General features: G+C 58.5%; 43 protein-coding genes, 1 tRNA gene and 3 pseudogenes (1 of these 47 only partly in view). 19 read left to right on the top strand and 28 right to left on the bottom strand.

The window, feature by feature from the left end; all coding sequences use genetic code 11:
* A protein-coding gene (locus BLU75_RS05350; protein ID WP_084381672.1) for an aldehyde dehydrogenase family protein crosses the window boundary here: on the top strand, positions 1-756 show its 3' portion. The gene continues 636 nt to the left of window position 1, outside the view; only the last 756 of its 1,392 coding nucleotides appear in the window; its start codon lies off the left edge, out of view; its stop codon occupies positions 754-756.
* Between the two features lie 111 nt (positions 757-867).
* On the opposite strand, the gene BLU75_RS05345 is transcribed toward BLU75_RS05350, so the two are convergent.
* The 5 genes from BLU75_RS05345 to glcD form a co-directional block, all read right to left on the bottom strand.
* Positions 868-2,568, bottom strand: coding sequence for an L-lactate permease (locus BLU75_RS05345; protein ID WP_084381671.1), 1,701 nt, complete (start codon positions 2,566-2,568; stop codon positions 868-870).
* A 199-nt stretch (positions 2,569-2,767) separates the two neighbouring features.
* Positions 2,768-3,169, bottom strand: coding sequence for a heme-binding protein (locus BLU75_RS05340; protein WP_084381670.1), 402 nt, complete (start codon positions 3,167-3,169; stop codon positions 2,768-2,770).
* Positions 3,170-3,181: 12 nt separating this feature from the next.
* On the bottom strand, positions 3,182-4,399 hold the full coding sequence (glcF, locus tag BLU75_RS05335) for a glycolate oxidase subunit GlcF (RefSeq protein WP_084381669.1): 1,218 nt from the start codon (positions 4,397-4,399) through the stop codon (positions 3,182-3,184).
* Between the two features lie 2 nt (positions 4,400-4,401).
* Positions 4,402-5,460, bottom strand: coding sequence for a glycolate oxidase subunit GlcE (glcE, locus tag BLU75_RS05330; protein ID WP_084381678.1), 1,059 nt, complete (start codon positions 5,458-5,460; stop codon positions 4,402-4,404).
* A 5-nt stretch (positions 5,461-5,465) separates the two neighbouring features.
* Complete coding sequence (gene glcD, locus BLU75_RS05325; RefSeq protein WP_090221387.1) at positions 5,466-6,965, bottom strand: glycolate oxidase subunit GlcD; 1,500 nt, start codon at positions 6,963-6,965, stop codon at positions 5,466-5,468.
* Between the two features lie 249 nt (positions 6,966-7,214).
* On the opposite strand from glcD, the gene glcC reads away from it, so the two are divergent.
* Positions 7,215-7,988: a transcriptional regulator GlcC gene (glcC, locus tag BLU75_RS05320; protein WP_084381667.1), complete on the top strand. Its 774-nt coding sequence runs from the start codon at positions 7,215-7,217 to the stop codon at positions 7,986-7,988.
* A 6-nt stretch (positions 7,989-7,994) separates the two neighbouring features.
* Here the strand turns inward: glcC and BLU75_RS05315 are convergent, their stop codons facing one another.
* Entirely contained in the window at positions 7,995-8,309 is a 315-nt protein-coding gene (locus tag BLU75_RS05315) for an ArsR/SmtB family transcription factor (protein ID WP_084381666.1), read from the bottom strand.
* A gap of 49 nt (positions 8,310-8,358) precedes the next feature.
* Between BLU75_RS05315 and BLU75_RS05310 the strand changes: the two genes are divergently transcribed.
* Complete coding sequence (locus BLU75_RS05310; protein ID WP_084381665.1) at positions 8,359-9,174, top strand: alpha/beta fold hydrolase; 816 nt, start codon at positions 8,359-8,361, stop codon at positions 9,172-9,174.
* A 43-nt stretch (positions 9,175-9,217) separates the two neighbouring features.
* Here BLU75_RS05310 and BLU75_RS05305 read toward each other — a convergent pair whose 3' ends face one another.
* The gene (locus tag BLU75_RS05305) at positions 9,218-9,967 is read right to left on the bottom strand and encodes a substrate-binding periplasmic protein (RefSeq protein WP_084381664.1); all 750 of its coding nucleotides are present in this window, start codon (positions 9,965-9,967) and stop codon (positions 9,218-9,220) included.
* 199 nt (positions 9,968-10,166) lie between these two features.
* Here BLU75_RS05305 and BLU75_RS27685 point away from each other — a divergent pair.
* The 3 genes and pseudogenes from BLU75_RS27685 to BLU75_RS05295 form a co-directional block, all read left to right on the top strand.
* Positions 10,167-10,512 (top strand): annotated as a pseudogene (locus BLU75_RS27685) (PAS domain-containing protein); the annotation flags it as partial.
* Between the two features lie 9 nt (positions 10,513-10,521).
* The gene (locus tag BLU75_RS27680; protein WP_269461577.1) at positions 10,522-10,719 is read left to right on the top strand and encodes a hypothetical protein; all 198 of its coding nucleotides are present in this window, start codon (positions 10,522-10,524) and stop codon (positions 10,717-10,719) included.
* 196 nt (positions 10,720-10,915) lie between these two features.
* A complete protein-coding gene (locus BLU75_RS05295) occupies positions 10,916-17,071 on the top strand; it encodes a M3 family metallopeptidase (protein ID WP_090221386.1) in 6,156 nt (2,051 codons plus the stop codon).
* Positions 17,072-17,088: 17 nt separating this feature from the next.
* Here BLU75_RS05295 and BLU75_RS05290 read toward each other — a convergent pair whose 3' ends face one another.
* The 6 genes from BLU75_RS05290 to BLU75_RS05265 all read right to left on the bottom strand — a co-directional run bounded on the left by BLU75_RS05290 (position 17,089) and on the right by BLU75_RS05265 (position 23,036).
* Entirely contained in the window at positions 17,089-18,078 is a 990-nt protein-coding gene (locus BLU75_RS05290) for an alpha/beta hydrolase (protein WP_084381663.1), read from the bottom strand.
* Positions 18,078-18,518, bottom strand: coding sequence for a tryptophan-rich sensory protein TspO (tspO, locus tag BLU75_RS05285; RefSeq protein ID WP_084381662.1), 441 nt, complete (start codon positions 18,516-18,518; stop codon positions 18,078-18,080). Before tspO ends, BLU75_RS05290 begins: the two co-directional genes overlap by 1 nt.
* Positions 18,519-18,653: 135 nt before the next feature.
* Entirely contained in the window at positions 18,654-18,887 is a 234-nt protein-coding gene (locus BLU75_RS05280; RefSeq protein WP_084381661.1) for a hypothetical protein, read from the bottom strand.
* A 463-nt stretch (positions 18,888-19,350) separates the two neighbouring features.
* Complete coding sequence (locus BLU75_RS05275) at positions 19,351-19,530, bottom strand: DUF2986 domain-containing protein (RefSeq protein ID WP_084381660.1); 180 nt, start codon at positions 19,528-19,530, stop codon at positions 19,351-19,353.
* 36 nt (positions 19,531-19,566) lie between these two features.
* Complete coding sequence (locus tag BLU75_RS05270; protein WP_084381659.1) at positions 19,567-21,624, bottom strand: methyl-accepting chemotaxis protein; 2,058 nt, start codon at positions 21,622-21,624, stop codon at positions 19,567-19,569.
* 716 nt (positions 21,625-22,340) lie between these two features.
* Positions 22,341-23,036, bottom strand: coding sequence for a tRNA (adenine(22)-N(1))-methyltransferase (locus BLU75_RS05265; RefSeq protein ID WP_172832064.1), 696 nt, complete (start codon positions 23,034-23,036; stop codon positions 22,341-22,343).
* A 310-nt stretch (positions 23,037-23,346) separates the two neighbouring features.
* Here BLU75_RS05265 and BLU75_RS05260 point away from each other — a divergent pair, with 310 nt between their 5' ends.
* Entirely contained in the window at positions 23,347-24,237 is an 891-nt protein-coding gene (locus tag BLU75_RS05260) for a bestrophin family protein (protein ID WP_084381657.1), read from the top strand.
* Between the two features lie 31 nt (positions 24,238-24,268).
* On the opposite strand, the gene BLU75_RS05255 is transcribed toward BLU75_RS05260, so the two are convergent.
* Positions 24,269-25,414 (bottom strand): MFS transporter, encoded by a 1,146-nt coding sequence (locus BLU75_RS05255; protein WP_090221612.1) that lies wholly within the window; start codon positions 25,412-25,414, stop codon positions 24,269-24,271.
* Between the two features lie 210 nt (positions 25,415-25,624).
* Here BLU75_RS05255 and BLU75_RS05250 point away from each other — a divergent pair, with 210 nt between their 5' ends.
* Positions 25,625-26,245 carry a TetR/AcrR family transcriptional regulator gene (locus BLU75_RS05250; RefSeq protein WP_084381655.1) on the top strand — a complete coding sequence of 207 codons (621 nt, stop codon included), beginning with the start codon at positions 25,625-25,627 and terminating at the stop codon, positions 26,243-26,245.
* A 5-nt stretch (positions 26,246-26,250) separates the two neighbouring features.
* Here the strand turns inward: BLU75_RS05250 and yghU are convergent, their stop codons facing one another.
* Complete coding sequence (gene yghU, locus BLU75_RS05245; protein ID WP_084381654.1) at positions 26,251-27,099, bottom strand: glutathione-dependent disulfide-bond oxidoreductase; 849 nt, start codon at positions 27,097-27,099, stop codon at positions 26,251-26,253.
* Positions 27,100-27,334: 235 nt separating this feature from the next.
* On the opposite strand from yghU, the gene BLU75_RS05240 reads away from it, so the two are divergent.
* Entirely contained in the window at positions 27,335-27,637 is a 303-nt protein-coding gene (locus BLU75_RS05240) for a hypothetical protein (RefSeq protein WP_084381653.1), read from the top strand.
* Between the two features lie 72 nt (positions 27,638-27,709).
* Here the strand turns inward: BLU75_RS05240 and BLU75_RS05235 are convergent.
* The 7 genes from BLU75_RS05235 to BLU75_RS05205 form a co-directional block, all read right to left on the bottom strand.
* Positions 27,710-27,785, bottom strand: a tRNA-Asn gene (locus BLU75_RS05235).
* 272 nt (positions 27,786-28,057) lie between these two features.
* A complete protein-coding gene (locus BLU75_RS05230) occupies positions 28,058-29,572 on the bottom strand; it encodes an ABC transporter substrate-binding protein (protein ID WP_084381652.1) in 1,515 nt (504 codons plus the stop codon).
* A gap of 1 nt (position 29,573) precedes the next feature.
* Positions 29,574-30,560, bottom strand: coding sequence for an ABC transporter ATP-binding protein (locus BLU75_RS05225; RefSeq protein WP_084381651.1), 987 nt, complete (start codon positions 30,558-30,560; stop codon positions 29,574-29,576).
* Positions 30,557-31,525 carry an ABC transporter ATP-binding protein gene (locus tag BLU75_RS05220; protein WP_084381650.1) on the bottom strand — a complete coding sequence of 323 codons (969 nt, stop codon included), beginning with the start codon at positions 31,523-31,525 and terminating at the stop codon, positions 30,557-30,559. The genes BLU75_RS05225 and BLU75_RS05220 overlap by 4 nt, the downstream gene beginning before the upstream one ends.
* On the bottom strand, positions 31,522-32,379 hold the full coding sequence (locus BLU75_RS05215; RefSeq protein WP_084381649.1) for an ABC transporter permease: 858 nt from the start codon (positions 32,377-32,379) through the stop codon (positions 31,522-31,524). The genes BLU75_RS05220 and BLU75_RS05215 overlap by 4 nt, the downstream gene beginning before the upstream one ends.
* Positions 32,376-33,323 carry an ABC transporter permease gene (locus BLU75_RS05210; protein ID WP_084381648.1) on the bottom strand — a complete coding sequence of 316 codons (948 nt, stop codon included), beginning with the start codon at positions 33,321-33,323 and terminating at the stop codon, positions 32,376-32,378. Before BLU75_RS05210 ends, BLU75_RS05215 begins: the two co-directional genes overlap by 4 nt.
* Before the next feature lie 3 nt (positions 33,324-33,326).
* Positions 33,327-34,214, bottom strand: a complete 888-nt coding sequence (locus BLU75_RS05205; RefSeq protein ID WP_084381647.1) for a proline iminopeptidase-family hydrolase — start codon at positions 34,212-34,214, stop codon at positions 33,327-33,329.
* 180 nt (positions 34,215-34,394) lie between these two features.
* Between BLU75_RS05205 and BLU75_RS05200 the strand changes: the two genes are divergently transcribed.
* A complete protein-coding gene (locus tag BLU75_RS05200) occupies positions 34,395-35,159 on the top strand; it encodes a LuxR family transcriptional regulator (protein WP_090221384.1) in 765 nt (254 codons plus the stop codon).
* A gap of 93 nt (positions 35,160-35,252) precedes the next feature.
* Complete coding sequence (locus BLU75_RS05195; RefSeq protein ID WP_084380674.1) at positions 35,253-36,200, top strand: proline iminopeptidase-family hydrolase; 948 nt, start codon at positions 35,253-35,255, stop codon at positions 36,198-36,200.
* A gap of 56 nt (positions 36,201-36,256) precedes the next feature.
* On the opposite strand, the gene BLU75_RS05190 is transcribed toward BLU75_RS05195, so the two are convergent.
* Entirely contained in the window at positions 36,257-37,768 is a 1,512-nt protein-coding gene (locus BLU75_RS05190; RefSeq protein ID WP_084380509.1) for a nucleobase:cation symporter-2 family protein, read from the bottom strand.
* 171 nt (positions 37,769-37,939) lie between these two features.
* On the opposite strand from BLU75_RS05190, the gene BLU75_RS05185 reads away from it, so the two are divergent.
* Positions 37,940-38,890 (top strand): LysR family transcriptional regulator, encoded by a 951-nt coding sequence (locus BLU75_RS05185; protein WP_084380511.1) that lies wholly within the window; start codon positions 37,940-37,942, stop codon positions 38,888-38,890.
* 143 nt (positions 38,891-39,033) lie between these two features.
* Entirely contained in the window at positions 39,034-39,867 is an 834-nt protein-coding gene (locus tag BLU75_RS05180) for a nucleoside-binding protein (RefSeq protein WP_084380513.1), read from the top strand.
* Here the strand turns inward: BLU75_RS05180 and punC are convergent.
* Positions 39,864-41,048 (bottom strand): purine nucleoside transporter PunC, encoded by a 1,185-nt coding sequence (gene punC, locus BLU75_RS05175; RefSeq protein ID WP_084380515.1) that lies wholly within the window; start codon positions 41,046-41,048, stop codon positions 39,864-39,866. The genes BLU75_RS05180 and punC overlap by 4 nt on opposite strands.
* A gap of 122 nt (positions 41,049-41,170) precedes the next feature.
* On the opposite strand from punC, the gene punR reads away from it, so the two are divergent.
* Entirely contained in the window at positions 41,171-42,094 is a 924-nt protein-coding gene (punR, locus tag BLU75_RS05170) for a DNA-binding transcriptional activator PunR (protein ID WP_084380517.1), read from the top strand.
* A gap of 48 nt (positions 42,095-42,142) precedes the next feature.
* Here punR and BLU75_RS05165 read toward each other — a convergent pair.
* Positions 42,143-43,313: pseudogene (locus tag BLU75_RS05165) on the bottom strand (acetylornithine/succinylornithine family transaminase).
* Positions 43,314-43,415: 102 nt separating this feature from the next.
* Between BLU75_RS05165 and BLU75_RS05160 the strand changes: the two are divergent.
* Positions 43,416-44,321, top strand: coding sequence for a LysR family transcriptional regulator (locus BLU75_RS05160; RefSeq protein ID WP_084380519.1), 906 nt, complete (start codon positions 43,416-43,418; stop codon positions 44,319-44,321).
* A 91-nt stretch (positions 44,322-44,412) separates the two neighbouring features.
* Here the strand turns inward: BLU75_RS05160 and fabV are convergent, their stop codons facing one another.
* On the bottom strand, positions 44,413-45,606 hold the full coding sequence (gene fabV, locus BLU75_RS05155; RefSeq protein ID WP_084380521.1) for an enoyl-ACP reductase FabV: 1,194 nt from the start codon (positions 45,604-45,606) through the stop codon (positions 44,413-44,415).
* 325 nt (positions 45,607-45,931) lie between these two features.
* Between fabV and ppnN the strand changes: the two genes are divergently transcribed.
* Both ppnN and BLU75_RS05145 read left to right on the top strand, forming a co-directional pair.
* The gene (gene ppnN, locus BLU75_RS05150) at positions 45,932-47,305 is read left to right on the top strand and encodes a nucleotide 5'-monophosphate nucleosidase PpnN (protein ID WP_084380523.1); all 1,374 of its coding nucleotides are present in this window, start codon (positions 45,932-45,934) and stop codon (positions 47,303-47,305) included.
* A 344-nt stretch (positions 47,306-47,649) separates the two neighbouring features.
* Positions 47,650-52,770, top strand: a complete 5,121-nt coding sequence (locus tag BLU75_RS05145; RefSeq protein ID WP_084380525.1) for an NEL-type E3 ubiquitin ligase domain-containing protein — start codon at positions 47,650-47,652, stop codon at positions 52,768-52,770.
* Between the two features lie 160 nt (positions 52,771-52,930).
* Here BLU75_RS05145 and mqo read toward each other — a convergent pair whose 3' ends face one another.
* Entirely contained in the window at positions 52,931-54,577 is a 1,647-nt protein-coding gene (gene mqo / locus BLU75_RS05140) for a malate dehydrogenase (quinone) (RefSeq protein WP_084380527.1), read from the bottom strand.
* Positions 54,578-55,068: 491 nt separating this feature from the next.
* Between mqo and BLU75_RS05135 the strand changes: the two genes are divergently transcribed.
* Positions 55,069-56,256: an MFS transporter gene (locus tag BLU75_RS05135; RefSeq protein WP_084380529.1), complete on the top strand. Its 1,188-nt coding sequence runs from the start codon at positions 55,069-55,071 to the stop codon at positions 56,254-56,256.
* Between the two features lie 112 nt (positions 56,257-56,368).
* Here the strand turns inward: BLU75_RS05135 and BLU75_RS27425 are convergent, their stop codons facing one another.
* Positions 56,369-56,518 (bottom strand): hypothetical protein, encoded by a 150-nt coding sequence (locus BLU75_RS27425; protein WP_165447421.1) that lies wholly within the window; start codon positions 56,516-56,518, stop codon positions 56,369-56,371.
* 283 nt (positions 56,519-56,801) lie between these two features.
* On the opposite strand from BLU75_RS27425, the pseudogene BLU75_RS05130 reads away from it, so the two are divergent.
* Positions 56,802-57,599: pseudogene (locus BLU75_RS05130) on the top strand (manganese catalase family protein); the annotation flags it as partial.
* Positions 57,600-57,671: the final 72 nt, after the last annotated feature.

Below are 57,671 nucleotides of genomic sequence, written 5' to 3'. Positions count from 1 at the left end.
GGCAGCGTGCGCGCCGGCATCGCTATCGGCTCCCAGGCCGGCGCGGCGCTGAAGAAATGCGTGCTGGAACTGGGTGGCTCCGACCCGTTTATCGTGCTCAACGACGCCAACCTCGACGAAGCGGTCCAGGCCGCTGTGATCGGCCGCTTCCAGAACTCCGGACAGGTCTGCGCCGCCGCCAAGCGCCTGATTATCGAAGAAGGCGTGGTGCACGCCTTCACCGCCAGATTCGTCGAAGCCAGCCGTCAACTGGTGATGGGTGACCCGACGTCGATCGACACTTACATTGGCCCCATGGCCCGCTTCGACCTGCGCGATGAACTGCACGGCCAAGTCCAGGCCACCCTCGAAGAAGGCGCCAGCCTGCTGCTGGGCGGGCATAAAATCGAAGGGGCTGGCAACTACTACGCACCGACGGTACTGGCCAACGTCACCGACCAGATGACCTCGTTCAGACAGGAACTGTTCGGTCCCGTGGCCTCCATCATCACCGCCCGCGATGCCGAGCACGCCGTGGCCCTGGCCAACGACAGCGAGTTCGGACTGACGGCCAGTGTGTTCACCACCGACGCGGAGCAGGCACGGCACATCGCCAACCAACTGGAAACCGGCGGGATCTTTATCAATGCCTACAGCGTCTCCGACCCACGGGTGGCATTTGGGGGTGTGAAAAAGAGTGGTTTTGGCCGCGAGTTGTCGCACTTTGGTGTGCGGGAGTTCTGTAATGCCCAGACGGTATGGCTGAATCGCCGCTGAGTGCAAAACAACCCGCTCAATGCTAGTTAAGCAAGTGAAGCGCCTGATACCGCTGTTGTAGCGAGGGGCTTGCCGGCAACCCGCCGGTTAGCGGGCTGCCGGCAGGTGTATTCAGGGCTTCACTTGCAGTGGGTCGCTGATACCCAGGAGATAGAAGCCGATCATGCCGATGATACCGGCCAGGATGATGTAGTACAGGGTTGGCAGCAGGGTCTTGCGCAGGGTGATCCCTTCGCGTCCCAACAGGCCGACCGTCGCTGACGCCGCCACCACGTTGTGGATGGCGATCATGTTACCGGCCGCCGCGCCCACCGATTGCAACGCTACCATCAGTGCGCCAGAGAGGCCCAACAGTTGCGCAGTGTTGAACTGGAACTGCGCCAGCATCAAGTTGGACACAGTATTGGAACCGGCAATGAACGCACCCAGCGCGCCCACCGCCGGGGCGAAGATCGGGTACACACTGCCGACACTGTCTGCGACCAGTCGCGCCATCGCTACCGGCATCGACACCAGGTCCGACGCGTTCACCCCTGAGTTGATCAGGATACGCACCATGGGAATGGTGAAAATCAACACGAACCCCGCGCCGAACAAGGTTTTGCTCGATTCGCTGAAGGCCGCTACCCACTCCCCGGCACGCATGCGGTGCAGGAAAAAGGTCATCAGCGAAACCACGCAGAGCAGGCCACCTGGCAGGTAAAGCAATTCCAGGCTGGCGGACACACCTGTCTCCCCCAGAATATCCGTCCAGCCGAAGCTCAGTGACAGCAGCCAGGTTTTCAGTGGCGCAATATTGCGCGACAGCACCAACAGCACGGCCAGCAGTACATAGGGCGCCCAAGCCATAGGCACGGAAATCGCCTGCTTGCCGGCCATTTCGTCGATTTTCATCTCGATCTTGCCCATCCACTCGGCTGGCCACTCGCTGGCCGGGGCAAAATCCCAGGTGGTCTTAGGTAGCAGGAAACCGGCTTTGACTGCGGGGATTACAATGCTCAGGCCCACCAAGGCACCAATCATCGAGGGGAATTCCGGACCGAGGAACACGCCGGCGGCGGCGTAAGGAATGACAAAAGCGAGGCCGGTGAAAATCGCAAACGGCGCCATCTCCAAGCCTTCGCGCCAGGATTGGTTCTTGCCGAAAAAGCGCGTCATGATGCTGACCATGATCAGTGGCATGAGGATCCCACAGAGGGCATGGACGATCGCCACCCGCGAGACAATCAGTTGGAAGAATACCTCCCAGTTGCTTCCCAATGCCGCCAGTTGCGCGCTGAGCCCGCTCTGGTCAAGGCCGCCCGTGACGCCAACCACCATCGGCGTGCCGACCGCACCAAAGGAAACCGGCGTGGACTGCACCAGCATGCCCAGGACGACGGCGGCCATGGCCGGGAAGCCCAGCGCGACCATCAGCGGAGCAACCACCGCGGCAGGTGTGCCGAAGCCGGAGGCGCCCTCGATGAAGCAGCCGAACAACCAGGCCACGATCAACGCCTGAACCCGACGATCAGGACTGATAGTGGCGAAGCCGCGGCGAATAGCGCTGATGCCGCCAGAATGTTTAAGGGTGTTGAGCAGCAGAATGGCGCCGAAGACAATCCACAGGATTGCCGCCGTGAGGACGAGGCCCTGTAGCGTGGAAGCCAGGACTCGATTGAACGTCATGTCCCAGGCCCCAAGGCCGATCAGTGCGGTAAGCACGAAGACGACCGGCATGGCGTATTTGGCTGGCCAGCGAAAGCCGATCAGCAACACACCCGCCAGTACCAGCGGCACAAATGCCAGGATGGACAGCAGCGTTTGACTCATGGTTTGGTTCCTTTTTATTGTTGTGAACCACAGTTTGCCGGGGGTCTCCGGCGCCACGCATCGAGAGCACAGGTGCTCCGCGAACCACGACGACAGGGATCACCGGTCGCCGCGCTCATGCTCGAGAGCCCCGGCAGCCATGGGCTGCCGGGGTCGGTTGTGCTGCACCCGGTTAACACCGAAGCTCCAGCTTCTGGAATCAACTCAGGGCGGCAATAGCGGCTTTGGCCACGTGTGCGTCTTGATCGGCCTTGACCCCGGAAACGCCCACCGCGCCAATCACCTGGCCGTCAACAATCACCGGCACACCACCTTCCAGCGAGGTCAGCAGCGGCGCGGACAGAAACGCGCTACGTCCGCCATTGACCATCTCTTCATAGCCTTTGGTTTCGCGACGGCCGAGGGCGGCACTGCGCGCCTTCTCGCTGGCGATGTAGGCCGTGATCGGTGCACTGCCGTCGAGGCGTTCCAGGGCCAGCGGGTGACCGCCATCGTCGACCACACTGATGCTCACGGCCCAGTGGTTTTTCTCGGCTTCGCTGCGGGCGGCGGCGAGCATTTTGCTGACCTCGGCCTGACTCAATACGGATTTGCTGAGCATGCTCTTCTCCGGTTAGTTCAAGGCTTCTTCGACGAGTTCGATCCAGTGCCGCACAGGGGTGCGACCGGCGCCGTCGAGATGGATCTGGCAGCCAATGTTGGCGGTGACAATCACCTGCGGCTTGCCGCTTTCAAGAGCGTTGAGTTTGCTGTCGCGCAACTGCCTGGAGAGCGCCGGCTGGGTTAACGAATAGGTGCCGGCCGAGCCGCAACACAGGTGGCTGTCAGGCACGGCAGTCAGGCCGAAACCAAGGCGTGTGAGCAGGCTTTCCACTGCGCCCCCGAGCTGCTGTGCATGCTGCAGAGTGCAGGGACAATGGAAGGCCAGGCGCTGGTCGGCGTGTATGCCGAGCGGCTCCAGAGGTTCTGCGCCGATCACCTCAACCAGGTCTTTGGCCAGCGTACTGACGCGCCGGGCCTTCTCGGCATACGCCGGGTCTTGCGCCAGCAGGTGCCCGTACTCCTTGACGAAAGCGCCGCAACCGCTGGCGGTCTGCACAATAGCCTCGGCACCTTGCTCGATGGCGGGCCACCAGGCATCGATGTTCTGCCGTGCACGCTGCAAGCCTTGCGCCTGGGCGTCGAGGTGGTAGTCCACCGCACCGCAGCAACCGGCTTCATTGATCGGCGTGACGCTGATCCCGAGGCGATCGAGCACCCGCGTCGTGGCGGCGTTGGTGTTGGGTGCCAGGCCTGGCTGCACGCAGCCCTCGAGCATCAGCACACGGCGTGCATGCCGGGGTTCGGGGCGTGGCTTGGCGGCACGTGCAGTGCGCGGCAACTTGTCCTTGAGGTGGCTCGGCAACAGCGCACGGAAAACCTGACCAGCCTGGATCAACCCTTTGAACAACGCCGCACGGGGTACCACGGCACGCAAGCTTTCCCGCAACACGCGCTGAGCCAACGGACGCGGCACGGCGGCGTCGACTACAGCACGGCCGATATCCAACAGATTATGGTACTGCACACCCGATGGGCAGGTGGTTTCACAGTTACGACAGCTCAGGCAGCGGTCCAGGTGCAGTTGGGTCTTGGTCGTGACTTCGTGGCCTTCCAACACTTGCTTGATCAGGTAAATGCGCCCACGCGGGCCGTCCAGCTCGTCGCCAATGAGTTGGTAGGTCGGGCAGGTCGCGTTGCAGAAGCCGCAATGCACACAACTTCGCAGGATGCGTTCGGCTTCCTCGGCGCGCGGCAGTTGTCTGGCCTGCTCACTCAGGTTGGTCTGCACGGCTACACCTCACAATACAGACGACCAGGGTTGAAAATGCCCTGGGGATCGAGTCGGTTTTTCAGCTGTTGGTGGTAGCGCAGCAACGGCGCGGCCAGTGGGTGGAACGGACTGTCACAGTGGCCGGCAGTGAAGCAGGTGGCGTGGCCACCGACTTCGGCGACGGTCTGGCGGATCAGCGCGGCATCGGCAGCGCATTTCAGCCAGCGCTGGGCGCCACCCCAATCGATCAACTGCTCACCCGGCAGCGCCAGCACTGCGCTGTTGGGCGGTAACGATAACCGCCACAGCGGTCGTGGGTCGGCGAAGAAATCCAGGCGTTGCTCACGCAGATCAGCCCAATAGGTGTTCGCAAATAGTTCACCGCCGAGGCGCTCGCGTGCGGCCGCCACCGAGCCTTCACCGCCTTCCAGGCGCAGGTGCAAAGCCCGCCCATCATGACTGGCAGCGCTCAGTGGAATAGGTTGCCGGCCCCACTCGGCGAGTTTGCGCAGGGCCAGGGCAACGTCCATCTCCAGGCGCAGACTGAGGCATTGGCGCGGCTTGGGCAGCACTTTGAGTGACACCTCGGTTATCACCCCCAGGCAGCCAAGGCTACCGGCCAGCAGGCGCGACAGGTCGTAGCCGGCAACGTTCTTCATCACCTCGCCACCAAAACGCAGGTGCTTGCCCGTTCCGCTGATCAAGCGAGTGCCCAGGACCAGATCACGCACCGCGCCGGACCAGGGCCGCCGCGGGCCCGACAGACCTGCTGCAACCATTCCGCCAAGGGTCGCGGCGCCGTCGAACTGCGCAGGCTCGCAAGTGAGCATCTGCCCCGCCGCATCCAGCGCCGCTTCCAACTCCGCCAGCGGCGTGCCGGCGCGCGCGGTGATCACCAACTCGGTCGGGTCGTAGCTGACGATGCCGCGATGGGCACGGGTATCGAGCACTTCGCCTTCGACCTTGCGACCGAGAAACGCCTTGCTGTTGCCACCTTGAATGCGCAATGCACACGAATTGTTGAGGGCGTGATTGACCTGTTCCAGCAGTGCCTCGCTGGCGTCGCAGTCAGGCTGCATGACCATTAGAAGCGCTCCAGTTCAGGAAAAGGTAGCTTGCCGTGGTGCACGTGCATCGCACCGAATTCGGCACAGCGGTGCAGGGTCGGAATGTTCTTGCCGGGGTTGAGCAAGCCATTTGGATCGAAGGCGGCTTTCACCGCGTGGAACAGGGTCAGTTCGTCGTTGTTGAATTGAACACACATTTGATTGATCTTCTCGCGTCCCACGCCATGTTCGCCGGTGATGCTGCCGCCCACCTTGACGCAGAGTTCGAGGATCTTGCCGCCCAGGGACTCGGCGCGCTCCAGCTCGCCGGGCTGGTTGGCATCAAACAGAATCAGTGGATGCATGTTGCCGTCGCCGGCATGGAACACGTTGGCCACCCGCAGGCCGAACGCCTCGGACAGCTCACGGATGCCCTTGAGTACACCGGGGAGTTCGCGACGCGGGATGGTGCCATCCATGCAGTAGTAATCCGCTGAGATACGTCCTACCGCGGGGAAGGCGTTCTTGCGCCCCGCCCAGAACTTGACGCGCTCAACCTCATCGCGGGCCATGCGTACTTCAGTGGCACCGGCCTTGTCCAGTACCGCGCGGACACGTTCGCACTCGTCCTGCACGTCGGCTTCCACGCCATCCAGCTCGCACAACAGGATGGCCTCGGCATCCACCGGATAACCGGCGTGAATAAAGTCCTCGGCAGCGCGAATTGCCAGGTTGTCCATCATCTCCAGGCCGCCCGGGATGATGCCCGCCGCGATGATTTCCGCGACCGCGTGCCCGGCGTTTTCCACCGAGTCAAAGCTGGCCAGCAGCACTTTCGCCACCTGCGGCTTGGGCAGCAGCTTGACCGTGACCTCGGTGATGATCCCAAGCATGCCTTCGGAACCGGTGAACAAGGCGAGCAGATCGAAGCCTGGCGAATCCAGGGCATCGCTGCCCAGCGTCATGCGCTCGCCTTCAACGCTGAGAATGTCTATCTTGAGTAAGTTGTGCACGGTCAGGCCATATTTCAGGCAGTGCACGCCACCGGCATTCTCGGCGACGTTTCCGCCGATCGAACAGGCGATCTGCGAGGACGGATCGGGCGCGTAATACAGGTCATAAGGGGCGGCGGCCTGGGAGATAGCCAGGTTGCGAACACCAGGCTGGACGCGCGCAAAGCGGCCCTCTGGATTGACCTCAAGGATGTGCTTGAAGCGCGCCATCACCAGCAAGATCCCCTGGACCAACGGCAGCGCGCCGCCTGACAAGCCCGTCCCTGCCCCGCGTGCCACCACGGGCACACTGCGCTGATAACAGAGTTTGAGCAGACACTCGACTTGCTCGATGCGCTCAGGCAATACCACCATCATCGGCGTGGTGGTGTAGGCGCTGAGCCCGTCGCATTCGTAGGGTTTGAGGTCTTCCTGGGTATGCAGCACCGCCATGTCCGGAAGCTGCTCACGCAGTTCAGCCAACAAGGCGGCCTTGTCGACCTTGGGCAGCGCACCATCGACGCGCTCGTCGTACAGAATACTCATGGCAGGCGTTCTCGCTGGATATTGTTTTTTGCGACACCGGTAGCGAGCCGGTCCGCTTGTTGTGGCTCATGTGTAGAGCCTTGCAGTCCCGCCGTCTATCACCTCACATACTGGTATGACCAGTTTCTGCAAACGGACATCCAGGCAATCGCTGTCATGTCCCCGCAAAAACAGGCATGGGTAGCTATATTAGAAGGTACGTGTTCGCCCAATTAAAACTGGTACTACCAGTTGTCCGAGGTACTCAAGATGCTTGAAGAGAGAGCAGGCATTCGCCGCCAGGTCAGTGATGTCGTTGCCGAACGGATTGAGCGACTGATCGTCGATGGCGTGCTCAAGGTCGGCCAGGCGCTGCCTTCGGAACGCCGCCTGTGCGAGAAATTGGGGATCTCCCGCTCGGCGCTGCGAGAAGGATTGAAGGTGCTGCGCGGGCGCGGCATCATCGACACCGCCCATGGCCGTGACTCGCGGGTTGCCACGCTGAACGGAGCCCGCGATGCCAGCCCGCTGATGCACCTGTTTAACTCGCAGCCGCGCACCCTGTTTGATCTGCTGGAAGTGCGCGCCCTACTGGAAGCCGAGTCGGCGCGCCTGGCCGCCTTGCGCGGCACAGATGCGGACTTCATCCTGCTGACGCGACGCTACGAAGAAATGCTCGCCGCCCACAGCCAGTCAGCGTCTATCGAGCCACGCGAGCATGCCCGCCTGGACCACGCCTTCCACCTCGCGGTCTGCGAGGCCTCGCACAATCCGGTGTTGCTGCACACCCTGCAGTCGTTGACCGACTTGATGCTCAGCACCGTGTTCGCGTCGGTCAACAACCTCTATCACCGCCCCCTGCAGAAACGCCAGATCGACCGCCAGCACGCACGGCTCTATCACGCGGTCATCGAGCGCATGCCAGAGCAGGCCCAACGTGCTGCGCGAGAACACATTCACAGCATCCGCGACAACCTCAAGGAGATCGAACAGGAGGAGCAACGCCTGGTGCGTGCGACCATGCGCCTGGAGGGCTGGGTGTAAGCCATCCTAGGCGCCTGATGAAAGCTCGCGGGCCAGCCAGTTCAGGTACTCACTGATCGCGACTTCATCACGTTTGCAATAGGACCATTTCAGGTGTTTTCGCACCTTGATGAAGCCTGCCTCGCGGATAATCGCCAAGTGCCTGCTGGCTGAGGGCTGAGCAATTGCCAACGCTTCGGCGATCAGGGTCATGCAGACCCCGAACTCGAGGGGATCAGCCGACTGTTGGTGACAGAAGTGTTTTTGCGGAGCGCCCAGTAGCTTCAGGATCGTCAATCGCTGCTCGCTGGCCATCGCCATTATTTGTATTGATCTATTCATGCTGTCTATCATATCGTCATATAGCTATTTGACAATATGAGGTGAGGAGATGCTCGAGCTGCCAAACACCACAATCATCGATGGCAACGCAGTACGTTGGGGCAGTTGCGGAAACGGACCGGCACTTGTCGCGATTCACGGGACGCCGTTTTCGTCACAAGTCTGGCGCAGGATAGTGCCGCACCTCACTGACCGCAGAACGGTGTACTACTTCGACCTGGTCGGTTACGGACTGTCCGAGATGCGCCCTGGTCAAGACGTATCCCTGGCGGTGCAGAATACGCTTCTTGCCGCGCTGTTTGCCGAGTGGGGCCTGCAGCGTCCGGATGTCCTCGTGCACGACTTCGGTGGGGCCACGGCCTTGCGCGCCTATTATCTGAACGGCTTGCGTTATGCGTCGTTGACGATATTTGATGCGGTCGCGCTGGCGCCCTGGGGTTCACCGTTCGTGCAGCATGTGCGCCAGCACGAAGTGGCATTTGCCGGCATGCCAGACTACATGCACCGTGCGCTGCTGCATGCCTACCTGCAATCGTCAGCGCACCATCCATTGTCGGAGCAAGCCCTCGGCATCTATAGCGCTCCATGGCTTGGGCCTGTGGGCCAACCTGCGTTCTACCGCCAGATTGCCCAGATGGATCAGAAATGGACGGACGAGGTCGAGGGACTCTACAGCCGCCTTGACTGCCCTGTCAGCGTCCTTTGGGGGAAGGACGACGATTGGATACCCCATGAGAAAGGCCTGGCCTTGGCTCGGTTGATCGCTGATCGTGACTGCCATTTGATCCCGGACGCAGGTCATCTGGTTCAGGAAGATTGCCCTGAAGCGATCGTGGCGGCAGTTCTCAAAAATATCGGGGACTAGCAAGTACGTGAGCGCCCTCGTGGAGGTATGCGGGGTCCGGGTGTCATTGCCCGACGGCGTAGTTGTACCGATCCCGGATGCGCTTCAGCTCGCCCGAACGACGCATCTGCTCCAGCGCGCGGGCCCATCGGGCGACCACTTCGTCATCACTGTCGCGGCTGAACGCGATGTACAGCGATGAGCGATAAAGCTCGACGGGAATCTGCCGCAGCGTGCCCGGGGCGATGCCCAGTTGGCGACTGTAGTAAGTCACTCCCGCAGCGGTGTCACCGATAATAATGTCGGTGCGTCCGGCCAGCAGCATACGGTAGAGCTGCAGGCTCTCGGTTGCACTTTTTTCGAGGTTATTGAACCCCAGCGCTTGCAGCGTCTCGGGTATCAAGCCTGCATGTCGCGTGGTGATCCGCGGAGCACGCATCAATTGTTCCAGGGAGTTCACCGGCTGAGGCGCACTGGCTAGCTGATAGGGGTAAATGGACTCTTCCACAATCGGTCCGACCCACTTGTATAACGGTTCGCGCTCTGCCGTGCGGAACAGCGAATACATTATGCTTTTCGGCCGGGTTTCCAGTACGCGGGCGCTTCGCATGCTGGGCTGCAAAACCACGTCAAAGTCATCCCCGGTCAGCGCCATTATGCGCCGAACGATCTCGGTGGCCATGCCGGTGAGCTGGTTGTCCTCCCGGTAGTTATAAGGCGCCCATTCTTCAGTAACCACCTGATACTGTCCGGCCCCTACAACGGTGCCGAACAATAGGCAAAGCAGCGCCGTGATGAGTGTCGAGAGTTTCATGTGTTCTGCCTGGTGGGCTGTGCGGTGATCAAGAGCGGGCTGTTTTAAAAAGTAAAATCAGTATAGCTCCTCCCAGTCGCCCATTTTGCCTGGTGCCTTTTCATTCAAGCGCTATGCTTTGCGCGACACACCCGGCGGATGGCCCCCGAGCTGAGCCCCTTGGATCCATTTGTTTTAGGGAGCGCACACCCTATTCGGAATATTTGTTGTTCCCCCTCAGCAGAAACTCATCTCAACGACAGACGCAAGAGGCGTCATTACCTACTGCAATGACGCCTTCGTCGAGATCAGCGGCTTCGACAAAGTGGATCCGATCGGCGCGCCACAAAATATCGTTCGTCACCTCGATGTTCCCCCGCCGTATCCGCCCACCTGTGGGCCGCACTCAAGCAAGGCAAGCCCTGGATGGGGATCGTCAAGAATCGCTCGAAAAATGGTGATCACTACTGGGTAAATGCCTACGTCACCCCCGTTTTCGAGGGTAGCCAAGTTGTGGGTTACGATCGGTCAAAGTAAAGCCGACCACCGAGCAGATATCCGCCGCGGTCAATCAGATGGCGGCGACCACCCAGATTGCGGCGGCGACCGAAGAACAAACCGCCGTTGCAGAGGAAATCAGCCGCAACATCACGACCATCGCAGGTCTTGCGGATCAAACATCTGAACAGGCCAGGCATTCCGCACAGCTGAGTCGGGAATTAACGCAGACAGCCATGACCCAGTATTCATTGGTCGAACGTTTTAATCGCTAGTCAATCAACTGGCGCGACAACAGCCCGCTGCGCGCGGGCAATTTCGCGCTGGGTCGACTTCGGCTCGTTGTGACTGGCCGAATTCGGCCGGCAACGCTGCCCCGCGCACGGTTCCTCGCCGAGATGGATATGTAACGCCTCCCCGATCCGCTTCTTGAATAAGTTGTCGCTTCCGACACTTTCTCAGGAAGAGAACATGCTCAATGACAACCCCTTGCTTGATCCCGATGACTTGCCGTCGTTCACAAGGATTCGCGCGGAGCATCTAGCACCTGCCATCGAAAAAATCATTGCTGACAGTCGCCTCAAAGTCGCCGAAATCATCGTCAGCCAGACACCTTTTCCTACGTGGGACGACCTGGTACTGGCAATGGATGCCATAAAGTCTCGGCTCGAAAGCACGCTTGAAGTGATCAATATTCTTGGCACCGTCAGAACCGGGCAGACCTGGACCGCCGCCGTGTCACGCTGCGCTGACTTGGCCGCTGCGTACAAAACGCAACTGGCACAAAACACCGAATTATTTACGTTGTATCAAGAACTCGCCGACAGCCCGGCCGCCGCATTGTTTGAAAAGCCCCGTCAGAGAGTGCTGCAGAAAATACTACGGGAATATCGATTATCCGGAATGGCCCTTGCGCCGGATTCGCAACGTCTTTTGGCTGAGTTGAACAGCGAAATCAAGCGACTGGAAGGCACATTCAAATCGCACTCGCGCCTGGCAGCCGATGCCTGGAGCCAGCACGTTACAGACGAAGCGCTGTTGGCAGGTCTGCCAGCCCCGATAAAACGGTACATGGCGAAAAAAGCCCAGGAAAAAAATCTGCCGGGCTGGCGGCTCGACTTGAGCAACGAACCGTTTCAAATGGTGATGCGGTATGCCGAACATCGTCCGCTGCGCAAAGCTGTGTGGATCGCGTTTTACTCAAAGGCGTCGGCGCAGGGTTATGACCCCGCCCACAATAACGATGAGGTATTGGCATCGTTGCTGAATGCCCGACACAAGAAAGCCAGGCTGCTGGGCTACGAAAACTTCGCTGAATATGCGCTTGAAGGCCAGATGGCTGACTCCACTGAGCACGTAACGGCATTTTTACGCAACGCGGTTGATGAACAGCAGGATGCGTTTGCCCGGGAAGCCGAGCAACTTGAAGCGCGCGCGATACAGCACGGTATTACTGAGGTACAGCCTTGGGATTATGAATTCCTCGGCGAAAAAATACGTCAATACGAAGGAAGCTCTTATGAGCCGTTACATGAATATTTTCCGTTGGAAAGAGTCTTGAGCGGCTTATCCCAGTTCACCCAGTTGCTATTTGGCGTTGAAGTACTCGAGCGTTCGGATGTTGAGGGCTGGCACCCAGATGTACGGTGCTTCGAAATCAGAGAGTATCAGCAAGCGATTGGCTATTTGTTTGTGGATCTTTACCAGAGTGCCGTGAACAACACAGAGGGCGAGACGATCGGGCTGCGCAACCGCCGCATCACTGCCGAAGGTCGACCCAAATTACCGATTGCCATTCTGCGCAGCGGGCTGTTTCCGCGCAGCGATGATAAATCCCACCTGCTCGACCACCAGAAGTTGCACGTGATGCTGCATGAATGGGGGCATTGTCTGCAGCAACTTTTGACACAGGCGGCATATCGGGACATTTCCGGAATAAACGGATTGGCGCACGACACGGTTGAGTTCGCCGGCCAGTTCATGGCGCAGTGGTGTTTTTCCAAAGCGTTTCTGACCTGGCTATCGAGCCATTACCAGACTGGCGAAACGATTCCGGACACGCTGCTGGAACAGCTGATGACGGCTCTGCGCACGCAAACCAGTTGGGCAACAGCCGATTCGCTGCTGATGATGCTTTTCGATTTTGAAGTGCATTTCACCCAGAGTGATGGTCGCAGCGCTCAAGAGATATTCGAGGCAGTAAACGCGGTTGTCGGCCACTTGCAGTGGCCAGAACATGTACGTCCTTTCAACGCTGCCGAGATGATGACTACAGGCTTTGCGGCGAGGGTTTATTCCTATAAATGGTCGTACGTGCTTGCCTGCGCCGCGTTCGAAAAATTCCTGAACGAGGGGGTTTTCGACCCCGCGACGGGACGCGCCTTCCGTGAAGCTTTTTTGGCTCAGGGCGACACGCGCTCATTGACGCAATCGCTCGAGGTCTTTCTGGGTGCCCCCTATACAGCCAGGCTGATGCGTGCCGACGGCCTGCGCACGTTCAAGGCACTGCGTCGCGTCGAAGAATCGGCTGAACCAAATCATCTGGGCGGACGCCCGCAAGCCGATACAGCCCCGGACCCCAGCGCCCATCTGACAAAGCAGATAGAAGCTTCACAGCGACAAATGATGCGTCTTGACGAGGCCGTACCGCTGGCTTCAGCCGTGGCCGCAGAGTGTCTTACCGAGGCATTTAAAACGGCGTTCCCCTCACTGGCTGAACAGGTCTCGGTCGCAGAGCTGTCAGTGCGCAGCGTGCGGCAAGAGCCTGTTCCACCCGCGGAACGGTTGCCCGGCGAGGCGCTTTTCAGACAGCGCGTGATAGACACCCTGCCCCTGCAAACGCTGTTCTGGCGCGCACTCGCCGGAAAGACCGACCTGAATGAACGCTTCCTCGACATGAGCCTGATCGAAGTGGTTCGTCATACAAACGGCACCACGCAAGTGCCCGCTTCTCTGAACAGCAACGCCGCAAAAGACAGGCTCGAGCGACTGCTGAACACTACGCCGCTCGCGTACCCAAGACAGCTTGAACGGGCACTGAACACCTTCTGGGAAACACCTGCCACCTTCAGCCAGGGCCACAGCGTCAGCGACTGGCTGGCTCAGGAATTCAGCACCCAACTCAGCACCCAGGCCGATCTATGCAAGGCTGACGGGACGCTCGGTCCGCAGCTGCATAAGGCCGTGACCGATTATGCCCTCGCGGTACCGCACGACGCATCCCGTGAAGCGACGGCGGGCGATGCTCGCCTAGGGGTATACGCCTTTCACTACACCCCCGCAGACTGGGGGGCCAGCGTGCCCATGCCAGGCGCGTTTGCGTTGACCCTGCACAACCCCGACGCGCAAACAGAAGCAATGCTCTACGGCCTGGGTCAACCGCTTGAGGTGTACAGCAACCTGTCGCAACTCAAGACGGGCCTGATGCAGGACAGCGCGACAAAGGAAGAGGTGCACACTGCGCCGATGACGCAAAAGCTGTTTCCACGACGGGTCCAGGACCTGCGGGCCAGGCAACAAGAGGCCGTGAGGAATGTTATTTCAAGCGGCCCGGCAGAAGAAGAGGACGTTACCGCCTGGGTCGACAGAATCGATGCGGCATTGAACCTCTCAGGGCAGTTGGACTTGGCGCAAGTCCTGGACGAACACCAGTTTCGGCTTAAACAGCAAGCGCTGGACACTTGGCTGCATGGCAGTCGCGCAGTCAGCGGCAGTGATCGCCTCGCCTGGTGGGCGGCGGCGCGGGATTGGCGAGAGGCGGTGGTCGACCTGACGTCCTTGCCACCTGACCCGGCGACACTGGGAACGCCAGAAGCCCTGCGCAAATGGACCCGCACGGAGCTTGCCCGCCTAATCGAGGAAAAATACCCACCCGCCGACCCGGATGCGGTGTTTCTGAGTATCCACAAACAGAAAATCGACCCGCGTGCGCCCGTCGGCGCATCACCCTACGGCTCCGGTCTGGCGGTGACCGACCTGTCGTATGTGGATGACCGTCGTTCGCTGAGCGAATGGGCGATCTCTAACCTGACACCCCGAGAACGCAACGCGCAGCACCATGCCGAAGAAGGTCCGCTGAGCTACGAAGCCATTTGCGCGCTGATCGAAACCGCTGACGTGGGCAGGCGATTTCTCGAATGGCTCGGTCCTGAAGCCCGGCAACGGCAGACCGAATGGATGGCCTTGAAAGCCAGGCAGATCCGGGCGCACCTATGGACAGCTCATATTTCCGCAGACCTGACGCCTGACCGGCACAATACAGGACTGCATCTGGTGCTGGCCGCGCTGGACAGCCCAGAGCCTGAAGGGCGTGGGACGGTCAACGGGCATGAAGTGGTGGTCCATCAACTTCAATGGAACCACGACGTACTGAATGACGTCCTGGCGTTTGCGGTGAAGACCCCGGCGAGCCGGCCTTCGCTGACGCTGTACACCCCCGGGGCTCCTGACGGCAAGCAATTCAGGGAGGTCCACGCCGCGTCCATCCGGACACTGGGCGCAGCGGTTACCCAGGCGCTCACAGGCTCCCGACAGATGGTGCTCTGGCTTATTTCAAAGTTGCCGCTGGCTGCGCAGGCTGATCAGTTGGACAGCATCACACCAACCTCGCCGAACCTGTCGACGCAGGCGAAAGTAAAGCAGGTAACGCAATCAATTTTCTCACCCACCCGGTCTCGGGCATGGGAGAGTTTTGCTTCGGGGATTTCCTTTCCTGTCGCGACAGAGAACCTGCTGAAAGTGCTGCACGAAACGCAGATAGCCAACGCGCTCAAGACTGCCGATGTACTCACCGTGTCCAACGCCGAGCGCAACAGCACGGCGGCGCAGGAGGGACGTAAAAAAGGCCTGGCCCTGCTGACCGGCGCCATGTCGATGTTCCCGGCGGGCCGGATGGGCGCAGTGCTGGCGCGCTCGGTCCTGCCTGAAATGGTGGGCGGCGCCGCAGTGGCGGCGATAAAGGACGAAGGTGGCAGTGCCAGCCAATGGGTCAGTGATTTCATCAGCGGATTAGGCGAAGTGCTGGCAGAAGGCGGTGAAGACTTGATCATGAGCCGCGCGGGCAGAAGAAGGAGCAAGACAGGCGTGGAGTCGTCGTCCGGTCCTCGCCTATACGATCCGCAGTTGAAGCCTTTCCAACTCAACGGGTTCGATGATAAAGGGCTGGTGCCCGAGGGCCGTTACGTATTCAGGGACGCGGGGGGACAAGGCTATCTGAAACAAGGCAAGCACTATTATAAGACCGCCGTGCAAGGGGGCCAGCGCATTGTCTACGCGCCGAATAACCGCGCGCAACAGCGGACAGTGCGTTGGGAGAACGGCAAATGGCGGGTTGAAGAGCGATCAAGAGCACTGGGTGGCGGTCAAGGTTCAATCTCACCCGGGGCTCCGCAGGCAACCCAACAACAGAGGAAACATGCTTTGGTGCAAGGCGTGCTGATGCCCCTGCGCAATCCCCCTCCCGCAGAAGCACTCACGGCGAGGGAGTCTATCAACGCCATGCCCCCGGAGCTTGCCAATCGTATACTGGATGAGAGTTTGCACGACTTCAACACGCCAACCATCAATCGTTTTCACACACTCATCAGCGATGTGCAAAATAACCGTCTCGACCCCACGCCTTATAAATTCGCCTACCAGACACTGAAGTTCAAATTTTTCCTGTGGCGGGCGGTGGATGCGCACATCAAACACTTCGAAGAAAATTTAACTGGCATGACCTTTACTGACGCCCAAAAAATAAAACTATTTGATATAGCACTTCCTCTCAGAAATGACTTGGTTGACAGCGATGGCAAATTTACAAAAATTGAAATGACGGCGATGCCGGATAATTTTACCGGTGCAGTATTCATTGCGTTAACCCCCCCCCCACAGGGCAAAAACAAGGTAGCACTCGAAAAACTCAAGCACGAAATGACCCAGCTACTTTCCGAGGCAGAGGCTAAATCCGTGGCTAATCTCAAAACGCGATTCCCGGGGGAAGCCCACGAAGTAGCAGCCGCGATAAAAGAATATATAGACGCCCCCGGCAACCGTGAAGCGTATAAAAAAATGATGCTGGAAACGCTCAGGGCGCAAATGAAAGCCAAAAATAGACTTGGGTTACTGACGGAAATCCGCAACCGGGGCATTCCTTACATCGTGGTAAAAAAAGGAACGTCACAGCAGAAATCCAAAATGACCACCAGTGAAGATATTCAGCGCTTCACCAAGGATCTCTCAAAGTACAAGGAGCCCTTTGAGGTTGAACCGGTGACCAAGGTTACATCGAAGAAGGCAGAAGGCACATCGGCATCCGTGACCGAAGCCCCCCTTGTGCCGGAGGCCCCAGCCACAGCAGACAAGTTTACGGTCACCCTCGGCCCGCTGGCTGAAACGCAGATGTCTTACGACAACTTCCCCGCCCCGGCCAAAGCCAAAATCATGGAAATTCTGGAAGATATCCGCTCCGGCAGAGCCACGACCAAAAGGATCAACGGGTATTACTGGTACGACATGGCCCAGCTGGAACCGGGCGCGGGCCGAGGAGCATGGCGCGCCGCGTTTGAGCGCACGGGCACGACCTGGGTACTTCAGGGTTTCTATGATTACCACAGCAACAAACCCGCGACGGTCTGGGGAGAGTAAGCAAAACGGCGCGGCGCTCAGTCACTCAAAGCCGCAAGCCGGGCTGTTATCCACGCGTGACTGTGTGCAAGCACCTTGCCCGCCAACGCATACGGAAAATGGATAAACCCATGGGCAGAAGCCGGTAAAAGGTGCAGCTCAACCGGCGCGGACGCCCTCCAGCGTTCCGCCAGCTCCAGCGTGTCATCCCGCAACGGGTCCAGCTCCCCGGCAAACATCAGCGCGGGGGGCAGCCCGGCAAAGTCGCCATACAGCGGTGACAACGGCGGCCGTCGGCGCTCTTCGTCGCTCATGCCTGGCGTCAGCAGGCGCAACGCCTCGACCATGCCGGGGCCGTCCAATACCAGAGTGTCGGGGCCCGCCGCGCGCACGCTTGGCGTTCCCGCCAAATCGTAGACGCCGTAATACAGCAACGCCCCGCTCACCCGCCCAAGCAGGTCGGGCGACTGCTTCAATGCCAATAAGGTGGCAACAGCCAGATGCGCCCCTGCCGACTCGCCCACGACGATAACCGGCAGGCCGGCGAACTCACCGCGCTCGTCACTCAACAACCAACGAGCGGCGACCAGACAATCGTCCAGCAGGCCTTCGACCGGCGTGGTGACGGCAAGACGATAGTCGACCGAAACCACGGTCACGTCGCAGGCGTTGACGATGGCCAGGTTCAGGCCGTCATTCATCTGCGCGTTACCGATCACCCAGCCACCACCGTGAAAATCCAGCACCACGCCTTTGGCTTTGCCCTTGGGCCTGATGATCCGTACGGGCACTTGAACGTCGCCCGCGCCAATCACTTTGTTGGCGGCCTCAACCCCCTGTTTGCGCAACTTACCTGCGCCGCCCAGTTGACCTGCGCGCAACAGCGCCTGAATCACGCGAGGCGTGAAGCGATTACGGATCCGCAAGCGCGGCAACCAGGCGAGGGTTTTATTGAAGCGCCGCACCTGGGCCAGTTCCTGCTCAGTGACGGGCCAAAGCCTCGTAGTTGGCCGTTCGGAATCGTTCATCAGCGATTATTGCGCAGGATGGAAAAATTCAACGCGGCGGCGACCGACAGCCACACCAGATACGGGAACAGGATCAACCCGCTGATCAGGTCCAGCCGTAACGCCATGACCACCATTGCCGCGACCACCAGCCACAGCAGCGTGATGATGACCAGTCCGGCGAACATGCGCTGTGCGCCGAAAAACACCGGCGTCCACAACGTATTCAAGGCAATCTGCGCTGCCCATAACGCCAGCACCCTCTGGCTTCCTGGTAGCTGGCTCAAACGATAACCGGCCCAGGCCAGCAGCAGATAGATAAGCGTCCAGGCCACCGGAAACAGCCAATTGGGTGGGGTGAAGCCGGGCTTGACCAGCGATTCATACCATTGACCGGGCTTGAATATGATACCGGTGCTGGCCGCAGCGCCACAGGCGAGAAGGAAGATAAAGAAGGTCATCGTCTGTCCTTGGTTGTCAGCTGTCTGAAGGTTGTTTCAGGGTTGGACGCCTCGGAAACCCTGAAAAGTTCACTGTAACGGCAACAACCGACTCGCCCCGCGAAGGACTCCAACGATAACCTGCAGCGCTGACGTCTAGCCCTTCAATTCGCTCAACCGATGGCTCGCCGCGTCGTCATAGACCACATACAGCGATTCGGCGACCTGGCTTTTGATGGCTTTGGTGCTCTCCAGCCCCAGCACAAAACCTTCGGCCTTGCCGCCGGCACGGTTCAGGTCTTCTTTTGTATCGGCACCGGTGATGGCGTCCATCAGCTTGGCAGCGTGTGGGCCGACGCCTTTGGGCAGGCTGATCTGGTCGATGCTCATTGCGCCACCTCGGATGCAAGAGAGGCTGGGGTGTTGCGGGTCAGCGAGGTCATTGGCGACTCCTGAAAAGTGAAGGTCGGGAGCGCGAGAAACCACTGCCGAGGCGCACATGGTAGACCGGTATGGGGATTAAAGGGGGACAGAGTGCTCAAGGCCAGCCAGCGCCCCCTTCGGCAGATGTGCCGCGAGTCGACGTCGAACAAAAAACATGACGTCTACACATTCACGGCCTTGGAGTTTGTGCGCTGATTCGCACCTGACCGAGCAGAGTTGCCGGTGCAACTGTCAGCGACCACTGTAGGAGCGAGGGGGCGCCTAGCCATTGCTCGCAAAAAACGTCAACGATAACGCGTGTTTCCTGGATAAACGCGGCGCCTATGAGTTTTTCGCGAGCAAGCTCGCTCCTACAGTAGTGGTCACTATTGGCTTAACTGAACAGCATTGCGTTCCTGTCTCGGGCCATTCAAACCTTGTCGGTGCCTGCTGCTTCAGCGCAAATGACTGGATCCTCACTGGACTCGGCAGCCAGCTTCAAGCGATCAGCCTTGCTGATATACGTATTCTTGCTGGCCGGGGCCAATTTGGCACTGGCTTTTTTGGCGTGGGCTTTCAACAACTGCTTGATTTTTTTACGGCGATTCATGATTTCTACTCAGCGTGTAAACGCTTGAATCATATCTCACCGCAACCGAAACCTCGCCGTATTCCCGCTCAACGCCCGGCTCCCCTCACTCAGCATGTCCGCCGCTTCGTTCACCGCGCGCGCGCCCTCCAGCAAGCGCCCCGCTGCCTGATCCACCTGTTGGATATTCCCACTCACCTCGTCCGCTGTCGCCGCCTGTTCCTCTACCGCCGCCGCAATCTGCGCCAAGGTATCGGTCACGTTTTGCACGGCGCTGGCAATTTCCCCCAACCGATTGCCCAACCCTGTCACCGCTTGCGCATCGGTCAGCGCCTGATCGCACGCGGCCGCCATCAAACTGACCGCCTGGCTCACTGTGGCGCGCAGGCTGTCGACGGTGCTGGCGATTTGCGCGGTGGAGGCTTGGGTGCGTTGCGACAGGCTGCGCACTTCATCGGCGACGACCGCGAAGCCGCGACCTTGTTCGCCGGCTCTTGCGGCTTCGATGGCTGCGTTGAGTGCCAGCAGGTTGGTCTGTTCGGCAATACCACGAATGGTGTCGACCACTGATTGGATTTGCTGGCCTTGCTGGCTCACCTGACTCAGTGCGTCGGCGGTGTCGCTCAGGCGCTGGTTGAGTTGTTGGATGCTAGCCGTGGTGCGTTGGCTGTCGTGGCTACTGTCTTCGGCAATGCGCCGGGTCTGCTGGGCGCTGCCGGAGGCTTGCTCGCAGCTTTTGGCGACCCCCAGAGAGGTCGCCGCCAGTTGTGTGGCTGCCGCCGCGATCTGGCTGATTTGGTGTTGCTGATCTTCCACTTCGGTGAGGGTGCTGCCCGACTGCGCGGTGAGTGTCTGCACCGCAGCACCCAATTGCTGCGTTTCGTGATTGACACCCAACAGGCTGGTGCGCAGTTGCACCACGGCAACGTTGAGTGCGGCACTAATAGCAGCCAGTTCATCGCGCCCATCTACGGCGACCTCGACACACAGGTTGCCGTCACGCAGGGATTCGGCCAGTGTGGTGATGCCACTGGCGCTACGGCGAATCGAGGCTTGCAGGCATATGAACAGGTACAGCGCCGCCAACACCAGCAGGCTGAACGTCGCCGCCACCGGAATGAATTGTTTGAGGGAACGGTCGCGGTAGTAATTCAAGCGCGCATCCAGAGCATTCAATGATTGATTGCGCAACGCGCCCAAGGTCCCGAGCATGCCGTCGACACTGCTGTCGAACGTGTCTGTGTCGAGCTTGATCGTGCCGTCGAACACGCCGTCGTCCAGCACTTTGAGTTGGTTATCCAGCAGTTGCGAGCTGCTGTCGTATTGAGTGATCCAGGGTTCCATGCCTGGGTATTGCTTGGCCTTGAGCGAAACCGCGGCCTTGGCCAACTGCTCCCGGGCATCGCCAATCCGACCGCGCAGGTCGCGCATCTGCAAACGACTTTGCAGGCTGAACTGCCCCGAGGCGATGGACGACTGGCCAACGCTGGCCATGCGCCCGATACGCTCGATCAGATCAGGTGCGTGCTGCGTGGCAATTTGCATCATCAGGTAGGTTTCAAGCCAGGGGTCGAGGATCAAACCGGCATCCAGGGTGATCTGTTCACGCACGGCCTGCATCGCACTCCGCGCCGAGGTGAAGCGATCGTAGCCATCCGGCCACCAGCCGACAGTGCGCAAGGACTGGGTGTCCATGCCATCGACCGCGGCCTGGAGCGTCTCGAACCGAGCCAGGGATTGCGCACTGGCGTTCTGAGCTTTGAGCGCGTCGCCCAGGTTTTGCAGGCTCTGCACGATAAGCGGGTGATTGGCATCGACCGCGGCCATTGCCGTCTTGGCCGCAGGTGTGGGTTCACGCAGAATATCGAGCGCTTTCCAGCGCGCTGCCAGGTTGCGCTGAGCGGTCAATTGGTCATCCAACGTATCGAGCGTCAATAGTTGCCGCACGCCGGATTGCTCATTGGCGATCACCGCAAGCTTGGCGCGATAGTCCTGCCCCATCACCCACAGGCTGCCGGCCAACGGCAGCATGAACAGGAAAAACAGAATCTGAAACTTGCGCGCAAAACCAAAACGCCCGAGCAGACGGATACCTGGCGATAAAACACTTTGCATGTCCGACGACTCCCCTGAACAACCTGCACACTTTAACGGTGGCTGAAGCACTGAAATGCTTAGCGGCAAAATGCCATGCCGTTGATTGGAAAGGCCCAAGCAAGAAACGGACCGTGGGTCGGCGACCTTGGAAATACCGGCTGTAGCGCTGTCTCATCAACGCCTTGGTGCGCAAAAATGGGGCAAAAACACTCAGTGGTGAAGGTGGGACTGTAACCGTCAGCGGCTCGGTGGCACACCAAGCCCAGTCGGCGCCGAAGGTCATGGTGCCCAAGGCGAGCGCTGAAACGCGCATACCTGATCGTCCGAGGGCGAGTGCTGTGATAGTGAGCATGATGCTCTTCTTTGGTTTCGCCCCACCACTCGGCATTCTGCCGGGGTGCCTACCAAAAACCACAGCCGCCTTCTGTAGGAGCGAGCTTGCTCGCGAAAAACCTGAGATCGCCTCGGGGGGCCAGATTTCCCGTGTCATCGTTAACGACCTTCGCGAGCAAGCTCGCTCCTACAGAGGGAACACGTTCACAAAAAATCAGGTCGGCTATCAGGCCGCCGTGCGTTTGATTTTGATCTTAGGCGCCCCGAGTGGTGGGGCAAGAGCGTCTTGAGAGCCACCCCAGCGCTCTCCCCAGCGGTGACTCCACAATCGACGCGGTTTTCCAGGTCACCCGTTTTTTCAGCACACTTCGCTCGCCCCCCTCTGGGATGAAGGGTGGTTCTCAAGCCAGCAATTCAGTGATCCAACGGACCTGCTGGGCGATAGCTTGCACCTTCCCCTCAGGCAGCGTCTGCCGCGCCCGGGCGAAATGATTCAGGGTCTTCTGCTTATGGCGCAGCAGACGCTGCCACTTGGCCAGGAACACCGGGCTGCGGCCCTGCATTTGCAGCGGGCCGAAGTACAGTTGCTCGGCGGTGTAGATCACCGGGCCGGTGCGTTCGGCGACGATGATTTCGTAGTCGAAGCGGTTTTCCCGCAGCAGCTCCTCGCAGAGGATGCGGTAGCCGTTTTCCATCAGCCATTGGCGCAATGGCTGCTCGCCGCCGTTGGGTTGCAGGATCAGGCGTTCATGGCCGCTCAGGCGTGCCTTGCCGCTGTCGAGAATGTCGCGGATGGTCTCGCCACCCATGCCGCAGATGCTGATCGCGGTGATCCGGTCTTCCCACTCGATCGCTGCCAGGCCACTGGCCAGGCGCACACTGATGTAGAGCGCCTGGCCATTTTCGCGCACAGTGCGCTCGGCCGCGTGAAACGGCGTCAATGCCACCTCCCCGGCCACCGCCGCCGCAATGGCACCGCGACGCATCAGCGCCACCGGCAGATAGCCGTGATCCGAGCCGATATCGGCTAGCCGCGCACCGCCTGGCACATGCGCCGCTACACGCTCCAGGCGCAGGGACAATGTGTGTTCGTTCAACTGTGCTTCCTCTTCAGCACAAATGTGCCATACCGTTGGCGGCGCATGATGCTGGGTGCGCGCGCCAGGGTAAAGTGCCAGTGTGGGTCAGGTGACTGAAGGTGGGCTGAACCCCGCGGACATTTCGCGACACACAATGATTGCGTTACGCAGGGGAAGTCTTTAACCGCGCAAATCCTGCAGCGCCCCTTCCCCGACTGAATCGATTCAGGCCCCATCACCATTGATTACAGCTTTGCAGCGAACCTTTGTCCGGCAACATCGTCCGAGCTAGCACACCGATGCTTACCGCACCCTGCGAGGTTTCCGTTTGAAAGCTGCCATCCTCAAAAAGTACCGTTTGATTATCAAGACCATGGGCTATGTCGGTTGGGCGCTGTTCTGGTTGCTGCTCTGGGACATTGCGGTCACCGTGGACTTCATGCTGTTCCTCAACACCAAGATCAACCTGCCACTGATGCCTCTGACGTTGCTGGGTTCTGCGCTGGTGGTGCTAATCAGTTTTCGCAACAGCAGTGCTTATAACCGCTGGTGGGAAGCACGCACGTTGTGGGGCGCGATGGTCAATAACTCGCGCAGTTTTGCCCGCCAGGTACTGACGCTGCTGGATGACCCGGATCAGGAGGTCAACCCGATCAAATCGACGCTGCTGCGTCGTCATGTGGCGTATGTGAATTGCCTCGCGGCGCACCTCAGGGGCGAGCCGTGTCCGGTGGAAGTACAGGCGTTCATTCCCGGTAACGAATTCGCCCGCAGCGGCACCACCAATAACTTTGCCAACGATATCCTCACCGGCTCCGCCGCGCTGTTGGCCAGGGAGTACAAGGCCGGGCGCCTGGACAGCATTCGACTGGCGCGGCTGGAATCGACCCTGGTCGACCTGTCCAACAGCCAGGGCGGTATGGAGCGAATCGCCAACACACCGCTGCCCTACCCTTATGTGTATTTCCCACGGCTGTTTATCTCGCTGTTCTGCCTGATCGTGCCGGTGGGACTCGTGGAGTCCCTGGGCTGGTTCACCCCGCTGGCATCGACGGTGGTGGGCTTCATGCTGTTGGCCATCGAGCGCATCGGCACCGACCTGCAAAGCCCATTCCGCTCAAGCGAACACCAGATCCAGATGGAAACCATCTGCGAAACCATCGAGCGCAACCTGCAGTCGATGCAGCGTGACTCGTTGGGTATCGAACGTATGAGTTAACAACGATCAGCGACACCAAGCCCGCCGTTGTTCAATGGGCGACGACGGGTTTGTCCATCGTGCGTTTTCCCGGTTTGAATCCATGGCTGCGCGCCGACCAGGCGATGGCAAACCCGATCACCAGCAACACCAGCATCGCCCACGGGAACGACGCCACACCCCATGTATCCAGCAGCACTCCACCTACCACGCCACTGCCGGCAATTGCACCGTTCCAGGCCACCACGTTGAGCGACAGCGCCACATCCGCACCATCGCCCGCGGCGTCCGCCAAGGCCGTTTGCAGCAAGGTGGCGGCACCGCCGAAGCTCAGCCCCCAGACCGCCACGCCGACGTAGATCACCTGCGGCACCTTGGCCAACAGACCAAATATCAGGCAGGTCGCCGCAAAGGCCGCCAGGCTGACCAGCACCGTCTTGCGCAACAGCGGCTCGACCCGTTTGGCGGTGATCCAGATCCCGGCCAATGCGGCGATGCCAAACACCAGCAGCACCATATCCACTCGCCCCAGCAGTCCGGCAGGCGCGACAAAGGGCGCGATGTAGGTGTAGAGAATGTTGTGTGCCAGCATCCAGGTAATCACCACCGCCAATACCGGGCGCACGCCAGGAGTCGTCAACACCTGGCGTAACGGCAGGCGTTGGTGGGCAGCTTGTCCGGGATAATCCGGCACCTTGAGCAATACCCAGACGATCAACAACAGCGTCATCAGCGAAATGATGCCGAACGCCGTACGCCAACCAACCACCCCGCCCAGCCAAGTGCCGAGCGGCACACCAAGTGACAGCGCAATCGGCGTGCCGACCATGGCCAGCGCCAACGCCTTGCCCTGCTGTTCCGGTGCCACCATGCGCCGGGCATACCCGGCCAACAGGCTCCACGCCAGGCCCGCCGCCATCCCGGCGAAAAAGCGTGCAACCAGTGTGACTGCGTAGTGAGATGACCAGGCGGTGATCGAATTGAACAGCAGGAAACCGACAATGGTCAGCAACAGCACGTTACGTCGGCGCCAGCCTTGCGTCGCAATCGTCAGCGGGATCACCGCCAGCATCGATCCCAGCGCGTAGGCCGTGACCATCTGGCCAGTCAAAGAGGGGGAAATCGCCAGGCCCGCGCTGATCTGCGGCAACAGGCCTGCCGGCAGGGTTTCAGTGATGATGCAGATAAAGCCTGTCATCGCCAGGGCCAGCAAGGCACCGATGGGGAAACGGTCAGGCTCGGCGGCGGCCGAGGCAGAACGGGAAGAATTCACAGTGAGCGTTCCTGAGTTGAGTGGCTGAAGGGCGACTTAAGTATCGATCGGTACAGATGTTGAGGGAGGCACGCTTACGTTGTCAACGACTTATGTATCGAATAGTATTTAAGTCATCACTCAGAGGAACTCGTCATGGCGCAGATGGGCCGCCCCCGCAGCTTCGACCGCGATCAAGCCATCGAACAGGCGTTGCACCTGTTCTGGGAGCATGGTTACGACGCCACGTCGTTGAGCCATTTGAAGGCGAGCTTGGGCGGCGGAATTTCCGCGCCGAGTTTTTATGCGGCCTTCGGTTCCAAGGACGCGCTCTTCCAGGAATGCGTGCAGCGCTACCTGGGTACGTTTGCCCAAGTCACCGAATGCCTGTGGGATGAACAGCTGCCGCCCCGCCAAGCGATTGAAAGCGCCTTGCGCCAGTCGGCACGCATGCAGTGCGAGGAAGGCCACCCCAAGGGCTGCATGGTGGCTTTGGGTGTGATGAGCGCGCCCTCCCCGGAAAATGCGCACGTGAGCGCCGCCCTGACCGCGTCGCGAGCGCGCACGCGTGCCGGAATCGTGGCGTGTGTCGAACGCGGCATAGCCGCCGGGGCGCTCCCCGCCAACGCCGATGCCTTGGCGGTGGTGTTCGACAGTTTCCTGCAGGGTATTTCGATCCTTGCTCGGGATAGCGTGAGGCATGACCTCATTGATGCCGCTATCTCGCACATCATGCTGGCCTGGGATCAGTCGGCGACTGAGAATCCCGGCCATTGAGCACATCAGTCGATCCCACGACCGTCGAAATCAGTCGCAGCATGCCGTTCCGGCAACTGCTCGGCAGGCTCTCCCCACACGCGATTGACGATCCGTCCGCGCTGGACCGCAGGCCGTGCGTCGATGGCGTCGGCCCAGCGCATTACGTTCTTGTAGTCCTGCACCGATAGAAATTCGCCGGCATCGTACAAACGACTTTTCACCAGGCCGCCATACCACGGCCAGATCGCGATATCGGCAATGGTGTACTCATCGCCGGCGATGTATCGATTCTGCGCCAGTTGTCGGTCCAATACATCGAGCTGACGCTTGGCTTCCATCGCGAAACGGTCGATGGCGTACTCGATTTTTGTCGGCGCGTAGGCGTAGAAATGCCCAAACCCGCCGCCCAGGTAGGGCGCGCTGCCCATCTGCCAGAACAGCCACGACAGACACTCAGCCCTGGCCCCAGGCTCCGTCGGCAAGAACGCGCCGAACTTCTCGGCCAGGTACTGCAGAATCGCCCCAGATTCGAAAATCCGGATTGGTTTTGCCCCGCTGCGATCCATCAGCGCCGGTATTTTCGAGTTGGGGTTGACCGCCACAAAGCCGCTGGAGAACTGATCGCCTTCGCCAATTTTGATCAGCCAGGCATCGTATTCCGCGCCGGCGTGCCCAAGGGCCAGCAGCTCTTCCAGCATGATCGTGACCTTCTGGCCATTGGGTGTGGCCAGGGAATACAACTGCAGGGGGTGAGCGCCCACCGGCAAGTCTTTTTCATGGGTCGCGCCCGCGACAGGCCGGTTGATATTGGCGAATTGCCCGCCATTCCCGGTGTTCCAGGTCCAGATCCTTGGCGGAAGATAATCGGTCATGCTTTTTACTCCTGAGGCACTGGGTCATGACGAAGGGAAACGCATAGGACTGTAAACGCCTATAGCACATCTGACCTATATGCCCACCCTGAAAGCCATGCTGAAATAAATTTCTCCAGTTAGTTAGCCAGATCAGGCGGGTGACTTAAACCCCCCTTGATTTAAACGCTCTCTCAAGCGCGGGCTATTCCAACCGCCGGGAACTCGTGAGAAATACGATTAAGGAAGATATGGCATGAACAAAACCTCTATGCTTGCCCCCGCTATGCTGCTTCTGGCAGGTGCACTGGCAGGCTGCTCGACCAATCCCAACGTCTTGCAAATGCACAAGGTCACCGCTGAAGCAATTGGTCTGGCCTCGACGGATGAGCTGACAATGGGCCCGGTCACGAAAGGGAAAGAGGACTTTCTCGGCGGTACGCAGTTGACGTACAAGGCGACTACCGCCAAGGGCCGCGTCTTCAACTGCTCGACGTTCATGACCCCGGGGATTCTGCTGGACCCGCCGACATATTCGCGGCTTACTTGCACCAAATAAACCGCTCTGCCGGATCAGTTGGTGAAATTCAAAGCAAAAAAAAGCCTGCATCTCTGCAGGCTTTTCTTTATCTGGCTCCACGACCTGGACTCGAACCAGGGACCCAATGATTAACAGTCATTTGCTCTACCAACTGAGCTATCGCGGAATACGTCGTATGTTACTGATTAAAAAGGACAAGTCAAGCACTGAGCAGGCTTGGGTGAATTTCCAGGCAGTTGCTTCACTTATCGGGGCGAGCTCCCACAAGCATAGGTACCTACACAATTTTGCCCCAAGCAGATAGAGCTGTCGTGGCGAGCGGGCTGCTTCGCAGCCCAACGCGGGACAAGCCCGCTCGCCACAGGGGATGTTGTCAGTTTCTGAACGTTGTGTAGATACCTATGCCCATAAGTGGAGGTCGATGTCGCTCTGCGGGTGTTAGTTCTTCACCACTTCCTCAAGGGTAAAGCGCCCCATCGGGTTTTGCAGGAAGTTGCTGACGTTCTTGCGTGAAATATTGATATACGGGCTGTAGTACAGATCGATCCAGTTCACGTCCTGCTTGGCCATTTTCTGCAGGTCGACATACATTTGCTCACGCTTGACCGGATCAGCCTCGATCCGCGCCGCAGCGACCAGGTCCTTGACCTTGTCGTTGGTGTAGCGGGTCATGTAGTTCTGGTTGGTATCGTGACCGAGGACGAAAGTGGTCTTCTGGTCCGGGTCGAGAATGTCGTTGGTCCAGTACATCACCGACAGATCGTACTCGCCGTCCACCAGCATCTGCCAGCTTTGGGTCGGATCGACCTTCTGCAGGTTGGCGGTCACCCCGACCTTCGACAGCTGGTCCTTGATCATCACCGCTATCTGCTCATCCGCCTCGTTGCCGGCGTTGACCACGTAGTTGAGCTTCAAGTCCTTGGCACCGGCATCGGCCAGCAGCTTCTTGGCCGCAGTTGGGTCATAAGGACGCTGCAGATTGTCGGCATAGTGAAACAGTGAGCCTTTCGGAATGTAGGAATACGCCACTTCGCCCTGACCGAAGGTGGCAGTTTTCACCAACGACTTCTTATCGATTGCCATATCCAGCGCCTGACGCACTTCAGGCTTGGCCAGTAATCCGTGGGAATGGTTGATCAACAGGTGATCTTCACGGGTGGAAGGGTCGGAGTGAATCACCACGTTCTGGTCTTTTTTCAGCTCCTCGACGCGGGAGAACGGTACGAAGATCGCCGTATCCAGTTCGTTGTTCTGGACCATGCGCATACGGGTGTTGTCATCGGTTACGGAAACCCATTCCACCCCGTCCAGGCTTACGCTCTTGGCCTGCCAGAAGTTGGGGTTTTTCTGCAGGATCACCCGATCGCCCTTGAGCCACTCGTCAACCGTGAACGCACCGGACGTCACCGGATTCTCGGAGTAGGCATCTTCGCCCATCTTCTCCATGGCTTTTTGCGACAGGATCGACACGGTCGGTGACGCCACTTGCGAAAGGAACGGCACCGATGGGGTTTTCAACGTAACCACCAAGGTCTGCGGATCGGCTGCCTTGGCGGTATCGATCAGCTTGAACGAGTCACTCCACAACGACGCCTTGTTGTCGCGAATGCGCAACAGGCTGAATACCGCATCGTGCGCCGTGATCGGCGAGCCATCGGAGAACTTGGCCGCACGCAGTTTGAAGGTGTAGGTCAGGCCGTCCTTGGAGACCTCCCAACTTTCAGCCAGGCCCGGCACGAGCTTGGTGCCCAGGTTATCCACGCGCACCAGGGTGTCGTAGACGTTGGCGAACACCCAGGTATCGCGGTTTTGCGCGCTTTTGATCGGATCGAACGTCGTGCTGTCTTCACGGCAACCGATGGTCAGCACGCCAGCAGCCTGAGCCAAACCAGCGGTCAACGACCACGCGGTGAGCGTGGCGGCGGCGAGCAACTTCAAGTGGCGGGATTGCATGTCATAACTCCTTGTTAATGAATGGCGATTGTTCAAGCACACAACTGTAACGGTGATCTTGCAGAAAATGGGTCGGCGGTAATTGCTCGCTACATGTCTCACGAGCGTGCCGGCATCTCGGATGGAAGGCGCAACCTGTCGGCAAATTCAGCGGGCTCGGCGGTTCGCCGGGCAAGGGTTCGCCAGACAACGGCCGGTGCGGATCAATTTCCGGGATTGCCTGGATCAGCGCGGCGGTATACGGATGACGCGGCGCCGTGAAGACCGCTTCCACCGGCCCCTCCTCGACAATCTTGCCCAGGTACATCACCGCCACCCGATCACACAAGCGCCGGACGATGGCCAGGTCATGGGCGATAAACAGAATCGCCAGGTTCATCCGCGCTTGCAGCGCCAGCAGCAGGTTAATGATCTGGCCCTGAATCGACACATCCAGGGCTGCCACACATTCATCGGCGATGATCAGTCGCGGCTCCACCGCCAACGCCCGGGCGATGCCCACCCGCTGACACTGGCCACCGCTCAGAGAGCCCGGCTTACGCCCGGCCAATTCCGGACGCAGGCCGACCAGCTCGAGCAATTCATGCACCCGCTGCGGTATCTGTTGCGGCGCCACCTTGCGCTGCACCTGCAACACTTCGGCAAGGGTCTGACCGATGCTCAAGCGTGGGTTCAGGGCGGCATAGGGATCCTGGAAAATCATCGCCGTCTCGTGTCGCAAGCGGGCGATATCGATCGGGCCGCCGTGGGCCATATCAACACCCTCGAACAACACCTGCCCGGCACTGATGGGATTGAGGTGCAAAATCGCCCGACCCAGCGTGCTTTTACCGCTGCCCGACTCGCCTACCAGGCCCAGGGTTTGCCCGGCGGCCAGGGTCAGGGAGACGCCATTGACCGCCCTTACCCATTGTTTATTGAGCCCGAACATACCGCTGCCGGCAGCCGCAAAACGCACCTCGAGGTCCTTTACCTGCAACAAGGTCATCGACGGTCTCCCAGTGGATAGTGGCAGGCCACGCGTGGACCGGCGCCAGTCAGTTCCGGCAATTGCGCGGTGCACAACGCACCGAGATGGGGGCAACGCGGGTTGAAACGGCAGCCGTCGGGTAACGCATCAAGCAACGGCGGCTGCCCGGCGATGGTGCGCAGCAACGCATGACCGCTGCTGGTGGCGGGCTGACAGTCGATCAGTCCGGCCGTATACGGATGCTGGGGATGGGCCAGCAGCTCGTACTTGCTGCCGTGTTCACAGAGTCGCCCGGCGTACATCACCGCAATCGAATCACAGGTCTGCGCCACCACGCCGAGATCGTGGGTGATCATGATGATCGACAGGCCCCGACGATCGCGCAAATCAAGGAGCAGGCGCAGGATTTGCGCCTGCACCGTGACGTCCAGCGCGGTGGTCGGCTCATCGGCGATCAGCACCTGGGGGTTGCAACCGAGGGCCACGGCGATCATCGCTCGCTGGCGCATGCCGCCGGAAAATTCATGGGGATAGTTGTCGACCCGCTGGCCGGGATCGGGAATGCCGACCTGGCGCAGCACTTCGATGGCTTGCAGGCGCGCGTCACGCTTCGAGGCTCCCTGATGCAGCCGAATGCCCTCGGCGATCTGCTCGCCAATGCGCATCAACGGATCGAGGTGGCTGCTGGGGTTCTGGAAAATCATCCCCAGTCGCCCGCCACGCACCTTGCGCATACCGGCGTCATCCAGGGTCAGCAGGTCCTGCCCGGCAAGACGCACTGCGTTGCCGTGCACGCGCAGGTTGGGTGATGGGAGCAGCCGCATCAATCCCCGACACGCCATGGTCTTGCCCGAACCGCTCTCTCCCACCAGCCCGAGGATTTCCCCTTCAGCCAGGTCAAAGGACACGCGGTCCACCAAGGTCACATCGTGGCCAGCGTTTTGGGCAATGACGCTCAACTCGCGCACCTGTAACAGACTCATGAGCGATCCCCCAGCACATGCGCGACACCGTCGGCCAGCAGACTGAAGCCCATGGCCAGGGTGACGATGGCCAAGCCGGGAAAGGTGCAGATCCACCAGGCAGTGGTGATGAAGGCCTGGCCTTCGGCAACCATCGTTCCCCATTCGGCCGTCGGTGGTTGCACGCCCAGGCCCAGGTAACTGACTGCGGCGCCGTTGAGCAACACCAGTACCGCGTCGGACATGGAAAACACAATCGAACCGAACAAAGCATTGGGCAGCAAATGCCGAAACAGAATGCGTACGTGGCCAAACCCAAGGCTTTTGGCCGCCAGCGCAAAGTCGCTTTCCTTGAGCACCAGGATCTGCGAGCGAATCAACCGTGCGTAAGACACCCAGCCCACCAGCGCCATGGCGATATAAAAGCTCTTCAGACCCGGCCCGAGGATGGCCATGATCGCGAGCATCAGCACCAGAAACGGAAAGGCCAGGATCACGTCGATCACACGCATGCAGAAACTGTCGAAACGCCCGCCAATATAGCCGGACACCGCGCCCACCACGGTGCCGATCACAAATGGAAAAATCACCCCGAGGATGGCCAGTTGCAGATCGATTCGCGCGCCCCAGATCACCCTGGACAGAATGTCGCGCCCGTAATTGTCGGTGCCGAATGGATGGGCAAGGCTGGGGGCAGTCAAACTGATGTCGGGGTTTTGCGCGATAGGATCAAAGGGCGCGATCCACGGCGCAAACAACGCCAGAACCAACCAGGCCAACAGGATCGCCAGCCCCCAGGCGGCGGTCAACCGGCCGTTGCGAAAACCGAAACGCAGGCGCAAACGCCAGGCGGGGATCAGCGGTCGACTGCTCATTGCATTTTTACCCGTGGGTCGAGCGCCACTGTCACCACATCAGCGATAAAGTTGACCGCCACCGTGGCGCAGGCCAGCACCATGGCCACGCCCTGCACCACCATGTAATCACGGGTGAAGATCCCGCGCACCAGCAATTGGCCGATGCCGGGGATGGCGAACAGGCTTTCGATCACCACTGTCCCGCTGATCAACCAGCCGATGTTGACGGCCAACAGATTGACCGCCGGCACCAGGGAATTGGGTAATACGTGACGCCGAAACACCTCGCGCTCCGACAGCCCACGCGCCCGGGCGGCGGTGACATGATCGGCCTGCAACTCCATCAACATGCTCGCCCGCAAGTTGCGCACCAATACCGCCGACAGCGCCAATGCGATGGTCAGGCAGGGCAACACCATGTGATGGACCTTGTCCAGCCAGGTGCGACCGTAACCCGACACCGGGAACCAGCCCCATTGCACACTGAGCAACAGGATCAGCATCAACCCCAGCCAAAACGCCGGCATGCCCAGGCCGACGGTGGTGAACAGGCGAATCAGGTTATCCGGCCAAGCGCCTTTATTGCGCGCCGCCAGGGTGGCGAGCGGGATAGCAATCAACAGCGCCAGCAAAACACTGCCCAGCACCAGAAACAGGGTTGGTTCGATGCGGGTGGTGATCAGTTTCAGGGCGTCGACTCTGTACAGCAACGACTGGCCCAGATCGCCATTCAGTAAGTTCTTCAGGAAGTAGAAATACTGTTGCCACAAGGGTTGATCGAGGCCGTACTGGGCGCGGATTTTCAGCAGCGCGTCCGGGGTGCTGCGCGAGCCGAGCAAGGCTCGCGCCGGATCGCCGGGGATCGAGCGTACCAACACAAAGGTAATCAGGCTGATACCCAACAACACCGGCAGCAACTGCAGCGGCCGGGTCAGTACAAAGCGGTAACGCGCCAGGTTCATCCGTCAGCCTCGATGGCGAGCAAGGAAGTCCAGCAACACCGGGAAATACGCCTGGGGCTCTTCATAGAACGGCATATGGCTGCTATTGGGGAATACGTGCAACTCGGCATGCTTGACCGCCATTTTCATACGCATGGCACACGCAGGGGTCAATTCATCGTGCTGGCCGGTGGTGATCAATACCGGCATGCGGAAATCGGTCATCTGCGGGAGGCGATTCCAATCCTTGAGGTTGCCGACATAGAGAAACTCGTTGGGGCCTTGCATGGTTTCGTACGGACCCATGTTCCAGTCGCCGAGGGAACGGGTGACCGGTGCCGGCCATTCGTCCAGGCGGCACACATGGCGATAGTTGAGCAAGGTGATTGCCGCCTGGTATTGCGGATGATCGAGCGTGCCCATGGCTTCATGGCGTTGCATCATTGCCACGGTTTCACTGCCCAACGCACCACGCAAGCGCTCCAACTCCCGAGAGAGATGGGGAATATCGCCGACGGTATTTTCCAGGATCAGGCTTTTGAGGGCGTCAGGATAATGAATGGCGTACTCGATGCCCAGCCAGCCACCCCATGAGTGCCCCAGCAGGTGAACGCGCCCGAGGTCGAGCGCTTGGCGCACGGTTTCGACTTCTTCGACATAACGGCTGATTTCCCACAAGGAAGCATCCGTGGGTCTGGCTGAAGCGCCCGTGCCAAGCTGGTCGAATGCAACCACTCGCAGGCCATTATCCTTGAGCCAGCCATGCGCATCGCGCAGGTAGTCACACGGCAGCCCTGGACCACCGTTGAGGCACAGCAACACTTCATCGCCTGCGCCAAAGCTGTAGACCACGACGTTGTGGCCGTCGACTTGTACGTTGTGTTGCTGGTCGGGGGCAATTTCATGCCACATGTTTACATTCCTTGTTGTGTGTCGGCCTGGCAGGTAGTGACCGTTCGAACCAACACTACCGAGGATGCCGCGCGTCCATAACCTAGCAATTCTTATAGGTTTGGTCTGGCAGTCCTTCGCCGTGGCGTGGCATTCTACTTGCGGTAAATCGAGATTCAAATAAATTCGGGAGCAGAAAGGATGCTGGCCAAATTATCTGCACTTAACGGCTATCTCACGCCCGGCAGGAGCCTGGACGAGCAGATGGATAACGCCCTGGTGTTAGCCCAGCGACTGGGTTTTGATGCCTTGGTGTATGACTATTCGCCAGTACCGATCGATCATGACGGCTCGCTGATCACCCCCTCGGTGCTGCAACTGCGCAATACCCCTGACGATTGGCACTCATTATGGTGCAGCGCGGGGTTTTACCAGATTGATCCGGTGCAGCACCTGGCCCTCGACACGGTGTCACCGTTTGTCTGGTCCTACGAAAGCAAGGCCGACACGGCACTGCAAAAGATCATCAAGCGTCATCACGCCCCGGTCTCCATCTACCTGCACGACCAGCAAATGACGTGCGGCGTCAGCGTCCCCATTCACTTGCCCAAGGGTGGTTTTGCCTCACTGACCGGGCTGCGCACAGGCAAGGCCCACAAAGTACTGCAAGATGCTCGCCAGACGCTGGGCGATTTCAGCCTGATTACCCACGCACTGCAGGAAGTGGCCTACCCGTTATTCAGTAAAGAGCTACGCTCCTACCCGCATATTCGCCTGACCAAACGCGAGCGTGAATGTTTGAAATGGGCTACCGAGGGTCTGACCGCAGGAGAAATCGCCGAACAACTGAACCGCTCACTGGCCGTTGTCACCCTGCACCTGGCCTCGGCCATGCGCAAACTGGGGGCGAAAAACCGTGTGCAGGCGGTCGTCAGGGCCAGCCATTACCGCCTGCTTGACGACTGATTCGAAGGAAAAACCTAGCTGTTTTGCTAGTTACTTAAATTTTTCATGCCGATTATCGTGTACCTGACCAATTTTTTCATGGCAGGGCAGGAAATGGAATTCATCGAACAGATCCACGAAGGTTTTGCGGCCTTTCGCAACTACCAGACCTGGTACCGCGTGACCGGCAACCTGGGTAGCGGCAAGACACCGTTGGTGATTCTCCATGGTGGTCCGGGTTGCACCCATGACTACGTGGACGCCTTCAAGGACGTCGCCGCGAGCGGACATGCGGTCATTCATTATGATCAATTGGGCAATGGCCGCTCAACGCACCTGCCGGACGCAGATCCTTCGTTCTGGACGGTTGACCTGTTCCTGGAAGAACTGGACAACCTGCTGGATCACCTGCAAATCAGCACTAACTACGCGATTCTCGGACAGTCCTGGGGCGGCATGCTCGGCAGCGAGCACGCGATGCGCCAACCCAAAGGCCTGCGCGCATTTATCCCGGCCAACTCGCCGACCTGCATGCGCACCTGGGTCGCCGAAGCCAATCGCTTGCGCAAGCTGTTGCCTGAAGGCGTGCATGAAACCCTGCTCAAGCATGAACAGGCCGGCACCTATCAGGATCCGGAATACCTCGCCGCCTCGCGGGTTTTCTATGATCAGCACGTGTGTCGGGTCAACCCTTGGCCGGAAGAAGTGGCGCGCACCTTCGCCCAGGTGGACTCAGACCCGACGGTGTATCACGCCATGAGCGGCCCGACCGAGTTCCATGTGATTGGCAGCCTGAAGGACTGGAAGAGTATTGGCCGGCTGTCGAAAATCAATGTGCCGACCCTGGTGATTTCCGGTCGCCATGACGAAGCCACACCGCTGGTGGTCAAGCCGTTCCTGGATGAGATCGGTGACGTGCGCTGGGCGTTGTTCGAAGACTCCAGCCACATGCCCCACGTTGAAGAACGCCAAGCATGCATGGGGACGGTAGTGAAGTTCCTGGATGAGGCCTGCTCAAGCGCTAACAACCACACAGACCAAGACACACGCATCCTGGCCTGAATACCCGTGGCAGCTGGCTGTTCGACAGCTGCTACAGGTCATATTCCGGTTTTTTCCTATACCTCGCTGGTCTCGGTCCTGCCCGTAACCGGCGCCCTTGCCGGCGCCTCGGCCACTACCGGAATTTCCGTGCCTTCGGCATCAAACAGCTTGCCGGCCCGGAAGTAATCCCCATCCCGCAGTGCTGCTATATCCTGAAAGCACAGCCTGCGTTCAGTACCGGCGACGAACACCGACTGTTGATCGGAATTACCCGCCGTGAAATGGTTGAACGCCAGGTTCAACAGGATCGCCATGATCGCTGACGAACTGATCCCCGAGTGAAAGATCGTGGCGAACCAGCCAGGGAACTGGTCATAGAAGCTCGGCGCGGCGATCGGGATCATGCCGAAACCGATGGAGGTGGCCACGATGACCAGGTTCATGTTGTTACGGTAGTCGACCTTGGACAAGGTGCGGATGCCACTGGCGGCGACGGTCCCGAACAGCACGATCCCGGCGCCGCCCAGCACCGAAGTCGGTACTGCCGCAATCACCCGGCCCATGAAGGGCAGCAGGCCAAGGATCACCAGGAACAGGCCACCGGTGGCGACCACGTAGCGGCTCTTGACCCCGGTGACCGCCACTAGGCCAACGTTCTGGGCAAACGCACTTTGGGTAAACGAGCCGAAGATCGGCGCCAACATGCTCGACAGCATATCCGCGCGCAGGCCATTACCCAGGCGCTTGGAGTCGACCTTGGTGTCGATGATTTCGCCCACCGCCAGGATGTCCGCCGAGGTCTCCACCAAGGTCACCATCACCACGATGCACATGGAGATGATTGCGGCCACATGGAAGGTCGGCATGCCGAAATGGAACGGTGTGGGAAAGCCAAACATGGGTCCTTGAGTCACGCTGGAAAAGTCAGCCATGCCGAGGAACACCGCGATCAGCGTACCGATCACCATCGCCAGCAGGATCGACAGCCGCGAGAGGGTTGCACTGCCGATCTTGCTCAGCAGCAGCACCAGTACCAGGGTAATCGCCGCCAGGCCGATGTTCGACATGCTGCCGAAATCCTCGGCACGACTGTTGCCGCCCATGGCCCAACGTGCGGCGACGGGCATCAGCGTCAAGCCGATGGTGGTGATCACAATCCCGGTCACCAAAGGCGGGAAAAACTTGGTAATGCGTGAAAACACCGGAGTGATCAACAAACCGATGAGCGATGCGGCTATCACCGCCCCGAGGATCGCCGGTATACCGCCCGCCCCCTCGCTGCCGACAATCGCCACCATCGTCGCCACACCGGAGAAAGACACGCCTTGCACCAAAGGCAACTGGCAGCCAAAAAACGGCAGCCCCAGGGTTTGCAGCAACGTCGCCAAGCCACCGGCGAACAACGAAGCAGCGATCAACAGGCCAATGTCTGCGGGTGACAAACCCGCTGCCTGACCGACGATCAACGGCACGGCCACGATGCCACCGTACATGGTAAGCACATGCTGTAGGCCGTAAGCCATGTTGGCAGCGATGCCGAGATTCTCATCTTCTGGCCGTTGCGGTGACGTCTTCGGAATAGTCATTGTGAGGGGTCTCTGTTTTTGTTGTGCGCTCACTGTATGCAATAGAAAGATTGGATGTCCATAGAGTTGTATACAATCAAGTCCACAAGATACCCTGCATTGAGGTTACAAAAATCCATTCAGCCGCCGTGCCCCGTGGCTTGAAGCAGTGCCCTCCAGGATCTGAAAAAAATGCTCAACCCCACGCTCCGTATCCATTCCCCCGCCATCTGCTACTTCGACATGGTCCGTCGCTGTCATTCGATCCGTGAAGCGGCGCGCCGGCTGAATGTCGCCTCATCGGCAGTGAACCGGCAGATTCTCAAACTGGAAGACGAAGTCGGCGCAGCCCTGTTCGAACGACTGCCCCGCGGGTTGCGCTTGACGGCGGCCGGCGAGATCCTGACCCGCCACGTCATGCTGGTGTTGCAGGATGTGGAGCGGATACGCGCTGAGCTAGAAGGTTTGCACGACGTGCAAACCGGTCACGTGGAGATCGCCACGGTGGAGGGCGCAGCCGTGGCGTTACTGCCTGCGGTCCTCAAGCGAATGCGCCTGCGTTACCCTGCGGTGACCGTCGGCGTGACGGTGCAAGGTTCGCAATCGATTCCGGCAGCGGTGATCAACGGCCAGGCAGACCTCGGGTTGGCGTTTGCCCTGCCCCGCAGTGCGGAAACCAGCTTGTTGTGCGCCGGTCATTTTCGTCTCGGAGCCTTGGTCGCGCCCGGACATCCGCTGGCCTCACACACCAGTATCAGCTATGCCGCCTGCGCCGAGCACGGGGTGATTCAGGCCAACAGTGAGTTATCGATCCATCACTTGGTCGCCCCGCTGCACAAACACGCGGCAGTCGCCCATAAACCCTTGCTGCAAAGCAATTCGATGGAGCTGGCACGCCAGCTTGTACGCCAGCAACTGGGCGTCGCGTTCCAGACGCGGATAGGCGTGGAAGCTGATCTGGCCAGGGCTGAGTTGCTGCATATTCCGTTGAATGACCAGGGCGGGATATTCAGCGACCTGGGTTTGTATGCTCGCAAGGGACGGGATTTGCCTACAGCGGTGAGGTCAATGGCTCACTTGATCGGCGAAGAAATCGCCCTGCGCGAACGTGAAGAACAGCCGCGGACGCCGCGCATTTCCTGACTTTAAAGCCTGCTTCAGTGCTGCCATTTCGGCAGCGGCCCAGTCGATATTCTGTTCTTTGAGCGCCCGCCTGACTGTGTCGATACTGCGCCCGGCGGTGCTTGCATGGCCGTCATGAGCCAAACGCCAAAGGAACTAAAACAATGAAAAAGGCACTGCACGGCGCAACCGTATTCCTCACACTTCTCGGCGGCGGGGAGGCTGTCGCGGTGGAATGGATGAACAACAGCTTGGGATTTCGCTACGGCCAGCAGTTCACCAATCCGAACAACCCCAACGCCTTCAGCAAACGCATCTACAGCTTCACCCATGCCAGCGGCTACCAGTACGGCAGCAACTTTCTCAACCTCGACGTGTTCCTGTCCGACAGCCGCGACCCACGCAAAGGCACCGATCAGGGCGGCAGCGAAGTCTATGCCGTCTACCGGCATCAGTTGTATGCATCGCGGGTGTTCGACAAACCGTTGGGCACCGGCTTGATCAAGGACTACGCCTTGACCCTGGGTTTCGACGCCAACCGCAACAACAATCTGGCGTCTGCGAAAAAGCGTGCGGTGGTGATCGGCCCGACCTTGAAATTCAATACCGCCGGGGTGCTGGATTTGAGCCTGATGTACTACAAGGAAAAAAACCATTCCGGCATTCCCGGAGCAAAAGATCCAAACCACACCTTCGATGACACCTACATGCTCAACTTGACGTGGATGCGACCGTTCGAGATCGGCAACCATGCCGCGAAGTTCCAGGGGTTCATCAACCACGTCGGGGACAAGGGCCACGACTTCAATGCCCGTGATACTGCTCCGGAAACCTTGATGCGTACTGCGCTGCTGGTCGCCGTGCGCCCCGGAACAAGCGTCAAGCCCAACCTGTATCTCGGTGTGGGTTACGAGTACTGGCACAACAAGTTCGGCGTGGATGGCGGCCGTGGCAGCCGCACCTCAACGCCCACCGTGAACATGGAACTGACGTTTTAAGCAGTTGCCAGTCTCGACTTGTCGAGCTTGGGCCGCGCCAACCAATACCCCAGCACCGCCAAAGGCGCGGTTGCCAGCATCACGATCACGGTGATCCGCAACGGCTGGTCGATCATCGATGACACCAGCAAGCTGCTGACAAAGCACAACCCCAGTTGCAGGGTGTTCTGCAGTGCCGCGGCCTTGCCGGAATTTTCCGAAAATGGCATCAGCGCATTCGCCACCACAATCGGATAGCTGGCGCCATTGACCAAGGCCATCAGGCAGAACGGAATCAGCAAAGTGGTCAGCGTCGGCACCGTCAAAGTCGCCACCAGGTACAACCCCACCATGCTGATGCAGTACGCCACCAGTAACCAAGGCAATAGGACCTTGCCCTGAAATCGTTGCAAGGCGCTACGGCAACTGTAGCCACCGACCAGAAACGCCAACGTCGGCAACACATAACTCAGCCCGATGTCATTCGGGCTGTAACCCATGTCTCCGAGGATGAAAGGCGACGCCGTCAGCCAGGCGAAGAAGCTGGCGGAACACGCGGCAAATATCATGACGTTGCCGGTGAACAGCCGCGACGTGAGTAATTGTCCGTAGCCGAGCTTGGACTTTTCGCCATTGGCGGTCAGGCGTTTCGGCGTGGACTTCAGGAACAGCGTCGGCAACAGCAGCAGGAGCGATACGCCCAACAACATCGCGAAAATCGCTTGCCAGCCCCAATGATTCAAGACCATCGCCCCCAACAGTGGCGCCAGCGCCGGTGACAATGACATCAGCGGCATAATGCCGGCGAACACCCGATGAGCCTGGTCGGCCGGATAACGATCGATCACCAGCGCCTGCCAACTGACAGCGGCACTGCACACACCGATCGCCTGCACAAAGCGCAACGCCAGAAGCTGCGCAGTGCTCTCGACCCAGAACATTCCCAGGCACCCGAGCACAAACAGGCTCAAACCGGCGAGCAGGATCGGCTTGCGACCCAGGCGGTCAGACAACGGTCCCCACAACAATTGCCCGACAGCGAAACCCGCGAGGAACACACTCAAGCTGGCGCCCACCGCGCCTGCTGAAATCTGCAACTGCTCGCCCATGGCGCCGAACGCCGGCAAGTACATGTCCATGGCGAGATAGCCGAGCATGCTCAACCCCGCCAGATACCACGTGAAACCAAAAGAGTTTTTCATTGAAGCCTTTCAAGTACTGACATCAAACACTTTGCTGCCTGGCGCCCATTATGAAGCTGACAAATCTCATGTGAAGCGATAATAATTGGACACTCTTATCAATATTTTTGAAGGCTGACGCTATGTGGTCCGAATACTCCCTAGATGTCATCGATGCCGTCGCACGCCACGGCAGCTTCAGCGCCGCCGCCCAGGAGTTGCATCGCGTGCCGTCAGCTGTCAGTTACACCGTGCGTCAGTTGGAAGAGTGGCTGGCTGTCCCGCTGTTTGTACGTCGGCATCGCGATGTGGAACTGACGCCCGCCGGCAAGCTGTTTGTCGACGAAGCACGTGGCGTGATGAAAAAAATGCTCGGCACCCGCAGGCTGTGCCAGCAGCTCGCCAACGGCTGGAGCGGCCAATTGAAAGTCGCCGTGGACTCCATCGTCAAACAACAGCGCTGCCGACAGCTGGTGCTGGATTTCTATCGGCAGTTTCCGGACGTCGAGTTGCTGCTCGAGTACGAGGTGTACAACGGCGTGTGGGATGCCCTGGCGGATGAACGCACCGATATCGTGATCGGCGCTACCAGTGCCGTGCCGGTGGCCAGCCACTTCGCCTTTCGCGACATGGGCTTGTTGAACTGGGTGTGCGTGGTCAGCGCCCGACATCCGCTGGCACAGGTGGAGGGCTTGCTCAACGATGATCAATTGCGACCCTTTGCGTCGCTGTGCATGACCGACACCTCGCGCAACCTGCCCAAGCGCGACACCTGGACGCTGGATAACCAGCGGCGCCTGGTCGTGCCCAATTGGGCGTCGGCGATGGACTGTCTGTGCGACGGACTGTGCGTCGGCATGGTGCCGGCGCATCGGGTGCAGACGCTGATCGAGAGCGGTGAGCTGGTGTCGCTGCAACTGTCCCGGCCCTTCCCCGCCAGCCCGTCTTGCGTGGCCTGGGCACAGAATAAGCTGTCCCCGGCCATGACCTGGCTGCTGGAATACCTGGGCGATACCGAGACCATGAACCAAGAGTGGCTGAATGGCCTGCCCGGCGCCCCGGCGTAGAGCCGACCGGCCCATCCCGACGAGATAGGACGCAAGAAAGGAAGGCGTTCAGTCCAGCAACCGGGCAATCCCCCGCACAATCATTTCCACTTCCTTGGTATCAATCGTCAACGGCGGCAGCAGGCGAATCACCTTGCCCCGCGTGACGTTGATCAGCAAACCCTGCTCACGCGCGGCCCGCACCGCCAAATCCCGCTGGGGCGCGACCAACTCAATCCCGATCATCAAGCCCTGCCCCCCGGATCGCCAGTACTTGGGCATGTTCGCTCAGCTCCACGCGTAATCGCGCCAGCAACCGCTCCCCTTGGCTGGCCGCATTCTCCAGCAGGCCTTGTTCGTCGATGATATCCAGCACCGTACACCCTACACGGCACGCCAGTGGATTGCCGCCGAAGGTGCTGCCGTGACTGCCGGGAGTAAACAAGCGGGCCACGGCCGCGCGGGCCAGGCAGGCGCCGATCGGGATTCCGTTGCCCAGGCCTTTGGCCAAGGTCATCACGTCCGGGACGATGCCTTCATGCTGGAAGGCGAACCAGGTGCCGGTGCGACCGATCCCGGTCTGGATTTCATCGAGCATCAGCAACCAACCGTGACGCGTGCAGTGATCGCGCAAAACCCGCAGATAACCGGGTGGCGCCAGTTGCACACCACTTTCGCCCTGGATCGGCTCCAGCAGCACCGCCGCGATGCGCGTGCCGAATTGCACGGTGATCGCCTCCAGCGCCGCCAGATCACCAAAGCCGATCTTGATAAAATCCCCCGGCAAGCGCTGGAACCCCAGCCGCACCGACGGTCCGTCGCTGGCAGCCATGGTGCCGAGGGTGCGGCCATGAAAGGCGTTTTCCATCACCACCACCAAGGGCTGTTCGATACCTTTTTTCCAGCCATGCAGACGCGCCAGTTTCAATGCCGTTTCGTTGGCTTCGGCGCCGGAATTGTTGAAGAAGGCCTGATCCAGGCCCGACAACTCGGTCAGTCGCCTGGCCAGCCGCTGCTGCCAATCGATACCGTACAAGTTGGAGGTATGTAACAGCAATCCGGCCTGTTCGCTGATGGCCGATACCAACCTTGGGTGGGAGTGACCGACATTGGTCACGGCAACACCGGCCACCGCATCCAGGTACTCCCGACCCTGCTGGTCCCACAGACGCGTGCCCAGGCCCCGGGCGAAGCTCAGGGGCAAAGGTTGATAAGTACTCATCAAACAGGCGGCGGTCATGGTGTCAGGCTCCAGTGCATCGTAATGATGGCTCAGTATCGTTAACCACCTGAGCTGGATAAACTGCGCCAAACTGCAATGACTTTAAACCAGGGCTTGATAATGGATGTGTTCCAGGCAATGACCGTCTACGTGAAACTGGTAGAAGCCGGCAGCATGACAGCGGCCGCCAACGCCTGCGGCATGTCCACCACAATGGTCGGCAACCACCTCCGGGCGCTGGAGCAGCGCCTGGGTGTAAGCCTGCTCAAGCGTACGACCCGTAAACAAAGCCTGACCGAATTCGGCGGCCTCTACTACCAGCGCTGTCTGGAGGTGCTAGGGTTGGTGGCCGATTCAGAGCGACTGGCCGAGCAGATCCACAGTGAGGCGCCCAAGGGGTTGTTGCGCATCACCGCACCGCCGGCGTTTGGCGCCGAACGGCTGGCTCCCGCGCTGAGTGAGTTTTCCCGTCGCTACCCACAGATCAAATTGTATGTGGTGCTGAGCGACCAATCGATGGACCTGATCGACAGCGGTTTCGACGCGGCGATCCGTCTCGGTGAATCGCAGCCGTCCAGCCTGATCGCGCGATCGTTGCAGGACTACACCATGACCCTGTGCGCCGCACCGCAGTACCTCGCACGCCGGGGTACGCCACAAAAACCTGCTGATTTGCAGCAACACGACTGCCTTGCGTTTGCCTACCCCTCGAACGATGACTGGCGCCATGCCGACAAACAATGGCGGCTGCAAGGTCCCGAAGGTGTCGTCGAGATTGCCGTCAGCGGCCCGATGACCATCAACAGTTCCCAAGCCCTGCAACGCGCAGCCGTTGAAGGCATGGGCATTGTCATGTTGCCCGATGCACTGGTGGGTCAGGATTTGCTGGCCGGCAAGCTGGTGGCCTTGCTGCCCGACTATCAACCACCTTACCGACCGATGCACTTGCTATACGCCCCAGACCGCTACCGATTGCCCAAACTGCGGGCCTTCGTCGATTTCGCGATGGAGCAATGGGCGCGTTAGGCCATGCCGATCAGTCAAGCAGCGGAACCTGTGGGAGTTGGCTCAACTGACTGGCATTAGCCCAAAGGCTGCTTTTTGTAGGGCAAATCGCTTAAGCCTGAACCAGGCCTTCGATCTTCACGGTCGGATTGACGTCGGCGTCATAATCCACGCCATCGATCTCGAAACCGAACAGACGCAGGAACTCGGCCTTGTAGCCGGCAAAGTCGCTGATCTCGTTGACGTTGTCGTCAGTCACCTGATTCCACAACGCGGCCACGGCGTCCTGGACTTTCGGCTCCAGTTCCTTGAGATCGGCGCGCAGGCGGCCGTCAGCGTCCAGCTTCGGCTCGCTGCCGTACAAGCTGTCCTTGAACAAGCCGTAGACCTGTTCGATGCACCCTTCGTGAGTACCCTGCTCTTTCATCACCTTGAACAGCAACGACAGGTACAGCGGCATGATCGGGATCGCCGAGCTGGCCTGGGTGACCACGGCCTTGAGCACCGATACGCGAGCGTCGCCTTTCAGGGCGGCCAGGTTGTCGCGCAGGGTCAGGACTTTCTTGTCCAGATCCTTCTTGGCCTCGCCAATAGAACCGTTCCAGTAGATGTCCTGGGTCAGTTTTTCGCCCAGGTAAGTGAACGCGGTGGTCTTGGCGCCTTCGGCCAGTACATCGGCATCACGCAGCGCGTCGATCCACAGCTGCCAGTCTTCGCCACCCATCACTTTGACGGTACCGTCGATTTCTTCCTGGGTTGCCGGCTCCAACGTCGTGTCGACTACAACCCCTTTGTCGGTATTGATCCCACGCAGGGTCACGGCCTTGCCGATTGGCTTGAGGGTGGAGTTATGTACCACGCCTTGCGGATCGGTACGGCGCGGAGCGGCCAGGCTGTAGACCACCAGGTCGATCTTGCCCAAGTCTTTTTTGATGGTTTCGATGGTCAGGCGCTTGATCTCGTCGGAGAACGCATCGCCATTGATGCTCTTGGCGTACAGGCCTTTTTGCGCGGCGAATTTGTGGAAGGCGGCGCTGTTGTACCAGCCGGCAGAGCTGAGCTTGCCTTCTTCGCCTTCTTTCTCAAAAAACACGCCAAGGGTGTCTGCGCCGCAGCCGAAAGCGGCGCTGATGCGCGCAGCCAGGCCATATCCGGTGGACGCGCCGAGGACCAGAACTTTCTTCGGGCCGTCGGTGATGGCGCCGTGTTCGGTCACGTAGTCGATCTGCTCTTTGACGTTCGCTTCACAGCCAACAGGATGAGCGGTCACACAGATAAAGCCACGAACCCGCGGTTTGATGATCATAAAATTTCTGCCTCTTCCAAGGTGCCGAAGGCCAATGGTGGCCATTACAGCGTCAATCGTACTGGTCTATGACGTCCGAAAAACCGAAGCGTCACGATAGTCGCAATTCTTCTGTTCTCAAAATCCAATCCACACGGGGCAAACGCTCTATTTTTTCGTTGCTGGCGCGAATCCGGCAGATTCTGCGGCATGATGAGACGCGACTGTATTTGCGTCCGGCCCGCGAGCCGGAGAAAATGCCAGCCAATGCGACCGTATTCGGCGCTTCTCATCCTCAAGCCACTGGCCGCACGCGGTCCGGTGGTTGCGCTTTCAGGGAACCAGAATGCCACAACGACACGTCATCAACGCCTCCGTCAGCCCTAAAGGCAGTCTCGAAACGCTGTCTCAACGTGAAGTCCAGCAGCTCAGCGAAGCCGGAACCGGCAGCATTTACACCCTGTTCCGCCAGTGCGCCCTGGCCATCCTCAACACCGGCGCGCATATCGATAACGCCAAGACCATCCTCGATGCCTACAAAGACTTCGAAGTGCGGATCCACCAGCAGGATCGCGGCGTACGCCTGGAACTGTTGAACGCACCCGCCGACGCATTCGTGGATGGGGAAATGATCGCCAGCACCCGCGAGATGCTGTTCAGCGCTCTGCGCGACATTGTCTATACCGAAAACGAACTGGACAGCCAGCGTATCGACCTGAGCAACTCCCAAGGCATCACTGACTACGTGTTCCACCTGCTGCGCAATGCCCGCACCCTGCGCCCGGGCGTCGAGCCGAAAATCGTGGTGTGCTGGGGCGGGCACTCGATCAATACCGAAGAATACAAATACACCAAGAAAGTCGGCCACGAACTGGGCCTGCGCAGCCTCGACGTCTGCACCGGTTGCGGTCCCGGGGTGATGAAAGGCCCGATGAAGGGCGCGACCATTTCCCACGCCAAGCAACGGATCACCGGCGGGCGCTACCTGGGTCTGACCGAGCCGGGCATCATCGCCGCCGAAGCGCCCAATCCGATCGTCAACGAACTGGTGATCCTGCCAGACATCGAAAAACGCCTGGAAGCCTTCGTACGTGTTGGCCACGGCATCATTATCTTCCCGGGCGGCGCCGGCACGGCCGAAGAGTTCCTGTACCTGCTGGGCATCCTGATGCATCCGGATAACCGGGACGTGCCCTTTCCGGTCATCCTCACCGGGCCGCAACAAGCCGCGCCGTATCTGCAACAGCTGCACGCGTTTGTCGGCGCAACCTTGGGTGAAGAGGCGCAAGCCCACTATCAGATCATTATCGATGACCCGGCTGAAGTCGCCCGTCAAATGACTGCCGGCTTGAAAACCGTCAAACAGTTTCGCCGCGAGCGCAACGACGCATTCCATTTCAACTGGTTGCTCAAGATCGATGAAGGTTTCCAGCGGCCGTTCGATCCGACTCACGAAAACATGGCCGGCCTGCAACTGAGCCACGACCTGCCCCCTCACGAACTGGCGGCCAACCTACGCCGGGCGTTCTCGGGGATCGTGGCGGGTAACGTCAAGGACAAGGGCATTCGGTTGATCGAACAGAAAGGGCCATATGAGATCAATGGCGACCCGAGCATCATGAAGCCACTGGACGAACTGCTGAAGGCGTTTGTGGCGCAGCACCGGATGAAGTTGCCGGGTGGCGCAGCCTATGTGCCGTGCTATCGCGTCGTGCAGTGACCAGGAAACGGCTGGAACCCGGGCTTAGCAGCCCGGTTGCAGTCGTGGAGTTGGGGGGCTATTGCAGACTTGTTATCAGTGCGTACACGCAGACCGACGGAGGAGAATCAAAACATCAAGGCGGAGGGATATAAGGAACTGGGCACGAAACCACTGGAAGCAGTGTTGCTCAAGGAAATGAGATTATTAGGAACAAAAAAACGACATAAACTATTTGCCCGACGACCCTGGATATCCAGCGAATATTTTTAGTTCCACACACTATTCTTACATTAAATAGTTAGCCTGTTACAGCCTTCCCCGCTCGTTATGATTTGGGCACCTACCCCAAACGAACGACCGCAATGACAACGTCCCTCAAACCCAAATCATCCGAATCAGGCGCGGCTATTGCCCGTGCCGAACAATTGGCCAATACATCGGCCGAAAACAGACACGCATCGTTTATTGCTGATCAGCTCCCCCTCTGGTTTAAAAATGCCACGCCTACCGTACGAGCAGCTTTACGCGCCAGTTTTGAAGCAGCTGTAGAAACCCAACGGGAGGTGACAGACATCCTGGCGCAGGTTCAATCGATTGAACAGTTCGCCGAGCCGCTATTAAAAACGGCGCTGACCGCCAGAGGCTGGACAGGTATCAATCCACGAAACTACGGTTTCAAACAGGTCCGCCTTTTAAACAATCTGACTATTTTTGTTGCAAATCAGCAACTCAAACTGGCGGACACGCTCATTAAGTTGACTCAACCTGAATTCCTTTTGCCCGAAACACTGGAATTGAATTTGATCTCCAGCATCAGTCGACACAGCCTGCTTCAAGCCGCATTACAAAATTTTGAAGCCTTCGAAGCTGTCCCAGGTGGCCTCGATGCGGGATCGGCTATCTACTCGGTCAACGATAATCGGGAAGTTGTTCAACACACGTTAAAACCTGAACACTTCGCCCTTATCTGCCGAGACTTGAACTTGGGAGCGCAGTATCAGCGGCATCTGCAGACTGTTTTTGAACCGACTGATGACGGGCTGCCAGCCCATGATATTCACTCCACAGCTTACAGACGCAAAGTAATATTCAGTCAGAACCTTCGCCATGAATTTACGTCCGCACTGCATCTATCCTTCATGAAAAATGAACTGCCGATGCCTCATTATGAATTCATAAAGTCGCTACTCAACACTACGCCTCCAGCACTGTCGCGGACCAGCCCAACCTGCAGCACGCTTAAAATCACGGATTTTGTGGTACCGGGCATCCTGATTTTCTGGCCCGAAAGCAAACCCGTCATGCAACAACAAACATGTGTGCTCTATCTACCCAACAGTCCGGATAAAGCGTTTCATACATTCAACTCATTTTTAATCTTAACGGCAACACTGTCCAGGTGGTTGAAAGACCCTGCATTCGCAAACTATTTTTACCCGCTGATTCCTCTCCGTCACCGTAGCGAGTTCATCCAACGCGTGGACACGGTCAAAAACTCGCAAGCATCTCTATTCCTTCGACGAATCCCCATTTCAAATTCATACATTTCAATCAATGACCTTCATCATTTGTCTCATCAAGACGATCCCTTCATGGTGACTTGGCAATTACAATGGGCAAAAATCAGAGACGATGCCAGATTGCTGGTTGTTCCCACGGAGGACGAGGACTCTAAAAGCCGATTGGAGAGACAAGCAACTTATTTGAATGTCGGACTCAGTGCCCTGACGCTGGCCCTGGGCTTCGTACCGGTACTGGGGGAGATCATGCTGGCAAGCAGTGTTCTTCAACTCGGCGTGGATATTTATGAAGGTATTAGCGCTTGGCAGCACAATGATCGCGTCGAGGCTGTAAAGCACATCTTTGATGTTGCGGAAAACATTGCTTCGGCCGCGATCACCAGCGGCGCATTACGCGCCCTTAAGCCAGCCCCCGTAGTAGAAACATTGATGCCCGTTAAATCTGTTAACGGCCAAAAGCGATTGTGGCGGCCCGACTTGAAACCCTACGAATCGGCAGACATTTCATTGTCAGGTCTTCTGCCTGATGCGCAAGGCATCTATAGCAAAGACAGCAAACAGTTTATCAAACTGGAAGATAAGGTTTATGAAGTGGGTACCGATACACAGACGCAGCACTATTTTATCCGCCATCCTCACGACCCACTTGCCTACACACCCAGACTCACGCATAACCTGAGCGGCGCCTGGTTGCATGAAGGCGAAACCCCGCAACAATGGTCGCGGACAAAGTTGTTTCGGCGTCTGGGTCCAGAGGCCGAGGAAGTATCGGATACTGCCATTGAGTACCTTTTGAAGGCCTGCAATGTCAATGACGACGTACTGCACAAAATACACATGGATAACCTAGCCCCTCCGCCTATATTGCTCGACAATATTAAGCGTGTACGCCTGAGTGAAAAAATTGAGCGTTTCATCGCGTTGATGCAACAGGGTAATAGTGGCGGCGCAGAGTTTTCAGCATTGCAGTTGGAGTTACTTACCGGACTGGATGGCTGGCCGCTAAATAGCGTATTGCGGGTGGTAGATGCGCAAGGAAGCACACTTAAGGAGTTCGGGAACGACCTGTTGCCGACTCACCCACGCATACAAATCGTTGAGAGGCAAATCAAAAATGGCGACGTACTTAAATTCACCCTGGAAAGTTTGTCGTCCGCACAAATCGATAGATTACTGGGCCCCGCATTCGACCATCTTGATACGCAGATAACCGCGCTGTCGCGCAAGCTGGGAAGACACGCCCAGGCGAACAAGCTTGCACTGCTCGACAGGTTGTATAAGGCTGATGAAAAAGTGACTGCAGAGATGCAGGTGCTGCACCGTCAGTTCCCGGGCTTGCCCGCTAATGTGATGACAGAGTTATTGGACAACCTGAACGCCACAGAGCAGATTGCACTGCACGCGTCCGGCCGTCTTCCATTGCATGTGCTTGAAGAAGCGCGGATCTATGCACGGGAACTACGCCTTAACAGAGCACTGACGGGGCTCTATTTCGAGGGTTTAAGCAACGCGGACAGTCAACGTATCGCGTGGAACAGCATGCTTCACTTGCCCGGCTGGCCAAGCAATCTTGGAGCGGTACTGCGGGATAAACATACTGCTGAAGTGCTCAGCACCGTGGGCGGTGAGTCCGCGCCACTCAATCGCGAGTTTTATAAACATGGCAGCCTGTACGAATACGTTGCACCGAGTACAGGGGAAATCTACAGCAGCCCTGACCTTATCCATTGTGTGTTCAATGCTTTACTGCCTGCCGAGCGAGCCACACTTGGCCTGACAGACACTGACTCTGCAGTGGCGTTGACTCGTAAAATTGCAGATCAAGTGGCTCACGACCGGTCACACAGTGCCACCTTATTGGGAATGCAGCCCATAAAGCCTTGGTTTGTCCCTCCCATGCGCTTAGCCTCGGGGCGTCGAGGATATACATTGGGTGGGCGTTCGGGCCATGTTATTGATGAGAGCAGGACTCCGTTGCTCAAGGATCTCATCAGGGAACTTTATCCTCTAATGAGCGAGGAGCAGGCCGGACAGTTTCTTTATCGACTACAACTTTCAACCCAATTGACCACTCGAGCCTTGTCTAGACTCAAGGCTGAGCTCGACACCTTACGTCACGACCTCGCTCGATGGGCAGCGTCGTCCGTGTGGACAGAACCGCGCAATGGACCTCGCCGAGAGGTGTCAAGCCGGGATAAACGGGACATCAGTCAAGCGTTGATCCAGGTATGGCGCAGACAAACTGAACGTGTTCGTATAGGTGACCATACAGGCTACATTCTGGACCTAAGAGCCTGGCCGGTTGATTGCTTGCCAGAACTGTCTGCTGATTTTGGCCATGTTAGCGGGCTTTTTTTGAGCCATTCGCCCAACGCTAATTTTCCTCCGATTTTTCTTGAACAATTTTCCAATCTACGGATTTTATCTCTAAAAAATAATCATCTGACTGAGTTCCCGCTCGCCATTAAAAATATGATCGAATTAACCGATCTCAACTTACAAGGCAATCAAATCACCTTAAATGATCGCGCCATCACGGTACTCTCTGGGCTTAGAAGACTTAAATCACTCAATTTAAATGATAATGAATTAGGACGACGCATTTCGGTGCGAAGCATGCTTGCCCTGGAACATCTTTACTTGCGCAATACCGGCTTATTGACATGGCCTGAGGGCGTTGAAGCGCTCACCCATTTGCAGGCAATGGACCTGCGAAATAACGCGATCAGTCGTATCCCGCAAGACGTTTTTTCCCCTGAAAGAATCGCAGTCAATCGGGTGACTCATTTGCATGATAACCCGTTAAGTGCCGACTCTCTGCGCAGACTGGAACTCTATCGACGTGAGCACGGTATCAGCTTTGGCATCACGCCGCGGCGGCAACATCGACCTCCGATAAACGGAATTAACAATTGGACAGCTAAGCCGACACGTGAAGAATCGTTCATCTGGAGTGATTTGAACCGTATTGAAGAGTCGTCCGATTTTTTTCGCGTGCTGGAGGACTTGAGTGCATCATCTCAGTTCAGGTACGAGCAAGAGTATTTACGTCAACGGGTCTGGAACGTACTTAAGGCGATGTACGAACACAGTGAGTTAAGAGCCCAGTTATTTGAGATTTCGGCTAATCCAGAGACCTGCGCCGATGGCATTCCGATGATTTTTTCGGATCTGGAACTTCGCTATAAAATTTTCATGGCTCAAAGGCAACTCAACGCTGGCGAAGCGCTGGTGAGTCTGGCCCGCGGCCTCTACCGTATCGAGTTGCTTAACGCGCATGTACAAGGTGTTATTGATGCACGTATTGCGGCAATCCATGCAGACCAGCGAAGGTATGTGCAGCAATTACAAAACCTGATCGACACGGTGAGCCCGGATTACGCGCCTGAGCCTTTGGTTAACATGACGGCTGAGGAACAGCAGGGTATCGCTTACCGGTTAAATACACCAATAGCCTTACTGTTGGCTCAGCGGTTAAGCCCTTTGGATTTCCAAGCGAGAATTGATCGAGTGGATCCCTTGGAGATACAGATGTTCTACCAGGTCCATCTGACTGAGCAATTAGACTTACCTGCCCGCCCTACCAGCATGCTGTTTGAAAAATTGGCAAACATTACGCCTGAGCAGTTGGAAAGCGCCAAACAGTATGTGTTAAGGGAGGACACCCCGATTGCCAGGCTCGCGCATCTCGAAAAACTAGTCTTCTGGGAGGCGTTCCTGGAGAAGAAATACCCCGACAGTTTCCGGAAAATCGACTCACCGTTACACAAGCGCCTGGAAGGAATCTTCCTGGCGCGCGAGAAGCTTTCCAGTCAGGAATACGTCATCCAGACAAAGAATGTTCAAGAAAATCGCCGTAAAGCAAGGGAAGGATTGATCCATCGGCTGACAGCAGAAGAAATCGAAAAACACCGTTCTCCCCCCACTGATAAACCTTCCAGAGCGAGCGTAGACCAAGCTTGATTCTCGAACCCTACAGCGTTTTCCAAACCGCATAATGAGGGCGGCAAAAATCGCCGACACCTCCAGGTCTTTCCTGAAGCCCCAAAAAAACCGCTGACCGTTACCGGTTCAGCGGCTCTTTTGCAGCGGCTCAGCCCTGACTCAGGGCTTCATCCGCCGTCTACAGCGCGATATCAGCCGCAGGCTTACTCGACTCGGTCGCAGGCTTGGCAGCCTCGGTCGACTGTGGAGCAGCCTGTTGCGAAATCGCTGGCGGTGGAGCCAGTTGCAGAACCTTGGCGGTGTAGGCCCATTCCTCAGCAACACGCTCCGGATTACCGTTCAACTGAGTACCGTAGCTCGGTACGATCTGGTGCAGCTTTTCCTGCCAGGCAGGAGAAGCGACCTTGTCCTTGAACACTTTCTGCAGCACGTTCAGCATGATTGGAGCCGCGGTAGACGCACCTGGCGATGCACCCAGCAGGCCTGCGATGCTGTTGTCGGCGGAGGTGACCACTTCGGTGCCGAGTTTCAGGACGCCGCCCTTCTCTTCGTCACGCTTGATGATCTGCACACGCTGACCGGCCTGCCACAGACGCCAGTCATCTTGCTTGGCGTTCGGGAAGTACTCTTGCAGCGCCTTGAAGCGGTCGTCGTCCGACAGCATTAATTGACCGGCGAGGTACTCAACCAACGGATACTGCTCGATGCCGACTTTGGTCATCGGCCAGATGTTGTGGGTCGTGGTGCTGGTCAGCAGGTCGAAGTACGAACCTTCTTTGAGGAACTTGGTGGAGAACGTCGCGAATGGCCCAAACAGGATCACGCGCTTGCCATCCAGCACACGGGTGTCCAGGTGCGGAACCGACATCGGCGGCGCGCCCACGGACGCTTTACCGTAGGCCTTGGCCAAATGCTGCTCGGCGATGCTCGCGTTCTCGGTCACCAGGAACGAACCGCCCACCGGGAAACCTGCATACTCGCGAGCTTCTGGGATACCCGACTTCTGCAGCAGATGCAGTGCACCGCCGCCCGCACCGATGAACACGAACTTGGCGTCGGTCTCGGTCTTGCTACCGTCTTTCAGGTTCTTGTAGCTGACGCGCCACGAGCCGTCGTCATTACGGGTGATGTCCTGCACTTCGCTCGACAGTTTCAGGTCGAACTTCGGTGTGGTCTGCAGGTGCGCGACGAACTGGCGGGTGATCTCGCCGAAGTTCACGTCGGTACCCAGCTCAGACCTGGTGGCCGCGATTTTCTGGCTCGGGTCACGCCCTTCCATCATCAGCGGAACCCACTGTTTGATCTGCGCGGGGTCTTCGGAGTATTCCATGCCAGCGAACAGCGGGCTCGCTTGCAGCGCGTCGTAGCGCTTTTTCAGGAATTTGATGTTGTCATCGCCCCACACAAAGCTCATGTGCGGAGTTGAATTGATGAACGAACGAGGGTTCTTCAGAACGCCTTGTTGAACCTGCCACGCCCAGAATTGACGGGAAATCTGGAACGCTTCGTTGATCTCGATCGCTTTCGGGATCTGCACATTGCCGTTCTGGTCTTCCGGGGTGTAGTTCAGCTCGGCCAGCGCGGAGTGACCGGTACCGGCGTTGTTCCAGCCGTTGGAGCTTTCCTCGGCGACGCCGTCGAGGCGTTCGACCATCTCCATCGACCATTGCGGTTCCAGCTCATTAAGCCAGACACCCAAGGTCGCACTCATGATGCCGCCGCCGATCAGCAGCACATCGACTTTCTTTGTCTCTTGCGCCTGGACGGATGTGATCCCCATCGACAAAGCCAGCCCCAGCAGAGCAGTGTTTACTTTTTTGAACATCGTAGCACCTATGATAAAACGCCATCCGCCCCACAGCCCTGTCTTATCCGGCAACCTTGATTCACGCTGCATCAAGCGACGCATCGCGGGTTCCCGCATCGACCAGAGACCGAAGAGTGGGCACACAAGACCGACGTATCGACCTCACTTTTATGTCCCTTCTGCGCTGACTTCTTATCATTATTGGCTTCAGCCATCTCGGCGACAGCAACTCACCGGTACCTGTTCGGATGCACGTACCGTGGAAAGAGTAGACCAAGACGGCACGCAGAATATCACGGCAAACAGCCGCTATGCGCTGTTTGGCCAATTGACACCGCTAAAACGCAGGTTTCAGCCAGCCTGAATGGGCTCAGTGTCAAGCCTGGCCGACGCGACGTGAGGTCACAGGCACGGAACTCTCGCGCTGGAGCCTGTTCTAGACACCTTCGCCGCCGCTTGCGTAGCATCGACGGCATTCCCTTGAACCACCTTTCAACAAAGAGCGATCCATGTCTATCCACCAAACACCCGGGCACATACTGCCCGCGCGCAGCGCCGCCAAGATGGAAGCTGCGATGGCCGTGGGCGCCTTCGCTATTGGTACCGGCGAATTCGCCATCATGGGGCTGATGCCCGACATCGCCAGCAACCTGAACCTGGACGAACCGCAGGTAGGCCACGCCATCAGCGCCTACGCGCTGGGAGTGATGGTCGGCGCACCATTGCTGGCGATCCTCGGCGCCAAGCTGCTGCGCAAACACATGCTGTTGCTGCTGATGGCACTGTACGCCCTGGGCAACCTAGCGACGGCATTCACCCCGACCTTTGGCAGCCTGGTGGCTTTTCGCTTCATCAGCGGCTTGCCCCACGGCGCCTACTTCGGCATCGCCGCCGTGGTAGCGTCGAGTATGGTTGCCACGGATAAACGCGCCGGCGCCGTTGCACGGGTGATGATGGGCTTGACCCTCGCGATGCTGTTGGGCAACCCGATTGCCACCGTCCTTGGGCAATACCTGGGATGGCGCTCGGCTTTCGCGCTGGTGAGCGCACTCGCTCTGTGCACCATCGCCCTGGTCTGGCATTTCGTCCCCGACCGCCACGACGAGCCGCGCAGCGACCCGCGAAAAGAGCTGCGCGCGTTCAAAAAACCACAGGTGTGGATGGCGCTTTCCATTGGCGCCATCGGCTTCGCCGGGATGTTCTGCGTGTTCAGCTATTTGGCCCCGACCATGCTCGAAGTGACCAAGGTGTCGCCACAGTGGATTCCATTTGGCCTCGCGGCATTCGGTCTCGGCGGCATCATCGGCAACATCGCCGGCGGCAAGCTGTTCGACCGCCTGCAATTTCGCGCCGTGGGCCTGATTCTGGTGTGGTCGATGGCGATACTGATGTTCTTCCCCTTGGCCGCCGGCTCGTTGTGGGGCGTACTGTTGGGCATTGGTCTGGTGGGCACCATGGTGTCCCTGGCAGCGCCGTTGCAAATCCGCCTCATGGACATCGCCCACGAAGCGCCGAGCTTGGCGGCAGCGTCCAACCATGCGGCATTTAACCTGGCAAATGCGCTGGGGCCGTGGTTTGGCGGGATGGCGATTACCGCAGGATTGGGCTGGACCAGTACCGGATATATCGGCGCAATGACCGCGCTGGTGGGATTGGGGGTTTATCTGGTGGCGCGGCGGATGCAAGGCGGGCATTGAAACACCCTGCGCCTTGCAGCAGCCGTGGCCTGTCAAGCAATTCGCCGCACTCACCACCGGTAGTTTCAAGCGATTCGGCCCCAACTGCTGGCGACAGTCCGGGCCATCGTTTTTACTTATGCTCGTCTGCCGCGCCTTCTTGCATCTGCACCGAAGATTTACTGCCATCGGTATTGTCTTTGGTGATGTTATCGGAATTGTCAAAACAGCCGTGAAGCAGGAATACGCTGCATAGACCCAGGCACATATATAACTTTTTCATGATCTCTCACCTGTTTGCGGGTTTTCTATCTGAGTTTGCTTCAGCACCTTCTTTATAGGTGTGCAAGCAGGAACCGGATGTTCAAAAATTCCGCGTCGCGACTGACCAGCGGCGCACTGCACGGTTCGGCAGGCCACACTTCAAGTTCAAACCTCTTTGAACTATTCGACGGATACCGTCGGTCATCGTCTCCCCCCAATAAACGAAATTTCTCCTCGCGCTGTCTTTCACAATTTATGCGTGCCCCATCGCCCACGGTGCTGAGTACGCCTTTAGCATATCCTTCGATGGCGCAAATGGTGAATTAGCGGCGGCAGCGCGCTATTTCACCCAAGCATTGGCCGAAGAAGACCCAGGCCGTAAAGACCTGTTGATGGATATTGCCACCGAAGAACTGAGCCATCTGGAAATTGTCGGTTCCATCATCGTGATGCTCAATCGAGGAGCCAAAGGGCAGCTGACAGAAGGCGTACAGGAAGAAGGTGAGCTCTACCGAGCCATTAATGGCGCCGGTAATGACTCTCACATCACCAGCCTTCTCTATGGCGCGGGTGCTCCCCTGGTGAACTCCGCCGGCGTTCCGTGGACAGCCGCCTACGTCGATTCAATTACTGAACCCACCGCCGACTTCCGCTCAAACATCGCGGCTGAAGCGCGCGCGAAAATTCTCTATGAACGTCTGATGAACGTCACCGATGATCCCAGGGTGAAAGAGGCACTGGGGTTTCTGATGACGCGAGAAATCGCCCATCAAAAGTCATTCGAGAAAGCACTGCACTCCATCCAACCCAACTTTCCGCAAGGGAAACTCCCGGGAATGCCGGAGTTCACCCGCAAGTATTTCAATATGTCGGGCGAACCCAATGTACGGGGCCCATGGAATGAAGGTGGCGACTGGGAATATGTTGAAAGTCCCGAGCCCGCCGTCGACGGCGGCGACGGCCTGGCCTCCGTGAACCTTTCTCCAGCCGATGAAGCCGCCGTGGAAGCGATGAAGCTGCGAACCGCATCTGACCCACTCAGTGAACCTGTGACAGGAGCAGATTTGGGATCAGGCCTCGTGCAGGGCAAAAACGCTTGATTCATCTAACTCATCATCAGCGACCTCGCCTTTGAGGTCGCTTTTGGTGACGAAAATTCATGCAGGATTCCG

Origin of the sequence: Pseudomonas mucidolens (assembly GCF_900106045.1) — a bacterium.
Classification (GTDB): Bacteria; Pseudomonadota; Gammaproteobacteria; order Pseudomonadales; family Pseudomonadaceae; genus Aquipseudomonas; species Aquipseudomonas mucidolens.
Note: the sequence above shows the minus strand (reverse complement) of the source record. Positions and strands in the feature narration are given on the sequence as shown.

Excerpts from the sequence above, each read along its gene's own strand:
- BLU75_RS05160 (WP_084380519.1), top strand. The coding sequence starts at position 43,416 with ATGGATGTGTTCCAGGCAATGACCGTCTACGTGAAACTGGTAGAAGCC.
- BLU75_RS05185 (WP_084380511.1), top strand. The coding sequence starts at position 37,940 with ATGCTCAACCCCACGCTCCGTATCCATTCCCCCGCCATCTGCTACTTC.
- BLU75_RS05180 (WP_084380513.1), top strand. The coding sequence starts at position 39,034 with ATGAAAAAGGCACTGCACGGCGCAACCGTATTCCTCACACTTCTCGGC.
- fabV (WP_084380521.1), bottom strand. The coding sequence starts at position 45,606 with ATGATCATCAAACCGCGGGTTCGTGGCTTTATCTGTGTGACCGCTCAT.
- BLU75_RS05340 (WP_084381670.1), bottom strand. The coding sequence starts at position 3,169 with ATGCTCAGCAAATCCGTATTGAGTCAGGCCGAGGTCAGCAAAATGCTC.
- BLU75_RS05315 (WP_084381666.1), bottom strand. The coding sequence starts at position 8,309 with ATGAATAGATCAATACAAATAATGGCGATGGCCAGCGAGCAGCGATTG.
- BLU75_RS05255 (WP_090221612.1), bottom strand. The coding sequence starts at position 25,414 with ATGACAGGCTTTATCTGCATCATCACTGAAACCCTGCCGGCAGGCCTG.
- yghU (WP_084381654.1), bottom strand. The coding sequence starts at position 27,099 with ATGACCGATTATCTTCCGCCAAGGATCTGGACCTGGAACACCGGGAAT.
- BLU75_RS05275 (WP_084381660.1), bottom strand. The coding sequence starts at position 19,530 with ATGAATCGCCGTAAAAAAATCAAGCAGTTGTTGAAAGCCCACGCCAAA.
- BLU75_RS05290 (WP_084381663.1), bottom strand. The coding sequence starts at position 18,078 with ATGAACGATTCCGAACGGCCAACTACGAGGCTTTGGCCCGTCACTGAG.
- BLU75_RS05145 (WP_084380525.1), top strand. The coding sequence starts at position 47,650 with ATGACAACGTCCCTCAAACCCAAATCATCCGAATCAGGCGCGGCTATT.
- BLU75_RS05195 (WP_084380674.1), top strand. The coding sequence starts at position 35,253 with ATGGAATTCATCGAACAGATCCACGAAGGTTTTGCGGCCTTTCGCAAC.
- BLU75_RS05135 (WP_084380529.1), top strand. The coding sequence starts at position 55,069 with ATGTCTATCCACCAAACACCCGGGCACATACTGCCCGCGCGCAGCGCC.
- ppnN (WP_084380523.1), top strand. The coding sequence starts at position 45,932 with ATGCCACAACGACACGTCATCAACGCCTCCGTCAGCCCTAAAGGCAGT.
- BLU75_RS05240 (WP_084381653.1), top strand. The coding sequence starts at position 27,335 with ATGAACAAAACCTCTATGCTTGCCCCCGCTATGCTGCTTCTGGCAGGT.
- BLU75_RS05215 (WP_084381649.1), bottom strand. The coding sequence starts at position 32,379 with ATGAGCAGTCGACCGCTGATCCCCGCCTGGCGTTTGCGCCTGCGTTTC.
- BLU75_RS27425 (WP_165447421.1), bottom strand. The coding sequence starts at position 56,518 with ATGAAAAAGTTATATATGTGCCTGGGTCTATGCAGCGTATTCCTGCTT.
- BLU75_RS05200 (WP_090221384.1), top strand. The coding sequence starts at position 34,395 with ATGCTGGCCAAATTATCTGCACTTAACGGCTATCTCACGCCCGGCAGG.
- BLU75_RS05295 (WP_090221386.1), top strand. The coding sequence starts at position 10,916 with ATGCTCAATGACAACCCCTTGCTTGATCCCGATGACTTGCCGTCGTTC.
- mqo (WP_084380527.1), bottom strand. The coding sequence starts at position 54,577 with ATGTTCAAAAAAGTAAACACTGCTCTGCTGGGGCTGGCTTTGTCGATG.
- BLU75_RS05270 (WP_084381659.1), bottom strand. The coding sequence starts at position 21,624 with ATGCAAAGTGTTTTATCGCCAGGTATCCGTCTGCTCGGGCGTTTTGGT.
- BLU75_RS05220 (WP_084381650.1), bottom strand. The coding sequence starts at position 31,525 with ATGAGTCTGTTACAGGTGCGCGAGTTGAGCGTCATTGCCCAAAACGCT.
- tspO (WP_084381662.1), bottom strand. The coding sequence starts at position 18,518 with ATGACCTTCTTTATCTTCCTTCTCGCCTGTGGCGCTGCGGCCAGCACC.
- glcC (WP_084381667.1), top strand. The coding sequence starts at position 7,215 with ATGCTTGAAGAGAGAGCAGGCATTCGCCGCCAGGTCAGTGATGTCGTT.
- punC (WP_084380515.1), bottom strand. The coding sequence starts at position 41,048 with ATGAAAAACTCTTTTGGTTTCACGTGGTATCTGGCGGGGTTGAGCATG.
- BLU75_RS05225 (WP_084381651.1), bottom strand. The coding sequence starts at position 30,560 with ATGACCTTGTTGCAGGTAAAGGACCTCGAGGTGCGTTTTGCGGCTGCC.
- glcD (WP_090221387.1), bottom strand. The coding sequence starts at position 6,965 with ATGAGTATTCTGTACGACGAGCGCGTCGATGGTGCGCTGCCCAAGGTC.
- BLU75_RS05305 (WP_084381664.1), bottom strand. The coding sequence starts at position 9,967 with ATGAAACTCTCGACACTCATCACGGCGCTGCTTTGCCTATTGTTCGGC.
- BLU75_RS05210 (WP_084381648.1), bottom strand. The coding sequence starts at position 33,323 with ATGAACCTGGCGCGTTACCGCTTTGTACTGACCCGGCCGCTGCAGTTG.
- BLU75_RS05250 (WP_084381655.1), top strand. The coding sequence starts at position 25,625 with ATGGCGCAGATGGGCCGCCCCCGCAGCTTCGACCGCGATCAAGCCATC.
- BLU75_RS27680 (WP_269461577.1), top strand. The coding sequence starts at position 10,522 with ATGGCGGCGACCACCCAGATTGCGGCGGCGACCGAAGAACAAACCGCC.
- BLU75_RS05205 (WP_084381647.1), bottom strand. The coding sequence starts at position 34,214 with ATGTGGCATGAAATTGCCCCCGACCAGCAACACAACGTACAAGTCGAC.
- BLU75_RS05230 (WP_084381652.1), bottom strand. The coding sequence starts at position 29,572 with ATGCAATCCCGCCACTTGAAGTTGCTCGCCGCCGCCACGCTCACCGCG.
- glcE (WP_084381678.1), bottom strand. The coding sequence starts at position 5,460 with ATGCAGCCTGACTGCGACGCCAGCGAGGCACTGCTGGAACAGGTCAAT.
- BLU75_RS05280 (WP_084381661.1), bottom strand. The coding sequence starts at position 18,887 with ATGAGCATCGACCAGATCAGCCTGCCCAAAGGCGTCGGCCCACACGCT.
- BLU75_RS05345 (WP_084381671.1), bottom strand. The coding sequence starts at position 2,568 with ATGAGTCAAACGCTGCTGTCCATCCTGGCATTTGTGCCGCTGGTACTG.
- punR (WP_084380517.1), top strand. The coding sequence starts at position 41,171 with ATGTGGTCCGAATACTCCCTAGATGTCATCGATGCCGTCGCACGCCAC.
- BLU75_RS05190 (WP_084380509.1), bottom strand. The coding sequence starts at position 37,768 with ATGACTATTCCGAAGACGTCACCGCAACGGCCAGAAGATGAGAATCTC.
- BLU75_RS05310 (WP_084381665.1), top strand. The coding sequence starts at position 8,359 with ATGCTCGAGCTGCCAAACACCACAATCATCGATGGCAACGCAGTACGT.